The following is a 57,671-nucleotide window of genomic DNA, read 5'->3' on the forward strand; positions in this document are numbered from 1 at the left end:
TCCAAGTCGTCTGTTAACCACCACAGTCAACAGACAGCGCCCATCAAGGCGCTACGCGCCATGCTCGGCGCACAGCAAAAAATGGCGGGCACTTTACAGTGCCCGCCATTCAGTTTCACGCTTTCTTCAGAGAATGCTGATAAATCTTACACAGCAGTCTGGAAAATAACGCTATCAGCTTTATCAGTATATTGACTCAACTGATCAAAGTTCAGATAGCGATAGGTATCCGCTGCGGTTTTATCTACCTGAGAGATAAAGGTCTGATACTCTTCCGGCGTTGGCAGTTTGCCTAACAGAGAAGAAACAGCAGCCAGCTCGGCGGAAGCCAGGAAAACATTCGCGCCAGTACCTAAACGGTTCGGGAAGTTACGGGTTGAAGTGGAAACGACCGTCGCACCGTCAGCAACACGCGCCTGGTTGCCCATACACAGGGAACAACCCGGGATCTCGATACGTGCCCCACTCTTTCCAAACACGCTGTAGTAGCCTTCTTCGGTCAGCTGCGCGGCATCCATACGGGTTGGCGGAGCCACCCACAGGCGCGTAGGCAATTGCCCTTTATGGCTATCCAGCAGTTTACCTGCCGCACGGAAATGACCGATGTTGGTCATGCAAGAACCGATAAACACTTCATCGATCTTCTCACCTGCAACATCAGACAACAGACGCGCATCATCAGGATCGTTTGGCGCACACAGAATAGGCTCTTTAATATCAGCCAGATCGATTTCGATCACTGCCGCATATTCTGCATCAGCATCGGCTTCCATCAGCTGTGGATCCGCCAGCCATTTTTCCATGCCCTGAATACGGCGCTCAATAGTACGACGATCGCCATAACCTTCTGCAATCATCCACTTCAGCAACACGATATTCGAGTTCAGGTACTCTTCAATTGGCTCACGATCAAGCTTGATAGTACAACCCGCTGCAGAACGCTCTGCCGAGGCATCAGTCAGTTCAAACGCTTGCTCAACTTTTAACGTTGGCAGGCCTTCGATTTCCAGGATGCGGCCAGAGAAAATGTTTTTCTTGCCTTTTTTCTCAACGGTCAGCAAACCCTGGCGAATCGCATACAGAGGAATCGCATGGACTAAATCACGCAGGGTGATACCCGGCTGCATTTCGCCTTTAAAACGTACCAGTACAGACTCAGGCATATCCAGTGGCATTACGCCGGTTGCAGCAGCAAACGCCACTAAACCAGAACCCGCCGGGAAAGAGATACCGATCGGGAAACGGGTGTGTGAGTCACCACCTGTACCTACGGTATCTGGCAGCAGCATACGGTTCAGCCAGGAGTGAATAACACCGTCACCAGGACGCAGTGAAACACCGCCACGGTTCATAATGAAGTCTGGCAAAGTATGGTGAGTGGTCACGTCAACCGGTTTAGGATAGGCCGCGGTGTGACAGAAAGACTGCATCACTAAGTCTGAAGAGAAACCCAGACAGGCAAGGTCTTTCAGTTCATCACGGGTCATTGGACCAGTGGTATCCTGAGAACCCACAGAGGTCATCTTAGGTTCACAGTAAGCGCCAGGGCGAATACCTGCCACGCCACAAGCACGGCCGACCATTTTCTGCGCCAGAGAATAACCGCGCGAGCTTTCCGCAACATCTTTAGCCTGAACAAAAACATCACTGTGCGGCAGAGACAAGGCTTCACGCGCTTTGGTCGTCAGTCCACGACCGATGATCAGTGGAATACGGCCACCGGCACGGACTTCGTCCAACAGAACATCGGTTTTCAGTTCAAAAGAGGCAATCAGTTCGTTAGTTTCATGGTTACGGACTTCACCCAGGTACGGATAGATGTCAATCACATCACCCATATTCAGGTCAGTAACGTCAACTTCGATTGGCAGAGCACCGGCATCTTCCATAGTGTTAAAGAAGATTGGCGCAATTTTACCGCCAAGAACAACACCGCCGCCGCGTTTGTTAGGGACATGAGGAATATCTTCACCCATAAACCACAGTACGGAGTTAGTGGCGGATTTACGTGAAGAACCGGTTCCGACCACGTCACCCACATAAGCTAATGGGAAACCTTTTGTCGCCAGAGCTTCAATTTGCTTAATTGGACCAATAGTCCCATTGCTGTCTGGCACGATTCCTTCACGTTCGGTCTTCAGCATCGCTAAAGCATGCAGAGGAATATCAGGACGCGACCAGGCATCAGGTGCCGGGGAAAGGTCATCGGTGTTAGTTTCCCCGGTAACTTTGAAGACGGTTACAGTAATTTTCTCAGCCAGTTTTGGACGAGAAAGGAACCATTCGGCATCAGCCCAGGATTGAACAACTTGTTGAGCGTAGGTATTACCCGCTTTGGCTTTTTCTTCTACGTCGTAGAAGTTATCGAACATCAGCAGCGTATGGGAAAGAGCTTTAGCTGCGATTGGCGCCAGCGTTTCGTTATCAAGGGCATCGATCAGCGGATGAATGTTATAACCGCCCTGCATGGTACCCAACAGTTCAATAGCTTTCTCAGGGGAGATCAGCGCAGAGGTTGCTTCGCCTTTGGCGACAGCAGCCAGGAAGCCAGCTTTCACATAAGCCGCTTCATCAACACCTGGTGGGACGCGATTGGTAATAAGGTCCAGCAGAAACTCTTCTTCGCCTGCCGGTGGATTTTTCAGTAATTCAACCAATGCGGCCATTTGGGTGGCATCTAAGGGTTTTGGAACAATCCCTTCAGCAGCACGCTCAGCCACGTGCTTACGGTAGTCTTCTAGCACGACATTTCTCCTCACTATCATTATCATATGGCGCCACCAGGCTTCTCTCTTCACGCTCCTGTGAGCAGCAGTCTGTAGGGTAAATGCCCGGTCTCGCGTCGGGCAGCATAGCAGGATTTGCAGCCCCTGTTAATGCGTTTACAAAAAAGCAACATTAAATCTTGGCTGAATCGTTAAGGCTGACAGATTACTTTTCGTTATACCCCGAAAATAATTCGAACTGCTCTCTGGCGTAAAATTTCGACAGACGATGAGCACAGAGAAACGCTGTGATTCGACTGTCTGAAGGCAGGCAAGGCCCCCCTGAGAAACTTGAAGCGTGACAGATATAGCCATAAAAAAACGACCCATTATGAGTCGTTTTTAGATGACAGGGTAGAACCTGGATTATTTTTTCTTCGCTTTCGCGTTAGGTAAGTCTGTAATGCTACCTTCGAAGATCTCTGCGGCCAGGCCGACAGATTCATGCAGGGTTGGGTGAGCATGAATAGTCAGGGCTAAATCTTCAGCATCACAACCCATTTCAATAGCCAGACCGATTTCACCCAGCAGCTCGCCACCGTTAGTACCGACAATAGCACCACCGATAACGCGATGTGTTTCTTTGTCGAAAATCAGTTTGGTCACGCCGTCTGCACAATCAGAAGCGATAGCACGGCCAGATGCCGCCCATGGGAAGGTAGCCGTTTCGTAGCTAATGCCTTTCTCTTTCGCTTCTTTCTCAGTCAGACCAACCCAGGCAACTTCTGGCTCAGTATAGGCAATAGAAGGGATCACTTTCGGATCGAAGTAATGCTTCAGACCAGAGATAACCTCAGCGGCAACGTGGCCTTCATGGACACCTTTGTGTGCCAGCATAGGCTGACCGACGATATCGCCGATAGCAAAGATGTGCGGCACGTTGGTACGCATTTGCTTATCAACACGGATGAAGCCACGGTCGTCAACTTCAACGCCAGCTTTGCCCGCGTCAAGGTTTTTACCGTTAGGTACACGGCCGATAGCCACCAGCACAGCGTCGTAACGTTGTGGTTCAGCAGGCGCTTTCTTGCCTTCCATGGTGACATAGATACCGTCTTCTTTTGCTTCAACAGCGGTAACTTTGGTTTCCAGGATCAGGTTGAACTTCTTGCTGATACGCTTAGTAAAGACTTTAACAATGTCTTTATCTGCCGCAGGAATAACCTGGTCAAACATTTCAACTACGTCAATCTGCGAACCCAGAGCATGGTACACGGTACCCATTTCCAGACCGATGATACCACCACCCATAACCAGCAGACGCTCAGGAACGGTTTTCAGCTCTAGCGCGTCAGTTGAGTCCCAGATACGTGGATCGTGATGTGGGATAAATGGCAGTTCGATTGGGCGCGAACCTGCTGCGATAATTGCATTATCGAAGTTAACGGTAGTCGGGCCATTTTCGCCATCAACTACCAGGGTGTTAGCGCCGGTAAATTTAGCCAGGCCGTTAACCACTTTAACTTTACGGCCTTTAGCCATACCTGCAAGACCACCGGTCAGCTGGTTGATAACCTTTTCTTTCCAGGTACGAATTTTTTCAATATCGGTTTTCGGCTCACCAAAAACAATACCGTGTTCAGCCAGTGCTTTCGCTTCTTCAATCACTTTAGCAACGTGCAGCAAAGCTTTAGAAGGGATACAGCCGACGTTCAGACAAACACCACCCAGGGTGCTATAACGCTCAACCAGGACAGTCTCCAGACCTAAGTCTGCGCAACGAAAAGCAGCAGAGTAGCCCGCAGGACCTGCCCCAAGTACCACGACCTGAGTTTTAATTTCAGTACTCATCATGACCTCTTAATTGGTTTCCGGCAGTCTGACGTTATTGAATTATTTTAACGCCCATCATCCACCGGGACGTTCTATCGCTGATTATTTTACAAAAATGTTAACAATTTTGAAACAACAAACGACAAAACGTCTTAGGTATACGTCCGTTAATCTTGGATAACTTGATAAGATTAACAGAAAAAAGCCGGCCGATTGGCCGGCTTCGTCAATTACATCACCAGACGGCGAATATCTGACAGCGTATTGTTGATGATTGTGATAAAGCGCGCACCATCAGCACCGTCAATAACACGGTGATCGAAGGAGAGCGAAATTGGCATCATCAGACGCGGTACGAATTCTTTACCGTTCCAGACTGGCTCCATTGCAGACTTGGAGACACCGAGAATAGCCACTTCTGGCGCATTCACGATTGGGGCAAAGTGAGTCGTTCCGATACCGCCAAGACTTGAGATAGTGAAGCATCCGCCTTGCATGTCGCCTGCGGTCAGCTTACCAGCACGAGCCTTTTTAGAAACTTCGATCAGCTCACGTGACAGTTCAATGATGCCTTTCTTGTTCACATCTTTGAATACTGGCACTACCAGACCGTTTGGCGTATCAACCGCAACACCGATATTGATATATTTTTTCAGCGTGAGCTTCTGTGCATCTTCAGACAGTGAACTGTTAAAGCGTGGCATCTGCTCAAGTGCTGCTGCAACCGCCTTCATAATGAAGACCACCGGAGTGATTTTCACGTCCAGCTTACGTTTCTCAGCTTCAACGTTCTGTTGCTTACGGAACGCTTCCAGATCGGTGATATCAGTTTTGTCGAAGTGTGTAACGTGCGGGATCATCACCCAGTTACGGCTCAGGTTAGCACCAGAGATTTTCTGGATACGACCCAGCTCGACTTCTTCGATTTCACCAAACTTGCTGAAGTCAACTTTCGGCCATGGCAGCATGCCCGGCAGACCGCCACCGGCCGCAGCAGGTGCCGCTTCCGCACGTTTAACCGCGTCTTTCACATAAGCCTGAACGTCTTCACGCAGGATACGGCCTTTACGTCCGGTTCCTTTGACTTTCGCCAGGTTAACACCAAACTCGCGCGCCAGACGACGAATCAGTGGGGTTGCGTGAACGTAAGCATCGTTTTCAGCAAACTCAGACTTGCCTTCTGCTTTTGCAGCAGGAGCTGCAGCAGGTTTAGCGGCAGCCGGAGCTGATGCTGCTGTAGCAGGTGCTGGTGCCGCAGCGGCGGCTGGTGCAGCACCTTCCACTTCGAACACCATGATCAGTGAACCGGTAGAGACTTTATCGCCAGTAGCAATTTTGATTTCTTTCACGGTGCCAGCAAACGGTGCCGGAACTTCCATGGAAGCTTTATCGCCTTCAACGGTAATCAGTGATTGTTCAGCCGCTACTTTGTCGCCGACTTTAACCATGATTTCAGTGACTTCAACTTCGTCACCACCGATATCCGGAACATTCACATCTTTTGCGCCAGAAGCAGCAGCAGGTGCCGCAGCGGCAGGAGCTGAAGCAGGAGCCGCTGCTGGTGCTGCGCCTTCGACTTCAAACACCATAATCAGTGAACCGGTAGAGACTTTATCGCCAGCAGCAATTTTGATTTCTTTCACGATGCCAGCAAACGGCGCCGGAACTTCCATGGAAGCTTTATCGCCTTCAACGGTAATCAGTGATTGTTCAGCCGCCACTTTGTCGCCAACTTTAACCATGATTTCAGTGACTTCAACTTCGTCACCACCGATATCCGGAACGTTAACGTCTTTTGCTGCACTTGCAGCAGCAGGTGCTGGTGCCGCTGCTTTGTTCTCTTCTTCCTTCGCTGGTGCAGCAGCAGCTGCACCCTCGGCGGATTCGAAAATCATAATCAGTTTGCCAGTCTCAGTCTTATCGCCAACAGAAACTTTGATCTCTTTGACGACACCCGCCTGTGGAGACGGGACTTCCATAGAGGCTTTATCGCCTTCTACGGTAATAAGCGATTGTTCAGCTTCAACTTTATCGCCTGGTTTGACCAGAATCTCGGTGATTTCAACTTCATCAGAACCGATGTCTGGTACTTTGATTTCGATAGCCATTGTCTATTTACCTCTTAAGCCAGACGTGGGTTTACTTTATCTGCATCGATATTAAATTTCTTGATAGCGTCAGCTACCACTTGTGTATCGATTTCACCACGTTTAGCCAGTTCACCCAGTGCTGCCACAACCACATAAGAAGCATCCACTTCAAAATGGTGACGCAGATTTTCACGGCTATCAGAACGACCGAAACCGTCAGTACCCAGAACGCGATAGTCGCTGGCTGGGATGAAGTTACGGATCTGCTCTGCGAACAATTTCATATAGTCGGTGGAAGCAACAGCAGGAGCTTCACTCAGAACCTGAGCAACGTAAGGTACACGTGGCGTTTCGGTTGGATGCAGCATGTTCCAGCGCTCACAGTCCTGGCCATCACGAGCCAGTTCAGTGAAGGAGGTTACGCTGAAGACATCAGAACCCACACCGTAGTCATTCGCCAGAATCTGTGCAGCTTCACGAACGTGACGCAGGATAGAACCTGAACCTAACAGCTGAACTTTACCTTTGCTACCTTCCAGCGTTTCGAGTTTGTAGATACCTTTACGGATACCTTCCTCAGCACCTGCTGGCATAGCCGGCATGTGGTAGTTTTCGTTCAGCGTAGTGATGTAGTAGTAAATATTCTCTTGTTTCTCACCGTACATACGCTCCAGACCATCATGCATGATGACAGCCACTTCATAAGCGTAAGAAGGATCATAAGAGATACAGTTAGGGATAGTCAGAGACTGAATATGGCTGTGACCATCTTCGTGCTGCAGACCTTCACCATTCAGTGTCGTACGACCTGAGGTCCCACCTACCAGGAAGCCACGTGCTTGCTGATCGCCCGCTGCCCAGCACAGGTCGCCAATACGCTGGAAACCGAACATGGAGTAGTAGATGTAGAATGGAATCATTGGCAAGTTGTTGGTGCTGTACGAAGTCGCAGCAGCAAGCCATGAAGAACCGGCACCCAGTTCGTTGATCCCTTCTTGCAGAATCTGGCCTTTTTCGTCTTCTTTGTAGTAAGCAACCTGCTCACGGTCCTGCGGAGTATACTGCTGGCCGTTCGGACTATAGATACCTATCTGGCGGAACAGACCTTCCATACCAAAGGTACGTGCTTCATCTGCAATAATTGGAACGAGGCGATCTTTGATACCGCTCTTCAGCATCACGTTCAGGGCACGAACGAAAGCGATGGTGGTAGAGATTTCTTTATTCTGCTCTTCAAGAAGCTGCTGGAAGTCTTCCAGTTTAGGCAGTTCCAGTTTCTCGGTAAATTTAGGCATACGCGTTGGCAGGTAGCCATTCAGCTTCTGACGCTGAGCGTGCAGATAGGTATGCTCTTCGCTGCCTTCAGCAAAGGTAATGTAAGGCAGGTTTGGCAGATCTTCATCAGTCACCGGCACGTTGAAACGATCACGGATATAGCGCGCGCCATCCATGTTCATTTTCTTCACTTGGTGAGCGATGTTCTTACCTTCTGCGGTTTCACCCATGCCGTAACCTTTGATGGTATGGGCCAGGATAACCGTCGCTTTACCTTTAGTTTCTTGTGCTTTTTTGAACGCCGCGTAGATTTTCTTCGGATCGTGACCACCACGGTTCAGAGCCCAGATCTGATCATCACTCCAGTCAGCAACCAGAGCCGCGGTTTCCGGATATTTACCGAAGAAGTGCTCACGCACATAAGCGCCATTTTTAGATTTGAAGGTCTGGTAGTCACCATCAACGGTTTCGTTCATCAGCTGAACCAGTTTACCGGTGGTGTCTTTACGCAGCAGTTCGTCCCAACGGGCGCCCCACATGACCTTAATCACGTTCCAGCCGGCACCTTCAAAGATACCTTCCAGCTCGTTAATAATTTTACCGTTACCTGTAACCGGGCCATCAAGGCGCTGTAAGTTACAGTTAATAACGAAGACCAGGTTATCCAGTTTTTCACGGGTCGCGATAGTAATCGCACCTTTAGATTCTGGCTCATCCATCTCACCGTCACCCAGGAAGGCATAAACGGTTTGCTTAGAGGTATCTTTCAGACCACGGTGCTCAAGATACTTCAGGAACTTAGCCTGGTAGATAGAACCAATTGGGCCAAGACCCATAGAAACGGTCGGGAACTGCCAGAATTCTGGCATCAGTTTTGGATGCGGGTAAGAAGACAGACCGTTACCGTGAACTTCCTGACGGAAGTTATTCATCTGGTCTTCGGTCAGACGACCTTCAAGGAAGGCACGCGCATACACGCCCGGAGAAATATGGCCCTGGAAGTAAACCAGGTCACCGCCGTCAGCTTCAGTGCGCGCACGGAAGAAGTGGTTGAAGCACACTTCATAAATGGTTGCAGAAGACTGGAATGATGACATATGGCCGCCCAGATCGAGGTCTTTTTTAGACGCACGCAGTACGGTCATAATGGCGTTCCAACGGATAGCAGAACGAATCCGACGTTCCAGTTCCAGATTGCCCGGATATTCCGGCTCATCTTCAACAGCTATCGTGTTTACATAGTTGCTGGTACCTGCACCGGCCGCAACATTCACACCGCCTTTGCGGGCTTCAGATAACAGTTGGTCAATGAGATACTGAGCACGCTCAACACCTTCTTCACGGATGACCGATTCGATCGCCTGGAGCCAGTCGCGAGTTTCGATCGGATCCACGTCATTGGGTAAACGTTCTGACATGGGGGGTATTCCTTATCTGTGTTTAAAGTTGATTATCTGGAACCTGTCTTATTGCACTTTTCTGAAAAAATCCAATAAGACAGGTTCTACCTTTCATTACCGCGCGCTTAAATAACGCTTAATCCTTGCGTTGCTGGAACAGACGGAGCGAGCGTTCACGACGACTTTGTTCACGGCTCCGTTCCAACAATATTTCCTCAATAAAAGCCAGATGACGATGCGAGGCTTCCCGAGCCACTTCAGGCTCACGAGCCATAATCGCCGCAAAAATACTGGCGCGATGGCTACTCACTTGCGCCAGCATTTCACGGCGCGCGTAGAGCAATTCAAAATTCTGACGAACGTTTTGCTCAAGCATCGGTTCCATACAGCGTAACAGATGAAGCAGAACAACATTATGTGAGGCTTCAGTGACAGCAATTTGATATTGCATCACGGCATCAGACTCAGCATCACTGTCGCCAGATTCTTGCGCTTCGTTAATAGCGGTATGGCAATGACTGATGCGCTCGAGATCTTCATCCGTTCCGCGAAGAGCCGCATAGTACGCGGCAATTCCTTCCAGAGCATGACGAGTTTCAAGCAAGTCAAACTGAGATTCAGGGTGCTCGGAAAGGAGTTCAACCAGCGGATCGCTCAGGCTTTGCCACAAGCTATTTTGTACAAAGGTACCACCACCTTGACGACGGAGTAACAACCCCTTCGCTTCAAGGCCTTGAATCGCCTCACGCAATGAAGGGCGCGAAACGTCAAATTGCTTTGCAAGCTCACGTTCAGGAAGCAGTTTTTCGCCAGGGCGCAAAGTCCCTTCGAGGATGAGAGACTCTAACTGCTGCTCAATCGCATCGGATAATTTCGGTTGGCGGATTTTGCTGTAGGCCATCGTACCCTATCTTTGCCGGTAGCTCAGAGTTAATTGGTAAGACCAATTACCAGTTCTTAAGGCTAAAAGTAACAAAGTATTCACCTTCTGTCCATAAAGGTTTTGCCAGAAAACATTAACCCTGGCACATTTTACTAACCTCGCTGAAAGAGTGTTTCAAAGTAATAAACAGATATTAACATTGTGACAGTCGCTAAAATGAGTGATATCTCCTCTTCGGCACTCTTCAGACCCGCGGCAATTAAAATCGTTTCATATTAATTCACTGCTTATTGTTCATTTTAAATACTCTTTGTGCTGCCATTATTGTCGTTCATCTCTCATTTCATTCATTTTTCCTATTATTGCCCCCTATAAAGCAGGTGCAAAAGCTGGCGATTATCACTATTCTTTGCTGAGCGGAAGCCATACCCGCAAAATAACAAAAACCATAAGTGTAAATAAAAAATTACACATTACGGAATGATACAACAACACCACGTCTATCCCTTGCTCAGTATGACAGGCAGAGATAACGCAGATATTTTTACGGGGTTCTATGATGGAAAATCAGCAGCATGACGACAAGCTGAAACGCGGCCTTAAAAACCGCCATATTCAGCTTATCGCGCTGGGTGGGGCTATTGGTACTGGGCTATTTTTGGGTAGTGCATCCGTCATTCAGTCCGCAGGTCCGGGAATTATTCTGGGTTATGCGATTGCAGGATTTATTGCTTTTTTAATTATGCGTCAACTCGGTGAAATGGTCGTTGAAGAGCCGGTAGCTGGTTCATTCAGCCACTTCGCCTATAAATACTGGGGACCTTTCGCCGGTTTTGCCTCCGGCTGGAACTACTGGGTACTGTATGTTCTGGTTGCCATGGCCGAACTAACAGCCGTGGGAAAATATATTCAGTTCTGGTGGCCTGAGATCCCAACCTGGGTTTCCGCTGCCGCCTTCTTCGTCATCATTAACCTTATCAACCTGAATAACGTTAAAGTATTCGGAGAGATGGAGTTCTGGTTTGCCATCATTAAAGTCGTAGCCGTTATCGCGATGATCCTGTTTGGTGGCTGGTTACTGTTCAGTGGTAATGGTGGCCCACAGGCTTCTGTGAGTAACCTCTGGGATCAGGGCGGGTTCTTACCTCACGGTATGACAGGCCTGGTAATGATGATGGCAATCATTATGTTCTCCTTCGGCGGTCTTGAACTGGTAGGTATTACTGCCGCAGAAGCCGATAACCCGGAAAAAAGTATTCCGAAAGCCACCAATCAGGTTATCTACCGTATTCTGATTTTTTATATTGGCTCTCTGACTATCTTACTGTCACTGCTGCCATGGACCCGTGTAACTTCAGAAGTCAGCCCGTTTGTGTTTATTTTCCATGAACTGGGCGACAGTTTTGTCGCTAATGCGCTGAATATTGTGGTGCTGACCGCTGCGCTTTCGGTCTATAACAGTTGCGTTTACTGTAATAGCCGTATGCTGTTTGGTCTGGCCCAACAAGGCAATGCGCCGAAAATTCTGAAGAAAGTCGATAAGCGTGGTGTACCGGTTAATACTCTGCTGACCTCTGCGGCCTTTACTGCGCTGTGCGTATTATTCAACTACTTTGCACCCGATTCAGCATTCGGTATGTTGATGGCTCTGGTGGTATCTGCCCTGGTCATTAACTGGGCGATGATAAGCCTCGCACACATCAAATTCCGCCGCGCGATGCAGCAGAAAGGCGTAACGACCCGCTTCCAGGCATTATTCTATCCTTTGGGCAACTGGATCTGTCTGGTGTTTATGGCAGGGGTGCTGGGCATTATGCTGATAACCCCGGGCATGGCGATTTCGGTCTGGCTGATCCCAGTATGGATTGCGATTCTGGCAGTAGGCTACTGGATTAAAGAGAAGAAACGCAAAGCGGCATAAGTCTGCCCTAAAAACCAGGAAGGAGACCCCTTCCTGGTTAATCACATTAAATCAGCGCGCCGTAAATGGTGAGTAACGACACCACGACAATAATTACCAGCGAGGCTTTCTTCGCCATTGAAACCGCAGCCTTAGGGGTTTTAATGCTATCAAAATGCGGCTCACGTGCTAGCGAATACTGAGCCAGTTCTGTCAGCACCTGATACTGTGAAGTATGGCGGTCAGTCAGGGAGGCAAACCAGGCAGGAAGGGCTTTCTCACCGTGGCCTGACAGAGCATAAACAACCCCAATCAGCCGTACCGGCAGCCAGTCCACGACATGTAAAACAGACTCAATTCCGGAGCGTAAACGCTCATGTGGAGTGTGAAAACGCACTAACCAGGTTTGCCAGGCGCGTAAAAACGCATAGCCTGCCAGGAGAACAGGACCACATAATCCACCGATGACCAACCAGAATAGCGGTGCCAGATAGAAACGGAAGTTAATCCATATCAGTGCATTTTGTAATTCCTGTAAATACTCTTTCTCACTGCATTCAGGTTGAATACCATGGATCAGCGTCAGTTCACTCGCCATCTCCTGGCATGCATTAGCATCACCATGGTTTGCTGCTTTAAGGTAGGCATGATAGTGCAAACGTACCTCTCCGGCACCGATACACAACACGCCCAGAGCAACCCAAAATATCAGTAACGGAAGATTAAACAGCACCCCGTCAAGCGCTTCCATAATCAGAAACACCACCAGCATACAGAGCGCGGTCATCACCAGCGTCCCCGCCAGAGAAAAATGTCGGATATGTTTGAACAGGGCGTTCAGCCGACTATCAAACTGCCAGTGTTCACCGGTTTTAAAAAACCGTTCACAAATAAACACCAGTAACAGAGTAAACAGTGTCATTGGCTTTCCTTATTTATTATCTGGTTAACATGTTGACGAAAGTGGTTCCAGTCAAATGCCGGCCCAGGATCGGTTTTACGTATTGGGGCAATATCGCTGTGCCCCGTCATATGCTGTGCTACCTGAGGATAGCTCTCTATCAGTAACGCCGTCAGCCATGCAAGCTGCTGATACTGCGCTTCGGTATAGGCCAAGGTATCGGTCCCTTCCAGCTCGATACCAATAGAGAAATCATTGCAACGTTCACGCCCCTGATACTGCGAGACGCCCGCATGCCATGCCCGTTTATTAAACGGAACATATTGAATAATCTCACCATCACGACGAATAAGACAATGGGCAGAAACCCGCAACTGAGCAATGTCGGCAAAATAAGGATGGGCTTTTGGATCAAGAGTCCCGGTAAACAGAGCATCGATAAACGGGCCACCAAACTCCCCCGGCGGCAAACTGATATTATGCACGACCAGCAATGATGGCAGTTCTTCCTCCGGGCGTTCGTCATAATGTGGGGAGGCGACATGTTTAACATCCGACAACCAACCGTCTTTCAGGTACATCCGAGGCTCTCCTTTGAGTGGTACTTGATATCGCTTCAGAGTAGCATGAAACATTCATCCCTTATTCATTTGGAGTTTTATCATGCCGCCGCGTATTTATAATCCCGACCACAGACGTGACGAGCTTCTTGAACGTATGAGTCTTGATATTCCCAGAGCTGTTTCACAAGCACTGAGTGAAGACTTAGGCGAAGATGCCTCCCCAGATAATGATATCTCTGCTCAATTATTACCTGCAGACAGTCGCTCTCATGCGGTGATTATTACACGTGAAGATGGCATTTTTTGCGGAAAACGCTGGGTTGAAGAAGTATTCATTCAGCTCGATAAAAGCGTAAAAATCACCTGGCATGTGGAAGATGGCGATGACATTATCGCCGATCAGCCGCTGTTTGAGCTGGAGGGATCCGCACGTATTTTATTAACCGGTGAGCGTACTGCACTGAACTTTGTACAGACTCTCTCCGGGGTTGCCAGCGAAGTTCGCTCTTACGCAAAATTACTGGAGGGGACAAAAACACGCCTGCTGGATACCCGTAAAACCCTTCCAGGACTCCGTACTGCACTCAAGTATGCTGTACTTTGCGGTGGCGGAAGCAACCATCGCCTGGGCTTATCCGATGCCTTTCTGATTAAAGAAAACCATATTATCGCCTCAGGATCCGTACGTCAGGCCGTCGAGAAAGCCTTCTGGCTGCATCCTGATGTGCCAGTTGAAGTGGAAGTTGAATCGCTGGAAGAGTTTACCGAGGCCCTGAATTCGGGCGCAGATATCATTATGCTCGATAACTTCGATGAAGAGCAGATGCGCAAAGCGGTTGAGATGGCTCAGGGAAAAACACGGCTTGAAGTATCCGGAAATGTCACCAAAGAGACCATTAGCAGCCTGGCCCAGATTGGCGTTGACTATATCTCGGTCGGTGCACTGACCAAACATGTTCGCGCCCTCGATTTGTCTATGCGGTTTAAATAAGTAAACTGGCAGGGCAAGGTGACACTTGCCCTGTTCGCGGCAGATTCCACTCTGATTGCCACCCTCTGCAACACCCCCTTTCTTTTCTGAAGCCCACTCCCCGTTTCATTTTTGTCAACTGGTTATCGTTAGCCGTGCCTGTCAGGCTGGAGCGAATACATCACCCGGAGCGGACAATGCGTAATCAGAAAGGATTCACCTTAATTGAACTGATGGTGGTTATCGCCATCATTGCCATTCTCAGTGCCATCGGTATTCCCGCCTATCAGGGCTATATCGGTAAAGCGGCCCTGACCGATATGCTGCAAGCCTTTGGCAATAACCGGAATCATATCGAACTATGTGCCTTAACCCAGGGGAGCCTGGAAAACTGCAATAGTGGCAGTCATGATATCCCTCTCCCTTATACAACACGCTATATCGGCGAAATGAATATCACGCGTGGGGTAGTGGCGCTGGCCGGACGCGAAGCGCTGCAGGGATTAATTGTGGTACTCACTCCTCACTGGAATATCACAGACGGCTCAATACACTGGACGCGTGAGTGCCGTGCTCCCGGGAACAATAAACTGCTTCAGTCCTGTGAAGAGGTTTTTCGTTTTGATAACGATGGCGCAATCTAATGACGACTTCACAACAGCTCTGCTCCGTTTGTCGGCAATATAATGCGTTACTAATAGAAGAGACAGACCAGATCCTGCGTGTTGCGTCATCAACTTCACCAGCAGAAAAAATGCTCTCAGCATTAAGCGTTATCAGTCATAAACCGATTGAGATCGAGACATGGCCTGCCAGACGAATAGCGATCTGGCAGGATCTTTATGCCCTGTCTGACAATAAAGAGGTGTCAAATCGCCCGCTTGCCGAACTATTAAATGAAGTCTTAAATCACGCTATTCAACAGCGAGCCTCAGATATCCACTTTGAACCCGGCCAGACAACTTACCGCATTCGCTTGCGTATTGATGGCGTGTTGTATGCCCAACCCTTACTACCCGGCTCGATCGCCGCTCAGCTCACCGCCAGGCTTAAAGTCCTGGCCAGTCTCGATATCGCTGAAAAACGTCTGCCCCAGGACGGGCAAATTGATTATCAGGATGGAGAACATCAGGCGTCATTTCGCGTTTCCACCCTGCCCTGCCGTTACGGTGAAAAACTGGTGCTACGTCTGCAACAGCAAGAGACACTCTGTTTTGATATTGATACGCTGGGTATGCCTGCGGAGGAGGCGGTACGCTTTGATAATGCGCTGGCCTCCCCACAGGGACTGATTCTCATCACCGGCCCAACAGGCAGCGGCAAAACGCTTTCACTGTACAGCGCCTTGACCAAATTGAATCAGGCTCATCGTAATATTTGTACGGTTGAAGATCCGATAGAGATCCCGTTAAGTGGCTTAAATCAAACCCAGCTTCATACTAAAGCTGGCCTGACCTATGGCACGCTTTTACGGGCGTTATTACGTCAAGATCCCGATGTCATAATGATCGGTGAAATCCGTGACAGTGAAACCGCCGATATCGCCATTAAAGCCTCCCAGACCGGGCATCTGGTCCTGTCAACGTTGCATACTCACTCAACGATTGGAACCTTAATGCGTCTTGAACAACTCAATGTTTCACGCGAGGCGCTGAGTTCAAGCTTACGACTGATTGTGACTCAGCGGCTGGTAAGAAAACTTTGCCTGCATTGCCGTCAACAATCCCACGACTCATCTGAACCCCCATCATCAAGAGCATACTGGCAGGCTGCTGGCTGTTATCGCTGTTATAACGGTTATTACGGGCGCACGGCGCTGTTTGAAGTACTTTCTGTCTCTGAGACGCTGGGAAGCCTTATCATTCAGGGTCAGAGTGCGATTGAACTGGAAGGTATCGCCAGACAATCAGGGATGGCAACGCTGTTTGAAAATGGCTGTCGTGCCGCGGCACAGGGAATAACCAGCCTGGACGAGGTGCACCGTGTTCTTGGGCGACATGATGGCTGATCTTCATCTCTGGAGCTGGAAAGCCATTGATAAGCAAGGTGCTCTCAAACAAGGCGTGATGTTAATTAACGGGCAATCTACTCTGGCGATGCAACTGGCTGAACATCAGCTTTTATTAGTCTCCGCACGAAAGCACCGGAGAATATCGCTATTTCACGCCTCAATGCCAGATAAGATTGAATGCATAAAACAGATAGCAGTATTACTCAAGGCCGGAATCACACTGACTGATGCCTTAGCCTTAATCGCCGATCAGCATCCGAAGCCTGAATGGTCTGCTCTGTTGCAAAATATTAAAAACCAAGTCACTAAAGGCGTCCCTTTTGCCGAAGCATTACAATCCTGGCCTCGACTCTTTCCACCGCTCTTTGTCGCCCTAATCCATACCGGCGAACTCACTGGTAAACTGGCAGAGTGCTGCCAGCACCTGGCACTACAGCAGGAACAGCTTTATCAGTTACAAAAGAAAGTACACAAGGCTCTGCGTTATCCACTCTTTATTCTGCTTATCGCTTCGCTGGTTACTGTCGGCATGCTGGGGTTAGTCTTGCCGGAGTTTGCAAAAATCTATCAGTCCTTTAATGCTCCACTGCCTGCGTTAACCCAGACAGTAATCACTGGCGCGGAATGGCTAACTGAGTGGGCTTTATCAGGAGGAGTACTGCTCGTACTACTGGGGGGGATAATGATGTTGTTGCGTCGACACAGGCCGGGGTGGCAAATACGAGAGCAGCGATTATTACTGGCTCTTCCGCTTATCGCCCCGCTCTGGCGCGGGCAAATCCTCAGCCAGATATTCACCATTCTGGCACTGACTCAACAAGCGGGGATCCCGCTGTTGCAAGGGCTGTCTGCAGCGAGCACCTCCTTGTCACAACGCTTATGGCGTCAACAGCTTGAGCATGTCCAACATGAAATCGCGGTAGGCACGCCTTTCTGGCAGGCGCTAGGCGCATCGATTTGCTTTACGCCATTATGCCGACAGTTAATTCGGATCGGTGAAGAGTCCGGATCGCTGGACTTAATGCTAAAACGTCTTGCCGATTGGCATACTCAACACGCGGAAGAACGGGCAGAAAACCTAACAGCACAGCTTGAACCGCTAATGATCGTGGTGATCGGGGTGATTGTTGGCGTGTTGGTGATGGCGATGTATTTACCCATTTTTCATCTGGGTGATGCCATCGGATAAGTTGGCGCAGTGAACTGCGCCAACATAGCTCGCCAATTAAAGGCTATTAAATACGCGGTTTTCTTGCTCTGCAACGCGGACAAAAGAATAACATTAGAGCCTTTTATCAATGAGAGGAGTGAAAAAGTGAGTAAATCATTTCGTTTTATTCAGTCGTTATCATCAGTAAAAGACAAAATCGTTAAATCTAGCAATGCCACTAAGCTCAGAGAGCTTATTTTCAGTACTGAAATCTCATTTATTATGGAGGCCCACAATGGCCTTTCTGCAAAAATTGTGGAGGAAGAGGGTTTTAAAGCTGTCTGGGCTTCTGGTTTATCTATTTCAACGTCACTGGGTCTTAGAGATCGTAATGAAGTTTCTTGGACACAGGTTGTAGACGTGCTGGAGTATATGGCAGACAGTATAAACATACCGATATTAGTCGATGGTGATACCGGACACGGTGATTTTAACAATGTCCGTCGCTTTGTGAAGAAGCTCGGACAGAGAAACATCGGCGGTGTTTGTTTTGAAGACAAGCAATTCCCTAAGACGAATTCTTTTCTAGGCGAGAATCAGGAGCTGGCTTCAATTCCGGATTTTACTGGGAAGATAAAAGCAGCCATTGATACGCGAGAAAATGACGATTTTTGTATTGTTGCCAGAACCGAGGCGCTTATCTCTGCTCTGGGGATGTCAGAGGCGCTTAAACGCGCAGAGGCCTATCACGCTGCAGGTGCCGACGCCATTCTGGTTCATTCCAAGAAAAGCACCGCAGATGAGATTTCTGGTTTCATGCGCGAGTGGGACAACCGTTGCCCTATTGTCATCGTGCCAACAAAATACTTTAACACTCCCGTCAGCCTGTTCGAAGACATCGGCATTTCAACGGTTATATGGACTAATCACAACCTTCGTTCTGCCATAACTTCAATGCGTGAAACAACCCGTCAAATTTACCGGGACAAATCAATTAGAGTCGCTGAGGGCAATATAGCCAGCCTAGCTGAGGTGTTTTCACTTGTAAACATGGATGAAATCGACGCTGCCGAGAAAAAGTATTCGGCTTAATCAGGATGATTAAGAAAATGAAGATAAAAGGAACTGCATTATTTCAGTACTGTATGTTTTATACAGGTGTTCCTGACAGCGTTCTCGCCAGCTTTCTTTATTTTTCATCGTTGATAAGTTGACGATTTTATAAGCGTCAGAGCAACGGTGGCCAGCATAAGAAAGAGCGCAGAAATATAAAGCAGTGTTGACTGAGTAACGTACTGCGATGAAATTCCGGCAATAATCGGGCCAAGCCCTGCGCCTATATCCCGCCAGATCGCATTGTTTGCAAGTTCCGTAATGCGCTGCTCATCAGAGGTACCGTCTGCGACAACAACCGGAACAAGCGGCAGCTGTATAGCCCGGAGAATAAGAATGGCAACCGGTGCGATGTATATCCATTCATAACCATAGAGGATCAGAAAAAGACAAGTCATCCCAGAGAATACCGTGAGCATTCTCCTTGCGCCGAACCTTAGTGCAAGATGCCCTCCCAAAGGACTGAAGAACACTTCAAAGGCATAGCGTGACGACATGATTAAACATGCGCTGATGACAGCATGCGTATTGTCCGTATATCGGAAGACGGCGGCAAGGCTGAAGATAAAAAGACCGTCTATCACTACTCCCTCTGCAAACGACCAGACTGAAATAGTTGAAGGAAGCGACACGTTTTTTTTCTTTGCAAAACTCTGATACTGAGTGGGTTTAACAAAAAATGACAGGCTAAAGGCGACCAGTGAGATAAGGGCAAGCACAAAATAGGCCTGCTTAATACCATATGACCAGACGATAATGGAGCAGACAGGAAGCAGTAGCATCTGACCAGACGAAATCAGCGATCGGGAAGCACCTGCGACTTTACTCCGGGCATGTCTGTCAGATGTGGCTGTCGCCTGCGTGGACAAATTCATGCCTGCAAAAGACAGTCCCCATATTATCCGGATAACAAGCAGCAGAGCGAAACCTTTTAAACATATATACCCGAGACAGCACAATAAGGTGCCAATTGAAGAGAGCTGACAAACTAACCGGTCACCCCAACGATTGTAAAGCCGGACAACGTAGCTGTATCCGAATATTCTTATAATTCGGTTCGCGGCCAGCAGTATTCCAGCTTCCGCTAGGGACACGCTGAAGAAATCATGGAACATGGGCAATATTATATAAAGTAACGTATCACCCGGTCCGCAACAGGCAAGAATGATGGCGGTTTTTTTGTAATCGGGTAAATTCTGCATCCAGCGAAACATCTGTTATTTCCATATTTTAAGATAGTTACAGTGTATTAGTTGGTTTTTAAAAAGTCCTGCAGGCGGCACGGCTTTCAGAAAAACTTCACGTAATGCAGATAAGAGTAATGTTCTTTTCATTTTCTCAGGTAAACATATACAACAACTCTTTGAGGCTTTAAAAAAGCGGGCTGAAGCACTTAAACCCATGGGCGTCCTGCTTGCTGAAGCCGGGAAGATGGGTACTGACCTTATTGTGCAGCTACAGCAGATAGCGGGTATGTTGACGGTCACAGATACGCCTCGCGTGCTCGATGCCGTGGGGCACTATATTAACGGCAGAAATATGGAGCTGAACCGACAGGTTGTGCTTAACGTCAAGTATTCTCCGTCGAAAAATGACGCCAGGATCAGTTGGGTATTAACTGGAATGCCATATTCACCTCTGGCAGCGTCGGTGGATCACTGACCAGAACATTTACCGATGCATCAACCAGTACCATGACGGGCGGGCTAACCAAATCGACAATCACCACCGGTTTTAACATGACCATGTTGCCGTAAATCATGTCCAACTCAGCAGGTAATACCTGTCGAAACGGCTCTGGCGTCAGTAACTTGACAGTATCAGGGATGAAATCTCCGTAGGGACACCTTTCTGGCAGGCGCTGGACACATCAGCCTGCTTTACCCCTTTATGCCGACAATTAATTCGGGTGGGTGAGGAGTCTGGCGCGCTGGATTTAATGCTGGAACGTCTGGCAGACTGGCATACTCAGCAAGCCTGTGAACGGGCGGAAAAACTTACCGCACAGCTCGAACCGCTGATGATTGTTATTATTGGCATACTGGTGATTGCTATGTATCTGCCCATTTTTAATCTAGGTGAAACGATAGGATAAAATGGCGCAGCAAAACTGCGCCATTATCGCCGATTAGAGGCTGTTAAATACGCGGTTTTCTTGCTCTGCAACGCGGATAAAGGTCGTACGCTTGGTCAGCTCTTTCAGACGGGAAGCACCTACATAGGTGCAAGCTGAACGCAGGCCGCCAAGAATATCACGTGCCGTATTTTCTACCGGGCCACGTAATGGCAGCTTCACGGTTTTACCTTCAGCAGCACGATACTGGGCGACACCACCAACATGTCGGGTCATCGCTGATTCTGAACTCATACCGTAAAACAGCATGAATTTTTCACCGTTTTCTTCAACAATCGTGCCACCACTTTCGTTGTGACCGGCCAGCATGCCGCCAAGCATGACAAAATCAGCGCCGCCGCCAAAGGCTTTTGCAACATCACCCGGTACGCTACAACCGCCATCGCTGACGATTTGTCCGCCCAAGCCATGTGCGGCATCAGCACATTCAATCACGGCTGAAAGCTGTGGATAGCCGACTCCGGTTTTCACACGGGTAGTACAAACTGACCCCGGACCAATACCGACTTTAACGATATCTGCACCGCACAGGATCAGTTCTTCACACATCTCACCCGTTACGACGTTTCCGGCACAAATCACTTTATCTGGCCAGGCATCACGCGCTTTAGTAACAAACTGGGCGAAGTGTTCAGAATAACCATTAGCCACATCGATACAGATAAATTTCAGCATCGGCGTCAGGGCGAGAATCTGTTTTGTTTTCGCAAAATCAGCTTCAGAAGTCCCGGTAGAAACCATAACAAACTTCAGTTGTTCTTCGGAGGATGACTGGACAAATTTCTGCCACTGTTCAACCGTGTAGTGCTTGTGAACGGCGGTGAGGATATCGAAAGAAGCCAGAGCATGGGCCATTTCAAAGGTACCGACCGTATCCATATTTGCGGCGATAATAGGTACACCAGACCATGACGCACCTGAATGCTTGAAAGTGAATTGGCGTTCGAGTTCAACGTCAGAACGACTCTTCAGAGTAGAACGTTTCGGGCGGATAAGAACATCTTTAAAACCTAACTTCAAATCTTCTTCAATGCGCATGTTGCGAATTCCTGGGTCGAATGGCTGTGAACAGTAGAATACAAAAGGCGAAACAACCGCCAACTCCAGTGACGCTATCATACGCACTAATAATGGCTGCGCAAGACTGCGAAAATACTCTTTTTTGCGTTACAATCGTTCAAATTTACCTGAGAAACAGCCGCCAGCATTCTGCGTAAATCATCCCGCTGGTTGTTGTACGCTGCCTGTAATAATTAACATAACTAATAATTAATATATCCAATTGAAAAGACAATATATCCGGACGGTCCAATGAAATATACGGTCGCTCTTACGGGAGGAATTGGCAGTGGCAAAAGTACTGTTGCAGATGCATTTTCCCGCGTAGGTATTACCGTTGTCGATGCTGATATCATTGCACGCGAGGTTGTTGAACCCGGTCAGCCTGCTTTAGAAAGCATTTTTCAGCATTTTGGCCCTGACATTTTGTTACCAGAAGGTGGGCTTAATCGTCGCGCTTTACGTGAGAGAATCTTTACCTTTCCCGACGATAAACGCTGGATAAATGCGCTTCTTCATCCATTGATTCATCAGAGAACGCGTTATCTTATTGAGCAGGCAACATCACCTTATGTCTTGTGGGTTGTCCCTTTATTAGTAGAAAATAATCTTCAGGATAAAGCGGATCGCGTGCTGGTAGTGGATGTATCTGTCGAATGTCAGATACAACGTACAATGCAGCGGGACCATATTTCCCGCAGTCAGGCTGAACAAATTTTGACCGCTCAAGCCAGTCGTGAACAGCGTCTCGCCATTGCTGATGATGTAATTAATAATGATGGCAGCCCTGATGCAATCGAACAGTCGGTTGATAATCTACACCGTCAGTATCTGATGCTGGCTATCAGAGCCGCACAACAGGAAATAGAATAATGAGTACTGAGGTTCTTTTTGAACACCCCTTGAATGAAAAGATGCGTACCTGGTTACGTATCGAGTTTCTTATACAGCAACTTAATACTGTTTTACCCGTCAATGACACAGCAAGAGCGCTCTATTTTTTTCGTAACGTCGGTGAATTACTGGATGTTTTTGAACGCGGAGAAATGCGTACCGAAATACTGAAAGAACTCAGCAGACAGCAGCGAAAATTACTGAGCTGGTCAGAAGTACCTGGGGTTGATGAACAACGTATTGCAATATTACGTAAACAGCTGGAAAGCTGCTCGACAGCACTGATGTCAGCCCCGCGTATCGGTCAACAGTTAAGAGAAGACCGCCTGATAGCCTTGGTACGTCAGCGTCTGAGTATTCCTGGTGGTTGCTGTAGCTTTGATCTTCCTACCCTGCATCTCTGGCTGCATTTACCGCAAGAGAGTCGTGATAATCAAGTCACCCAGTGGCTTACCAGCCTCAATCCGCTCCAGCAGGCACTGGATTTAATTCTCGATATTATTCGTAATTCCGCTCCCTACCGGAAACAAACCAGCTTAAACGGTTTCTATCAGAACAACAGTGACGAAGCGGACTTATTACGCCTGAAGCTTGATACGCGTGAACCTATTTATCCGCAAATATCAGGGCATAAAAATCGTTTTGCGATTCGTTTTATGCCGGTTGATGCTGAACATGGTATCGTCCCGGAACGCCTGGATTTTGAGCTAGCTTGCTGTTAAGGAATAAACATGAGTCAAGATGAAGCCCCTGTTGTTAATTGTCCCGGCTGTGGGAAAAACGTTATCTGGAATGAAAGCAGTCCCTTTCGACCATTCTGCAGTAAGCGCTGCCAGCTGATTGATTTAGGGGAGTGGGCTGCCGAAGAGAAGCGCATTCCAGCAGACCCCGACATTTCTGATATTGATAGCTGGAGTGAAGAAATAAAAGGAGACTAGTCGTTATTCTGGCGCAACTTCTCAATAACAGAGACATTGGCGGGTGGAAACTGCTCAGCTATCAGTTCTGACGGTTTTACCCAGCGCCCCGGCTGCCCTTCCTTTCCCCAAGGATCACCCGTCCATTCACGAACCAGAAAGAAGCTCAGAATGAGATGTCTGTCAGGTAATGAATACTCTACCGTTTCAAAGGGTTGAAACTCGGTTGCATCAATACCAATTTCCTCCTGCAATTCACGCACCAGTGCTTGAGCTGCAGTTTCCCCTGCTTCCAGCTTTCCCCCTGGGAACTCCCACTTATCAGCCATGTGCATGTCAGCTGTGCGCTGAGTGATAAATATGTTTCCCTGCGCATTTTGGATGATACCCGCAGCTATACGTAATTTTTTCATGCTTAACAATCCTTATAGATGTAACTGGTCATGCAGGGTATGGGCACTTGTTTTCAGACTACAAAATATCCGCACCATTAGCGAGCTATCTCAACAATTCCCACAATAAAGAGCACACTGAATCATCCCATTACTACAAACATAACACCATGAATTACTAAAGTAATTTACGTAATGTTCAGTCACGAAGCGAACAATGCTGACAGGCATAGCTAAACGAATACTGAAAACATAAAATCCGAAATAACTGCTTTAGCCGTGTCAAAAAACGGATTTCATAAATAATTCCATAATTAATTATTAATTTAAAAATAAGATCCAAGTAACATTTCTAAAAATGTAAAGTATGAAAATAAAAAAAACAAATTATATTAAATTTATGCATAGCACATAAAAATATCGCACATTAATAATTGGCAGTAATGTTAATAATTGGCAGCTATGCTAATAATTGGCAGCTATGCTAATAACTGGCAGTCACACTAATAATTGGCAGCTATGCTAATAACTGGCAGTCACACTAATAATTGGCAGCTATGCTAATAACTGGCAGTAATACTAATAACTGGCAGTAATACTAATAGCTGGCAGTCACACTAATAATTGGCAGCCATGCTAATAACCACCAGTCATGTTAATAATTAACAATAAGAAACTTTAACTACAACACCAAGAGGATTTATCATGAGTAACAATAACGAATATCAAAAAAAATCAGATGAATTATATGCAGAGATGTCAAAACAGAAAAATTCATACAGTAGCAATAACCGCAATGATTCCATGACGTTAGAGTTAGTAAAAATCAAAAACCTGGCCATATACGATTGGATAAGTATCTTCAACGTAGATGCTCGCTGTCCGGAGGGGAAAGTGTCAGAGGTCACTCTGATGTATATATTTGAGGAAGATAGTGACACTTCTTTTTCTCGTGAATCATTTATTACTATGATGAGCGCCTTCGCATTTGGTAATACTGCCGTTAATACATTACGGCTGGCAATTATTAAAAACCCGGTGACCAATAATCATTTAGTAAAATACGTATTTATTAGTGAGCCTAAGTTTTAGCCATTCAATAAAAAGAGTTATTTGACTCCAGGGCATGCAAAAGCATGCCCTTGTTAAGAATATTTTCAGCTGCGAATATTTCGCCCTGTTTGATTGGCGTGGAAGCATCAGTAGGTACATTTTACTGGTGCGCGAGTTAGAAAAACCAAGTCATAAAAATGACCGTGTTCTGACTGAAAAGAAGGTTCGAAAATACGACTTTATATAGGTACTGAACGAAGGGGGAGAGGCCTGTTTAACTATAGCCTCTCCCCCTCCCCGAGTCTGCAAGAGGATACCTACTCAGTAACGGTCTCACCGACATTTTTTTTTGCCCGGGTGAACCACACAACTATCAGTAACGCCAGCCACACCAGTCCGGCGATAAGCGCCATGCGGGTCGTTTCAAACCAACCAAGTACGGCAATCACCAGCCCCATAAACAGTAATGTCAGGATCGGTGCCAGCGGCCAGAACGGTACCGGGAAGGCAATATTTGCCTTTTCAGCACTGCTCATACTGCGGCGCATTGCAAAGTGAGACAGCAGGATCATTATCCATACCCAGAGCGTTGCGAAAGCGGCAAGTGAGGCGATAAGTACGAAAATTCGCTCCGGTATGAGCCAGTTAAGCACAACCGCCGCCAGCAACGAGCCTCCCATGACTAACACCGTCATCCAAGGTACACCGTGACTCGAGATACGCAGACAACTTTTTGGTGCCATTCCCTCTTTCGCCATGCCATACATCATGCGCCCTGCACCAAAAATATCACTGTTAATGGCTGAAATGGTGGCACTGATAACGATGATGTTGAGAATGTTCGCTGCTGCCGGAATGCCCAAGCCACTAAAAATCAGGACAAACGGACTGCCTCCCTGACCAATACTGTTCCACGGAAAAATAGCCATAAGTACCGCCAGCGTACAGACATAAAACAGCACGATGCGTAGTGGGATAGTGTTGATGGCCTGAGGGATGACTTTCTTCGGATCCTGAGCTTCTGCTGCAGTGATACCAATAATTTCGATACCACCAAAGGCGAACATCACGATCCCAAGCGAGGCTATTATCCCTTCCCAGCCGTTAGGCGCAAATCCCCCGTTCTCCCACAGATTCGAAACTCCGGTAGCCGGGAAATTTTGACCGAAACCGAAAAAGATGATCCCGGCCCCGGCGGCGATCATGGCAATAATCGCCGCCACTTTTAACAGCGACAGCCAGAACTCCATTTCGCCGAAGACACGTACGTGACACAGGTTCATCGCGCCGATAAAGAAGATAATGCTCAGTACCCAGACCCAGCGTGGAACGTCGGGATACCAGAGCCCCATATAAATACCAAAGGCAGTAACATCCGCGAGACAGACGATGATCATCTCAAAGATGTAGGTCCAGCCGGTAATAAATCCAGCAAGCGGTCCAAGGTAGTGACGGGCATAGCTGCCAAATGAGCCGGGAATCGCGTTGCGTACCGCCATCTCACCCAGCGCGCGCATAACGATAAAGACTGCCGCACCACCAAGGAGATACGCCAGCAGTACGGCAGGCCCGGCGGTCTGGATAGCGGCAGCAGAACCATAGAACAGCCCGGTGCCGATGGCAGAACCAAGCGCGATAAAACGAATATGACGGGCGTTAAGCCCGCGCAGCAAACGGGGCTGATTGTTGTGTTGTTGCATTTCTGAGTGTCCTGATAATTGTTTTATGACGACATCAATGCGTGTAGAGCAGCTCTGGGGTGGAACTACCCCAGGCTACAGGTACGGTACAGAAAGTGAATTTTGGCTAGGAAATGCTATGAGGCAACAGCTTCGTCAGATGACGTTGTGCCAAAAGCGCAATGGCAACTTCAATATCGGGAGCGAAATAACGGTCTTTGTCATAGTGGGGAACCTGTTCCCGCAACAACTGACGCGCCTGCTCTAATAGCGGGCTAGTCTTCAGACCTTCACGCATATCCAGCCCCTGGCAGGCGGACAGCCATTCCACCGCTATCACACCACGGGTGTTAGCAGCCATTTCCCACAGCCGACGCCCGGCAGCAGGTGCCATCGATACATGGTCTTCTTGGTTTGCCGAGGTCGGCAAGCTGTCGACACTGTGCGGGTGAGACAGAGCTTTGTTCTCACTCGCCAGCGCAGCAGCAGTAACCTGAGCGATCATAAAGCCGGAGTTCACGCCACCGTTTTTCACGAGGAACGGCGGCAGCTGGGACATATGACTATCCATCAGCAGGGCAATACGGCGTTCCGACAGAGAACCTATTTCGGCAATCGCCAGTGCGAGGTTATCTGCCGCCATGGCAACCGGCTCCGCGTGGAAGTTACCGCCTGAGATAACCTCATTCTCGGCAGCAAATACCAGCGGGTTGTCAGAGACCGCGTTAGATTCCGTCAGCAGGACTTCTGCGGCATAGCGCAGCTGGGTCAGACAGGCCCCCATCACCTGCGGCTGGCAGCGCAAAGAGTAGGGATCTTGCACTTTGCTACAGTTGTGATGCGACTGCGAAACGGCGCTGTCATCGGTGAGTACGTGACGATACAGTGCTGCGGCATCAATCTGCCCACGCTGGCCACGGACTTCATGGATACGGGCGTCAAACGGACGACGTGAGCCCAGTGCCGCTTCAGTCGTCAAGGCTCCGCAAATCACCGCTGAGGCAAAGAGATCTTCCGCTTCAAACAAGCCTCGCAGCGCAAAGGCGGTGGAGGTTTGTGTGCCATTAAGCAACGCCAGGCCCTCTTTTGCCGCCAGTGTCAGTGGCTGCAACCCGGCCTTTTTCAGCGCCTCGCGGGAAGGAAGCCACTCGCCCTGCCAGCGGGCCTTGCCTTCTCCCAGCAAGGTCAGCGACATATGCGCCAGCGGGGCCAGATCGCCGGAAGCACCAACGGAGCCCTTTGCCGGGATCCACGGATAAACCCCAGCGTTAACCATGTCTACCAGCATCTGGATAACTTGCAAACGAATGCCGGAAAAACCACGTGCCAGGCTGTTAATTTTCAGCACCATAATAAGGCGCACCATCGCATCATCCAACGGTTCACCGACGCCCGCAGCATGAGACAGCACCAACGAGCGCTGCAAATTTTCTAAATCATCATTGTCGATACGGGCCGAGGCCAATAGACCAAATCCGGTATTGATCCCATAAGCGGCGCGCCCTGAAGCAATAATGGCGTTGACGCAGGCCACGCTTTCATTGATAGCAGCAAAAGCACTCTCGTCGAGCGCCAGGTGCAGTGGCTGAAGGTATACATTACGCAGCTGCGCCAAAGTCAGTTTGCCGGGGGTAAGTGTTAAGGTTTTCATGAGGAATGATGTCCTTGTGTTGCGGCAACCATAGGAAGATTGAGCCCCTGTTCGGCAGCACAGTCGATAGCAATCTCGTACCCGGCATCGGCGTGACGCATCACCCCGGTCGCCGGATCGTTGTGTAGTACACGGGCGATACGTGCTGCCGCTTCGTCAGTACCGTCACAGACAATAACCATGCCAGAGTGCTGGGAAAAGCCCATACCTACGCCACCACCGTGGTGCAGGGATACCCAAGTCGCACCGCTTGCGGTATTCAGCAGTGCATTCAGCAGTGGCCAATCAGAAACCGCGTCGGAACCATCGCGCATGGCTTCAGTTTCACGGTTGGGACTGGCAACTGAACCAGAATCCAAGTGGTCACGACCGATAACAATCGGCGCAGAAACTTCACCTCTGCGGACCATTTCGTTAAACGCCAGGCCAAGCTTCTGACGCCACTCCAGACCCACCCAGCAGATACGTGCCGGCAGTCCCTGAAAACTAATGCGTTCGCGCGCCATATCCAGCCAGTGGTGCAGATGCTTATCGTCTTTGATAATTTCTTTCACTTTGGCGTCTGTTTTATAGATATCCTGCGGGTCGCCTGACAATGCCACCCAGCGGAACGGCCCAATACCCCGGCAGAACAGCGGGCGAATATAAGCGGGTACAAACCCTGGGAAATCAAACGCATTGCTGACGCCCATCTCTTTGGCCATCTGGCGAATATTGTTACCGTAGTCAAACGTCGGGATCCCCTGCTTACTGAAGGCCAGCATCGCATTGACGTGCTCTGCCATCGAACGTTTTGCCGCTTCAACCGTCCCTTGCGGATCGGATCCCGCTTTGCGCTGATACTCTTCCCACGTCCAGCCCTGTGGCAGGTAGCCGTGCAGCGGATCGTGCGCACTGGTCTGGTCGGTCACCATATCCGGGCGCACACCACGTTTTACCAGCTCTGGCAGAATATCTGCCGCGTTACCACATAAGGCGACAGACACGGCTTTGCCTTCTGAGGTGTACTTTTTGATACGTGCCAATGCATCACTGAGTGAGGTCGCCTGTTCATCCACATAGCGGGTACGCAGACGGAAATCGATACGACTCTGCTGGCATTCAATATTCAACGAGCAGGCACCCGCGAGAGTAGCCGCCAGAGGTTGTGCCCCACCCATCCCTCCCAGACCTGCAGTTAATACCCAGCGCCCCTGCAAGCTACCGTTGTAGTGCTGACGGCCAGCTTCAACGAAGGTTTCATAAGTTCCCTGAACAATGCCCTGACTACCAATGTAGATCCAGCTACCTGCGGTCATCTGGCCGTACATTGCCAGGCCTTTAGCATCAAGCTCGTTAAAATGTTCCCAAGTCGCCCAGTGTGGAACAAGGTTGGAGTTAGCAATCAGCACACGCGGTGCGTTGCTGTGTGTTTTAAATACCCCCACCGGCTTACCGGACTGCACCAGCAGCGTTTCATCATCTTCAAGCTGAGTCAGCGCCTTGACGATAGCGTCATAACATTCCCAGTTACGTGCTGCACGGCCGATACCACCGTAAACCACCAGCTCATGCGGGTTTTCCGCTACGTCCGGATCCAGATTATTCATCAGCATGCGCAATGGCGCTTCGGTTAGCCAGCTTTTGGCCGTGAGTTCAGTACCACGCGGGGCGCGTATCTCCTGCTGGCGGAATTTGGTTAGCGACATCGTTATTTTCTCCGAGGGGAAACGGTTAATATACGAACACATATACTTGTCTATACAACCATATTCAAGCGCGTCATTAACAAATTGGATACATTTTTATTATATTGCGTCAGCAATCACGTTTTTGCTGACGCAGAGATATCAGGAGCTGAAGTGGCCTTGCAGGCGGTAGCGGCTACCGGGGAAAAGTAGATTAGCAAGAGAGACAATATGCGAGGTAGACCAGGTCCGGCGGCGAATCAGCAGGCAGGGACCATGCTCTTTGATATGCAACAAACGGCAATCGTCCGCTGTGGCGGCAACGGCTTCTACGATGTGCTCCCCTTCCGTCAGCGGCGCAATTAGCGACAAATAAGCGTGGGGCGTGGTGGTAGTGTAATCCTGTTGCAGATAATCAGGCACAATAGCGGCATTGACGATACGATCTTCAATCTGCACCGGAGTGTCATTTTCAAAATGCACCATTCTTGAATGGAAAATGCGTGTCCCTTCCATTACTTCCAGAGCCGTAGCCTGGATAAAGTCGGCGCGGGTTTCTTCGAGCAGCAGTACTTCACAGCGGTGCTGATGGTTGCGGGCGGTTATCTCATCGGCAATGCTGCGAATTTCAAATAGCGCCGATTTTCCCTTTGCCTCAGCCACGAAAGTGCCAACACCCTGTAGCCGTACCAGTAAGCCTGCATCCGTCATTTCACGCACTGCGCGATTGATCGTTCCCCGGCTGAAACCAAACTGCACGACCAGTTCTGCTTCCGACGGTATGCGATCGTGCGGTTGCCAGGCTCCTGTATAAATTTTCTCGCTGATAGCCTGTTTTACTTTCTCATAAAATGGCACCGGCGCGCTAGCGGGTGCAAGTCTGGGGGAATACATAGCGCTGGCGTTCCTTTTGTCTGACGTCGTCGACTAATTCAGCGGAGTATATACACAAAATAATTCGAGTGACAGGACAAACGTTTACGTTTTGAACAACGCAAAGCGTTGGCCTGTGAGGACGAGAGACTGAATCCCGATGAGCTTACAAAAGCGAGTAATTCAGGTGAGTGAACGCAGCTAACCCACCTGTAACTTGCAGCATGTCAGGTATATATCCAAAATCATTCGAGTGGCTTGTAGGCGCACCTCACGCACACTAACTTGCAGCATATCCCTGTTTTTAGAACTGGGAGCTTACCACCAGTGTAAAATTTGCCATGCCAGACGTGCTGCAACTTTTGCTCCTTGCCCTTCATGGTCGAAGGTAGGATTAAACTCCACCAGGTCGACGGCCTGCAACTTACCACTGTGACACAGCGGTTCGACTATCCGCAGTAGCAACATCAGCGGGATCCCAAGCGGCGCCGGTGCTGAGACTGCAGGCATTTCCCACGCGGGTAAGACATCAAGATCGACAGTCAGGTAGATGCGATCGTAACTGTCAATCACCCGGTAAATTTCCAGCAGCGCGCGCTCCCCCATAGTCTTCAATACGTCAAGATCCTCAATCACTGTGACATGACGATGCGCCGCCTCTTCCCACAGCGCTGCGGTATTTGCCGCCAGGCTTGCGCCTATGCAGGTATAGTGAAAACCACGCTGCTGCGCTTCGCAGTGCAGTGCCAACTGGCGGAAAGGTGTACCGGAACTGGCATGTGCTGCATGACGTAAATCCAGATGAGCATCGAGATTAACAATACCAATGCGTTCGCCGGGAAACGCATTCAGCACTGCGGAGCCATGCCCAAACGCGGTTTCATGTCCCCCACCCAAAACCAGAGTGCGCATCCCGGCCTGCTGGCAGAGCAGTACTGCATCCTGGAGGGCCTGCTGCGCTGCCTCCAGCTTTTCTGGTTCCGCGCGAATGTTCCCCATCTCTACAAGCCGTTCATGACCACGATGGCTGGCCATATTTGCCAGCGCTTTACGCAGAATATCCGGGCCTTGTGCCGCACCAGCCCGCCCCTGATTGCGTTTCACCCCTTCGTCACATTCAAACCCCAATAATGCGATTTTTCCGCGATGGCTTTGCGGAGTAAAATCCCCCTCGTTGGTAATCGACTGAAACAGGCGCAATGCATTGGGAGCCTCGTGACTGTCATCACGTCCCTGCCAAAGTGAAGGGTCTACCGGATGCCAAAGATTCATGCTGTCACCTCACCACGAAAAACGCGTTGCCAGAGCGGGTTACGCCCTGGTTCATAAACGATTTCGACCGGGTGCTGGGCATCCCAGACGACAAAATCGGCCACAAACCCAGCGGCCAGCTGACCATGAGAATCCTGGCGTCCCAGCGCCTTCGCGGCATGACGGGTCACCCCGGCCCAGGCTTCCTCCGGCGTCAGACCAAATTTCACGCAGGCCATGTTCATTGAGAGATGCAGGCTGGCGAACGGGCTGGTACCTGGATTGTAATCAGTGGCAACCGCCATCGGCACCTGCAGTTCGCGTAGCAAGGTAATCGGTGGTTTACGGGTTTCATTGAGGAAATAGAACGCGCCTGGAAGCAGTACCGCCACCGTGCCACCCTGCTTCATGGCGACGACGCCGTCGCGTTCAAGATATTCAATATGATCGGCAGACAGTCCCTGGTAATGACCAACCAATTGCGCGCCACCGAGGGATGAGAGCTGCTCCACGTGTCCCTTCACCGGGATACCAAGATCGCAAGCGGTGCGGAATACGCGTTCCGTTTGCGCCGGACTAAAACCAACGTTCTCGCAGAAAACATCCACCGCTTCGAACAACCCCTTCTGCCATAGTGCCGGTAATATCCGGTCACAGACGAGGGAAATATATTCATCAGACCGGTCTTTATACTCTGGAGGAGTGGCATGGGCTGCAAGCAGCGTACGGCTCACCTCACAGGGATTCGCCTGTGCCAGCGCACCGGCAACCAGCAACATTTTCTCTTCGTTTTCAAGATCCAATCCATATCCGGACTTTATCTCAATAGTGGTCACTCCTTCACGCATCAGTCGGTTAAGGCGCTCCTGAGCAAGCAACTGGAGCTGTTGTGCCGGACTCTCTCGGGTCGCCCGCACCGTCGAGTTAATGCCCCCGCCTGCTGCGCTGATTTGTTGGTATGACACTCCGTTTAGCCGTTGCTCCCACTCCTGTGCACGACTGCCGCCAAAAATAAGGTGTGTATGACAGTCGATAAGACCCGGCGTAATAAGCCTGCCGCCAGCATCGATGACGTGGGCTGCGCGGGGGGGAATATCTGCATCCGGAACGATGCCGCGGATATACCCACCCCGTACGATAAGCGCATGATTGTCGAGCAGACCATAAGACTGCGGGCGTAACGGATCCAGCGTTGCCAGGCGAGCATTGCGCCAGATACGGTCTTCTGCGGTCAGTTCAGTCATAATGTTTACTTGTCATGGGTTGTATAGACATTTATTTTCATTACAGGATACTTGTCAATAAAGGCCTGTATAAATGTTGATTTTTTGTGACTTTCAACCTCATTTCGTTCCTCCTCAGACTAACGAAGAGGTGTTCATTTAGTTCAAACAGAAAAGATTATGCGCAGGGTCGGCACTCAGTTTAAGGTTGATTCAGTGGAGTTTAACGACAAACAAGGCCATATCCCGATGCTGATACACTTGCAGCAAAAGGCATGGGAGCCTTTTAAATGGGGGATTGTTGTAGAGTGAGTTCTCTGAAGATAAAGGCCAGTGCGTTAATAGCCCTGACCTTTTGACATAAAATCTGAGGAGGAAACAGGTTTCCTCCTGCATTTACTCCACCTTGCAATGCGTATACGCACGACAGCAAGAAGGATTAGCTTAAACGACCATGACACTGTTTGTATTTCTTACCGGAACCACAAGGGCACGGATCGTTACGACCGACTTTACGCGCACCTTGCTCCGCCGCCAGGGATTGTGCAGCCTGGGTGTCGTCATCAACATGACTCAGTTGCTGCATGCGGGACAAGCGTTCAGCCTCTTCACGACGCTGTTCTTCCATCGCCTGAACTTCTTCTGGCAGACGTACCTGAACTTTACTTAACGTACTGATCACTTCGTACTTCAGCGATTCCAGCATTGCACTAAACATTGAGAAAGACTCGCGCTTGTATTCCTGCTTAGGATCTTTTTGCGCATAACCACGTAAGTGAATACCTTGACGTAAATAATCCATCGCGGCCAAGTGCTCTTTCCACAAGGAGTCCAGCGTTTGCAACATCACGCCTTTCTCAAAGTGGCGCATCGCTTCTGCACCCACAACCTCTTCTTTACTTTGATACAGTTCCTGCGCCTGCTGATGAATACGTTCACGCAACGTTTCTTCATGCAATTCAGGTTCTTTATCCAGCCACTCTTTAATCGGCAGATCAAGATCGAAGTCATTTTTCAGACGCTCTTGCAGGCCTTCAATATCCCACATTTCTTCCAGTGACTGCGGTGGAACATAGGAATCGATAGTGGCTTTAAACACATCGTCACGGATGCTGTTGATGGTTTCGCTCACATCCGAAACGTCCAGCAATTCGTTACGCTGTGTATAAATAGCACGGCGCTGATCGCTGGCAACATCATCATATTCCAGCAGTTGTTTACGAATATCAAAGTTACGGCTTTCAACTTTACGCTGAGCATTCGCAATCGCTTTAGTCACCCATGGGTGCTCAATCGCTTCGCCTGGTTTCATGCCTAATTTACGCATCATACCTGATACGCGATCTGAGGCGAAAATACGCATCAGAGCATCTTCCATGGAAAGGTAGAAGCGAGAAGAACCGGCATCACCCTGACGACCCGCACGACCACGTAGCTGGTTATCAATACGGCGTGATTCATGACGCTCAGTACCAATAATATGCAAGCCACCAGAAGCCAGCACCGCATCGTGACGCACTTTCCAGTCAGCTTTAATTTGCTCAATTTGTTCTGGAGTCGGTGAGTCAAGCAGGGCAACTTCAGCCTGCCAGCTACCGCCCAGCATAATATCAGTACCACGACCCGCCATGTTTGTGGCAATGGTCACCGTACCCGGATAACCGGCATGAGCGATAATTGCGGCTTCGTTGGCGTGGAATTTTGCGTTCAGAACGTTATGTTTGATGCCTGCTTTCGTCAGTTCCTGAGAGACAACTTCAGATTTTTCAATCGAAATGGTACCCACCAGTGACGGCTGCCCGTTAGCAGTACGCTCTTTGATATCTTCGATAATCGCGGTAATTTTATCCGCCTCAGTCATATAGACCAAGTCAGGCATATCTTTACGGATCATCGGACGGTTGGTTGGTACCACGATGGTATCTAGCTTGTAAATAGAGCTAAATTCAAATGCTTCGGTATCAGCAGTACCTGTCATCCCAGCCAGTTTTTGGTACAAACGGAAGTAGTTCTGGAAGGTAATAGAAGCCAGTGTCTGGTTCTCATTTTGGATCTCAACACCTTCTTTGGCTTCTACTGCCTGATGCAGACCGTCAGACCAGCGACGTCCTGCCATAGTACGGCCGGTGTGCTCATCAACAATGATGACTTCACCGTCTTTAACGATATAGTCAACATCGCGAGTAAACAGCGCATGGGCGCGCAGCGCTGCGGTCACGTGGTGCATCAGCATAATATTGGTTGGGGAGTATAAGGACTCGCCTTCCTCCATAATGCCTTGTTTTACCAGTAACTCTTCAATGATTATCAGACCACGTTCAGTCAAATGCACCTGACGTGACTTTTCGTCAACCGAGAAGTGACCTTCGCCTTTAAAGGTATCAGAGTCTTCTTTTTCCTGACGAATCAGATTCGGGATAATTTTATCGACTTTTTTATAGAGTTCGGAGCTGTCTTCAGCCGGACCAGAGATAATAAGCGGCGTACGCGCTTCATCAATCAGAATGGAGTCGACTTCATCCACCAGCGCATAGTTAAGTTTACGCTGCACACGATCTTCAGGACTGAATGCCATGTTATCGCGCAGGTAGTCAAAACCATATTCGTTGTTGGTGCCGTAAGTAATATCAGCGGCATAAGCTTCACGTTTTGCCGGAGCAGGCATGTTTGGTAAGTTGATACCCACGCTCAGACCTAAGAATTCAAATAACGGACGGTTATTTTCGGCATCACGCTGTGCAAGGTAGTCGTTCACGGTAACCACATGCACCCCTTTACCGGTCAGACCGTTCAGGTAAGCAGGCAGGGTTGCGGTCAGGGTTTTACCTTCACCTGTACGCATTTCCGCGATACAGCGCTCATTCAATACCATGCCGCCGAGTAACTGCACATCAAAGTGACGCATACCAAATACGCGTTTACTGGCTTCACGTACCACGGCAAAAGCTTCTGGTAACAAACTGTCCAGGGTTTCGCCTTTCTCCAGACGCCCACGGAATTCATCCGTTTTCGCTTTCAGCTCTTCGTCTGACAGCTTTTCCATTGCGGGTTCCATGCCATTGATGACACCTACCAGCTTACGCATGCGGCGCAGAGTACGATCGTTACGACTGCCAAAAACTTTGGTTAATAATTTGGTTAACATAATAAATTCTCAAATACTTCCGTCTTTACGGGTAATAAATTAATGTCTCATTAAAGGTGATAAATTAACCCAGGCGGAAGGGACCGGCACGAATGCCTTGCTGCTGTCGGATCCAGACTACGGTATTAAAAATTTCCGATTCTGGTGCAGCCTGTAATGCTACATGGCGCACTATCGCAGGAGGCTTACCTTCCTGGGTCAACAGTACGCTGAGAGAATTGAGTAAAGCAGAGTGCTCGGCCTTAAGCGGCTCGTGATCATCTGCTATCGACAGCGCCTGCGGCACCATCGCAAACGAAAGATGGCGAATAACGGTACGAATAGCATGCTGATGCCAGTAATCAACGCTGAATGATGTGCGTCTGGTATTCTCTTGCAACAGATTAAGGCTATCAAACCTCACCTGACGGGCAGTATTATGGCCTGTCGTTGACGTGGCGGTAGATACTCCAGGTTCGGTATTACCGCTGAGCGCAGGCAAGCCGAGTCCCGCCGCCACCATTCCCAACAGGAGGTGCGGCCAGAAATAACGTCTACCAAATTGTCGCCAACGATTTAGAATAGTTATCACTTATTTCCGCCGGAGGTTTAATACATGCGCGACAGTCGCCCGCAATCCCTGGATAATTTGTTAGACGATAGCGGCAAGGAAAGCATGCTGCAAAATATCCAGCAACGTGCTGTAGCCCTGCTACGTCTGAATCGTGCAGTACAAGGTATTTTACCTGCGCAACTGCACCCCTGGTGTCGGGTTGCCAACTTTCGTCAGGGTATTCTGGTCATCGAAACTGCAAATGCCAGCTGGTTGATGCGCCTGCGTTACGAACAGCCCGCCCTACTCAGCGCATTACGCGCACAAATATTACCATCATTGACATCAATCGACATCAGGATTAATCCATCACTGGCGGGAAAAAAGGTTGAAATAGTACAAGAAAACAACACTCAGACCAATAACGTGAAATATACCGTTAATCGTCAGCTAAGTGAACAGAGTGCAGATACGTTGCTTGAAGTGGCAAAACGGAGCCCGGAGAAGCTAAAAAAAGCGATAGAACGACTGGCTTCCCTGGCCGGAGAGAGTGCCAGTAAAACCAGTCGTAATCGATAACTTAAATGTTACGCCAACACCAGGTTAGGTGTTTTAAATGCCAGTGGTAACTCAGCTTCGTCTTCGAAGGTTGCCCATTCCCAGGCTTCCTGCTTAGCCAGCACCGCCTGAAGCAGTTTATTATTCAGTGCATGCCCTGATTTATAAGCATTGAACGCACCGATAATATTGTGGCCACACATAAACAGATCGCCGATAGCATCGAGCATTTTGTGACGAACAAACTCGTCTTCAAAACGCAGACCGTCTTCGTTTAATACACGATAGTCGTCAACCACGATAGCGCAGTCAAAGCTGCCGCCCAGGCACAGGCCACGGGACTGCAGATATTCGATATCACGCATAAAGCCGAAAGTACGGGCACGGCTTATCTGGCGCACAAATGCATCAGCAGAAAAGTTCATGCTGTAGCGCTGGGTGCTGGAATCAATCGCCGGATGGTTAAAGTCGATGGTAAAGTCCAGCGAGAAACCATTGTATGGCAGCAATTCAGCCCATTTGTCGCCATCTTCGACACGTACCGCTTCTTTGATACGCAAGAATTTTTTGACGACATTGAGTTCGTCAATTCCTGCATCAAGCAGCAGATAGACAAACGGCGCAGCACTACCGTCCATAATCGGAATTTCAGGCGCATCGACTTCAATAATAATGTTGTCGATACCTAATCCTGCCAGCGCAGCATTCAAGTGTTCTACTGTTGAAATCCGTACATCATGCTCATTTACCAGGCAAGTACAGAGCATAGTATCCCGCACGGATTTTGCATCGGCCGGAAAATCTACCGGTGGATTCAAGTCAGTGCGACGATAGATGACCCCGGTATTTGCCGACGCAGGGCGCAACGTCAGTGTGACCTTCTTGCCGGTATGCAAACCGACACCAGTCGCCTGAACGATACGTTTCAATGTCCTTTGTTTGATCATCGTATAATCTCGCCAAATTGATGTTCTAGCCGTCAGTATATATTACAAACGGGATGCTACTTTAGCACAAAGAGCGAATTATCCCAAATTCCGGTTTATTCCTAGTCAGCTTGTTTGCGTAAAAAAGCTGGAATATCGAGATAATCGGGTTCTTTCGCCGTCTGAGGTGTATTGTCATTGACAACTTTACTCACCGGCTTTTGCTCTTGTGTTAATGGTGCCATACCGTGCTGCTGATAGCGATCCATAATAGGCTGCTGAGTCTGTTTATTGGTTACCAGGGTAATTTCCGGACGTTTGTCCATACCAATACCGGTTGCCACAACGGTCACACGCAGTTCGTCATTCATATCCGGGTCAAGTGACGTTCCGATAACCACTGTTGCGTTATCAGAAGCAAAGGCACGGATAGTATTCCCGACCGTTTCAAACTCATCCAGACGTAAATCGAAGCCCGCTGTGATGTTAACCAGCACACCACGCGCACCAGACAAATCGATATCTTCCAGTAATGGGCTGGATATCGCCATTTCAGCTGCTTCTTCTGCACGATCTTCACCGCGCGCAACGCCGGAGCCCATCATGGCATAACCCATTTCGGACATCACAGTACGTACGTCAGCAAAGTCAACGTTCATCAGACCAGGACGGGTTATCAGTTCAGCAATACCCTGAACTGCACCTTTCAGCACGTCATTGGCTGCACCAAAAGCATCCAGTAACGAGATCCCACGGCCCAAGACTTTAAGCAGCTTGTCATTCGGAATAGTGATTAGAGAGTCAACATGCTTGGAAAGTTCCGCAATGCCCTGCTCTGCGAATAACATACGCTTCTTGCCTTCAAAATTGAAAGGCTTGGTCACAACGGCTACGGTAAGAATACCTAAATCTTTTGCCACTTCAGCAACCACAGGAGCAGCACCGGTTCCAGTACCACCGCCCATGCCTGCGGCAATAAAGACCATATCAGCACCGTCCAGTGCAGCACGTAGTGCTTCACGGTCTTCGTCCGCAGCATTGCGACCGACTTCAGGATTCGCACCGGCACCCAGACCTTTGGTAATTCCATTACCTATTTGTATAGTCTGTCCTACTGCGGTTTTACGTAATGCCTGGGCATCGGTATTTACCGCGAAGAATTCAACGCCTTCGATGCGCTCGCGCACCATGTGTTCAACGGCATTACCGCCGCCGCCGCCGACGCCGATGACTTTAATCACCGCATCGTTGGTCAGTTCCATAGGTTCAAACATAATTTCTCTCCGTTTACGCCTGTTGCCTGAGGCCGGTAAATCACAACGGCCTCTTACAAAAAATTAAAACTCTTTTCTCAACCAGCCGTTAAGGCGTTTAAACCACGAGCCAACTGAGGTCCTTTTCTCTACTTCAGCCTCACCACTGAGATGCGATTCTTTACCATAGTGCAGCAATCCTACTGCTGTTGAGTAGTAGGACTCCTGGGCATAATCGGTCAGACCAGTAATATTTAATGGCTGTCCGATACGCACCTGTGTATGAAATACACGCTGAGCACAAGCGGCCAAGCCTTCAATTTGTGCAGCACCACCAGTAAGCACAATACCGGCGGCCAGGTGATGTTTCACCCCTTGCTGACGAAGCTGTTCTTGCAACTGTAAAAGCTCTTCATTCACCAGGTTGAGAAGCTCGGTATAACGCGGCTCAATAACCTCAGCTAATGTTTGTCGCTGTAAGCTGCGGGGTGGACGTCCACCTACGCTGGGTACTTCGACATTTTCATCTTTTCCGACAATGGAACCTAACGCACAGCCATGACGGACTTTAATGGCTTCGGCATCACTCGGTGGTGTTCCGAAAGCATAAGCGATATCGCTGGTTACTACGTTACCTGCATAGGGAATCACTTTAGTATGGCGCAATGCACCACCCGTATATACCGCCATATCCATGGTCCCGCCGCCAATATCAACAACACAGACGCCAAGTTCACGCTCGTCTTCGGTTAACACTGCATAGCTTGCAGCCAGACCGGCAAAAATAAGTTGGTCAACTTTCAGACCACAACGTTCCACTGCTTTTACAATGTTTTTTGCCATATCATTATGGCAGGTAATCAGATGTACTTTGGCCTGCATACGTACGCCAGACAGACCCACGGGATTTTTAATGCCTTCCTGATAATCAATCGCGTATTCTTGTGGGATCACATGCAAAACGCGATGCTCATCCCTGACGCGGACTGATTTGGCTGTATGGACGACATTTTCAACATCTTCCTGAGTCACTTCTTCTTCCGAGATGGGCACCATGCCTATCTCATTCTGACAGCTAATGTGTTTTCCTGATAGCGCAAGGTAAACTGAAGAAATCTGGCAATCCGCCATCAGCTCAGCCTGATCAATCGCACGCTGTACACATTTTACCACTGACTCGAGATCGTTTACGCCACCCTTGTCCATTCCGCGTGAGGGGCAACTCCCCACACCGATAATGTTAACTACACCGTCAGGCAGAACTTCCCCTACTAAAGCGGCAACTTTGGCTGTGCCAATCTCCAGTCCCACTACCAGTTTTCTGTCCGTCGCCTTGATCATTATTATTCTACCTGTGCCTGATTCTGTTGCTTGTCCAAATTAGGATCCGGGTCCGGAAGTGCCTCCCATCCGACCGCTGCACCTGAGTCATAACGCAAATCAACGTAGGTTATCTTTTTGTTATCCGTCTGCGCCTGTTGCTCAAGCAGTGGGTAGAGTTCAACAAAACGCGCTAAACGTTTCATTGTTTCTCCCCGACCAAGATTAAGTTGTATGCCATTATTTAACGTCAACTGCCAGGAACGACGCGCCGTCATGGCGACAGCTTTCAAGGTAAAGTTATCTTTTGCCAGGACACTGCCCATATCCCGGTAACCTTGTAGTACTTCATTTTCGCTCCCTTCCGGGCCCGATAACTTCGGTAAATTCTGCTGTCCGTTATTACGAGCGGCCGGGACGCTAAACGCATTACCTTGCATGTCGATCATATTCTGATCATTCCAACGTGCAATGGGCACAAATTCAACCAGATGAATCTTTAATTTATCAGGCCATTGCTTTCTTACACTAGCCTGTTTTATCCAGGGTAAACGTTCTATCTGCTGCTGAATAATATTGACATCCTGAGTCATAAAAGTACCAGGAGGCCCCAATGACAAAATAGACTGCCTGATATCATCATTACGCGTGTAGTGTCGCTCTCCAGTGACGACCAGCTTCGAAAGTGGTAATCGCTGGGCATCCTCCATCCAGTTCACCACCATAAAAGTCCCGACAATAATCGTCAGTAACACAATACACAGAAAAATAATTCCCGCCAGGCGCGAACCGTTACTGTGACGTGGACCGTGACCTTCTTCTGGTCGCTGACGCGAATTCAGTGCAGCCTGCGACATATCAATCAGCCAGCGCCAGAATACGAACCACCAGCTCCGAGAAGGTTATTCCTGCCTGTCGTGCAGCCATTGGTACCAGGCTATGGCTCGTCATCCCTGGAGAGGTATTGACCTCCAACAGATAAAATTGACCGTCACTGTCCTGCATTACGTCCACGCGTCCCCAGCCACTGCATCCTAAAACATTCCAGGCTTGTAAAACCAAGTTCTGTAACTCTTGTTCTTTTTGTACACTTAAACCGGTCGGACATAAATATTTTGTCTGATCGGATATATACTTAGCATTATAATCGTAGAAGATTCCTGCCGGTTGAATACATATTGGAGGTAAAATATTATTTCCCAGTACCGCAACGGTATATTCAGGTCCGCTTAACCACTTTTCAATCAGCACTTCAACGTCATGCTTAAAGGCTTGTGTTAGAGCTTCAGCCAGCGCGTCAAGGCTATCGACTTTTGACATACCAACACTTGAGCCTTCGCGGTTAGGTTTCACAATAACCGGTAAACCTAAAGCCTTAATACTACTCAATTGGGCATCAGTAAGCTCTTGACTCCACTCATCACGACGTACTGTTACCCCGGCAGCTACCGGAAGCCCAGCCCCCTGCCACAGCAGTTTGGTACGCAGTTTATCCATGGTGATGGCCGAAGCCATCACACCACTTCCGGTATAAGGGATCTGCATCATCTCCAGTAATCCCTGAAGAGTGCCGTCTTCGCCGCCACGACCATGTAGAGCGATAAAGACTCTATCAAATCCCAATGCTTTTAATTCTGTCACCGGACGTGACTGTGGGTCAAAAGCCACGGCATCAATACCCGCTTCCCTCAGACCCGCCAGAACCGCTTTGCCGGACTCCAGAGAGACCTCACGTTCAGCAGAAGAACCACCTGACAGCACCGCTATTTTATCAGCCATAATGGTCATCCTCTTTTTTTTGAGGCTGGAGTTTGATCTCTGATAGGTATTTCGCAAGCTTACCGATGTTACCTGCTCCCTGTACGAGGATCAGATCGTTGCCAGACAGCATCGGAGCCAGCATCTCAGGAACATCACCATGCTCAGAGACCAAAATAGGATCGACCTTACCGCGGCTACGGATAGTACGGCATAACGAACGGCTGTCAGCTCCGGGGATCACGGGCTCACCGGCTGCATAAACATCCAGCATCAGTAACACATCAACCTGTGATAAGACGCTGGCAAAATCATCATATAAATCACGCGTACGTGTATAGCGATGAGGTTGAAAGATCATGACCAAATTCTTATCCGGCCAGCCCGCACGCGCAGCTTTAATGGTGACATCCACTTCTGTTGGGTGATGCCCATAGTCATCCACTAACACTGCCTTACCAGATTTACCGTTAACGGCCTCAAGGTCAAACTCACCCAAGAAATCAAAACGGCGTCCGGTTCCCTGGAAGTTTTCCAGCGCTCTCAGGATAGCTGCATCGTCAATTCCTTCTTCGGTTGCGACCGTAATCGCTGCCGTCGCATTTAAGGCATTGTGACGCCCCGGAGCATTCAGTACGACTTCAAGTACCGGTTTATCCTGGCGTACCACTGTAAAGTAGCCCTGAGCTCCGGACTGACGATAATTTTCAACACGCACATCAGCATCTGGACTAAAACCATAGGTTGTGGTTTGACGCCCGACACGTGGCAACAGCTCACGAATCACCGGATCATCCACACACATCACTGCACGACCATAGAAGGGCAAATTGTGCAGAAAACTGATAAAGGTCTGCTTTAAGATCTCAAAGTCGCCTTGGTAGGTATCCATATGGTCGGCTTCAATATTCGTCACCACTGACACCATCGGCTGCAAGTGCAGGAATGACGCATCGCTCTCGTCGGCTTCTGCAATCAGGTAACGGCTATTGCCCAGGCGCGCATGTGTTCCCGCCGCCTTCACCAGACCGCCGTTAACAAAGGTCGGATCAAGACCGGCTTCGGCATAAATATTGGATACCATTGCCGTCGTGGTGGTCTTACCGTGAGTGCCGGCAATTGCGATACCATGACGAAAACGCATCAACTCAGCCAGCATTTCTGCCCGGCGAATAACCGGAATACGCGCTTCATGGGCTGCAACAATTTCAGGATTATCCGCCGAAATTGCGCTGGACATTACAACAACGCTCGCATCGCGCACATTCTCAGGGCGATGATTGAAATAAATTGTTGCTCCCAGTGCTGACAACTGTTGTGTGACCGGATTCGGAGCCAGATCGGAGCCGCTGATCTGATAGCCTTCGTTAGCCAGAACCTCAGCAATACCACCCATACCAGCGCCGCCGATACCAACAAAGTGAATATGCCGGACGCGACGCATCTCGGGCACGATTGAACGCAGTTTCGCCAGTTGTTGTGTATTCATTCTCTAAACCTGAGGACGGTATTCCGTCATTACATCAAAATCATGGGAGCCTTTGGCTACCCACAAAGATTATTTTCCAGCCACGGCAGCAACTTCTTTCGCGACCCGTTCGGTCGCATCAGGAATCGATGCTGCCCGAGCACGTTGTGCCATGACCAATAAAGTTTCACGATCCCAACCCGAAAGCGTGGCCGTTACGTTATCTACAGTAAATTGTGGCTGCTCAAGGATAGTGGCTGCTCCTGCCTTTTCCAGCGGCAGTGCATTCCAGTACTGCTGTCTGTCTTTATGCTGGAAAGGCACAAAGAGTGCAGGTAATCCGGCTGCCGCGATTTCACTCACGGTCAGCGCGCCGGAACGGCAGACAACCACATCAGCCCAGGCATAAGCCGCCGCCATATCATCAATGAACTCAGTAATTTTATGCTGCGAAGCAATATCACCATAAGCCTGTTGTACCGAGTCCAGTCCTCCCTTGCCGGTTTGATGCCAGAGAGTAATATGCTCTGCCAGTCGCCCAGCAACCTGCGGCATAATCTGATTCAGTATCCGTGCACCTTGCGAACCACCGACCACCAACACGTGTAACGGCCCCTCTCGCTCGGCAAAGCGCTGTTCCGGAAGCGGTAAGGCCAGCACATCTGTTCGTACCGGATTTCCCACGACATCAGCCTCAGGAAAGGCCCCAGGAAATGCCTGCATCACTTTGCTGGCGATTTTTGCCAGCCATTTATTCGTCAGCCCGGCAATACCGTTCTGCTCATGCAGTACCACAGGAATACCGAGCGACCATGCAGCCAGCCCACCGGGTCCTGAGACATAGCCGCCCATACCCAGTACAACATCGGGTTTCCAGGCTTTCATGATGGCCCGAGCCTGACGCCAGGCTTTAAAAATTTGTAGCGGCGCCATTAACTGCGCCTTGATGCCTTTCCCACGCAGACCAGAAATTCGAATAAAATCGATTTCGATACCATGGCGAGGAACCAGGTCAGCTTCCATGCGATCGCGAGTACCTAACCAGCGAACCTGCCAGCCTTGAGCAATCAAATGATGTGCAACAGCCAGCCCCGGGAACACGTGCCCTCCTGTTCCTCCGGCCATTACCATTAACCGTTTTGATTTGCCTGTCATTTGGCGCTCCGTGTAAACGCCTGTGCTTTCGCCAGACGAGTTTCATAATCAATTCTTAATAGCAACATAATGGCGGTAGACATTATCAGTAAACTGGAACCACCATAACTTATCAGCGGTAGTGTCAAACCTTTAGTCGGTAACATGCCCGATGCCGCCCCCACGTTAACCAGCGCCTGGAAGCTAAACCAGATACCAATGGAACAAGCCAGAAAACCGGCAAACCGCTGGTCAATTTCCAAGGCGCGTTTACCGATCGACATAGCACGAAAAGCCACGCAGAATACCATTAAAAGCGCAATCACCACACCGATATATCCCATCTCCTCAGCCAGAATGGAGAAGATAAAGTCGGTATGGGCTTCGGGTAAATACTCCAGCTTCTGCACTGAATTCCCCAGACCCTGGCCCCACATTTCACCGCGACCAAAAGCCATCAGTGACTGGGTCAACTGGTAACCGCTACCAAAAGGATCATCCCATGGATTCCAGAAAGAGGTCACACGACGAACACGATAAGGAGCAGCAAGGATCAGCATCACCACCGCGGCGACACCGGAACAGATAATGGCAATAAATTGCCAAAGTTTAGCGCCGGCCAGAAACAACATCGCAAGGGTGGTAACAAACAGTACGACTACCGTTCCAAGATCAGGCTGGGCCAGCAATAGCAGCGCCATAACAAGAATAACGCCCATCGGTTTCAGGAAGCCGCGCAGGTTATTACGCACCTCATCCACTTTACGTACCAAGTAGTTCGAGAGATAACAGAACAGTGCGAGCTTGGACAGCTCTGCAGGCTGGATGCGCAATGGTCCGATGGAAATCCAGCGTGAAGCACCATTGACCGAGCTACCCACGACGAGCACTATCACAAGCATCCCCATAGATGCCAGAAGCATAGCCGTACTGTATCGCTGCCAGAACCCCATCGGCAGACGTAGCGTTATCATCGACAGCACAAAGGCCAGAGTAATATAAAGCCCATCACGCTTGGCAAATAAAAACGGATCGTTTGCCAGTCGCTGTCCCACCGGCATGGAAGCTGAAGTGACCATGACAAAACCTATGGCAGTCAGACCAAGGGTTAACCACAGTAAGGTGCGATCGTAGAGTAATCTGCTATTAGCCTCTGCATCGCTGGTGCCCATGATCCACCCTTTTAATGGCGACACAGCCCAAACCAAGAAACCGAATCCTGGCAACCGGGGCAGACGCAAACGGGGGAGAGGCAATCGCATTAGCCAAACTCCTTCGCAAGGCGGGTAAAAACGTCACCACGCTGTTCAAAGCTTTTAAACTGATCCAAGCTGGCACAGGCAGGCGACAGCAGCACCATATCACCGGCTTTAAGCTGCCCTGCTAACAATTGAATAGCCTGTTCCATTGTTTCAGTCTGATGGGCGATTTCAGGTCGTAAAGCCACCAGTTCCGCGGCATCACGACCAAAACAATAGAGTCGAATATTATCAGCCTGTAGATAAGGGGACAGCGGTGCAAAATCCGCGGACTTTCCATCCCCCCCCAGGAGTAGATACAGCGTTCCGTCAACGTGCAGACCATTCAACGCCGCTTCGGTGCTACCGACATTGGTGGCTTTAGAGTCATTAATCCAGCGTACGCCCTTATTGTCCAACGCCAACTGGAAACGGTGAGCCAGACCACCAAACTGCATCAATGCGTTAAGACTGCTCGAACGTGGCAGACCGACCGCATCAGCCAGTGCCAGGGCAGCAAGCGCATTGGTATAATTATGCTGACCGACTAGCTTCATCTCTTTACTGCTAAGGACTTTTTCACCTTTAGCCTGCAGCCAGACATCGCCTTGCTGTTGGGTAAGATGGTAGTCGCCTGCATTAATGCCAAAGCTGACACAGCGTGTATCTGCTCCGTCCGGGGGCAAAGTCAGGGCATCGTCAGCATTCACGACACAGACTTTCGCCTGGTCGTAGATACGTAATTTGGCCGAACGATACTGACCCAGCCCTGATGGATACCTGTCCATATGATCTTCAGTGACATTGAGGATAGTCGCCGCCGCTGCTTTCAGGCTGTAGGTTGTTTCCAGTTGAAAGCTCGACAGTTCAATGACATACAGATCGCAGGCATTTTCCAACAGTTTCAATGCTGGCTGACCGATATTGCCGCCGACGCCGACGTTAACCCCCGCAGCTTTGGCCATTTCACCGACCATCGTCGTGACAGTACTTTTACCATTTGATCCCGTCACCGCCACAACTGGCGCCTGCACTTCGCGGCAAAATAGTTCGATATCACCGACAATTTCAACCCCCGCATCGGCCGCTGCCGCTAATGTCGGATGCGCTAATGCCATACCCGGGCTGGCAACAATTAAATCAGCATTCAGCAACCATTCTTGCTGTAATGAACCGGTATGGCACTCAACCTGCTCGGGTAAATGGTTAATACCTGGTGGCGTGGCGCGGGTATCCATCACGCGCGGAAATACCCCGCGTGAAACGAAGAAATCAACACAAGACAGGCCGGTCAGACCCAATCCGATAATAACGACGTTTTTACCCTGATAGTCAGCCATGATTAGCGTACCTTCAACGTTGCCAGGCCAATGAGCACCAGCATCAGAGAAATAATCCAGAAACGCACAATCACTCGTGGTTCTGGCCAGCCTTTCAATTCATAGTGGTGGTGGATAGGTGCCATACGGAAAATACGCTGTCCGCGTAATTTGAAAGAACCGACCTGCAAAATCACCGACAGCGTTTCCACCACAAATACGCCGCCCATAATCACCAGCAAAAACTCCTGACGCAGCAGAACCGCGATCGTTCCTAATGCCCCACCAAGAGCCAGCGAACCCACATCCCCCATAAAGACTTGTGCCGGATAGGTGTTGAACCAGAGGAACCCTAATCCCGCACCGACAATCGCAGTACAGACAATCACGAGTTCGCCCGCATGACGCAGATAAGGTATATGCAGATACCCGGCAAAGTTCATGTTACCCGTGGCCCAGGCGACCAAAGCAAAACCTGCAGCAACTAATACGGTTGGCATAATTGCCAGACCATCCAAGCCATCGGTCAGGTTAACGGCGTTACCAGTACCGACAATCACAAAATAGGCCAGCAAGACATAAAACAGCCCTAACTGCGGCATCACATCTTTAAAAAACGGCACCACCAGCTGAGTCGCTGCGGTATCTTTTCCGGCGATATACATAGTGAACGCAACGGCCAGAGCAATTACCGACATCCAAAAATATTTCCAGCGGGCGATAAGTCCTTTGGTGTCTTTACGCACCACTTTGCGATAATCATCGACAAACCCAACGATACCGTAGCCCACCAGCACAAACAGGACACACCAGACATACGGATTAGAAGGGTAAGCCCACATCAGTACCGAAATGACAATCGAGGCGAGGATCATTAACCCGCCCATCGTCGGGGTACCGCGTTTACTGAAATGCGACTCAGGGCCGTCATGACGAACCACTTGTCCGAATGAAAGCTTCTGTAAATGGGCGATAAAACGCGGTCCCATCCATAAAGAGATAAATAAAGCCGTTAACAAACTGACGATGGCGCGAAACGTCAAATAAGAAAAGACGTGAAAACCGGAATAATATTTGACCAGATATTCGGCCAGCCAGACTAACATGCTTGTTTCTCCTGCAAGGCGCGGACTACGTCTTCCATAGCCGCACTACGTGAACCTTTCACCAAAATAGTTAATTCCGGGTGAGTGGCGATTAATGCTTTCAAACGTGTAACCAGTGCACTTTTATCGGTAAAATGTTCACCCACACCAGAGGCATGGCTTAACGCTTCACTTAATACTCCGACACTCAAAACACTGTCGATTGCTGCTAATTTTGCCGCCTCGCCAACCTGACGATGGCAGCTCTCTGCTTCAACACCCAACTCGCCCATGTCACCGACGACCAGTATCCGGTAACCCGGCATTTCTGCCAGAACCTGTACTGCGGCAGTCATCGAACCGACATTGGCGTTATAGGTATCATCCAGCAGTTGCTGATGTTCATTCAAACACACAGGAAACAGGCGACCGGGTACGGGTTGCAAGTCACCTAAGCCCGCTTTTATTGCTTCCAGCGGGGCACCCACTGCCGTAGCCAGTGCCGCAGCAGCCAAGGCATTAGCAATGTTATGGCGGCCCGGTAGAGGTAGCGACACGGCAACAGTTCCCTCCGGCGTTTGCAAGATAAACTCACATCCCCTGGCAGTGATCTGAATATTGCGCGCGCTGAAATCGCAGCCCTCGGTATCCGGTGAAAACTGCCATACCGTTCGGTTCGTTAACGACGGACGCCACCCGGACAAGTCATTACTGTCGGCATTAATAATCGCAATGCCCTCTGCGGATAGCCCCTGGAAAATTTCGCCTTTCGCTTTTGCCACACCCGCCAGAGAACCAAAACCTTCGAGGTGTGCTGCAGCCAAGTTATTCACTAGCGCAGCTTGTGGGCGGGTTAATGATACCGTCCAGGCAATTTCCCCCTGATGGTTCGCGCCAAGCTCGATAACGGCAAAGTCGTATTCCGGGGTCAGACGCAGCAACGTCAGAGGAACACCGATATCATTATTCAGGTTACCTGCGGTATAGAGTGTATTACCGCAGTGACGCAATATCGCCGCAGTCATCTCTTTAACGGAGGTTTTACCTGATGACCCTGTCAGCGCAACAACGCGGGCAGGAACTTGCTGACGCACCCATGCACCTAGCTCTCCAAGAGCCTGACGTGTATCCGTCACCACTACTTGCGGAACAGGAATATCAAGCGGACGAGAGACCAGCAATGCGCCAGCTCCCGCTTTAACGGCATCGGCGGCAAAGTCATGGGCGTCAAAACGTTCACCCTTCAGTGCCACAAACAGGCAGCCTGGCGTCAGTTTGCGGGTATCGGTCGTGACTTCAGTGATTTCGAGGTCTGCACCGTATGCCTGCCCTTGTAGGATAATCGCGAGCTGTTTTAGAGAAACCGGGATCATACCGCGCCCCCTAATAATGCCATGGCGGTGCTACGGTCAGAGTAGTCAAGGCGACGATGGCCAACAATCTGATAATCTTCATGGCCTTTACCTGCCAACAGCACTACATCATTCTCTTTTGCCTGCATGATGGCAGCAGTAACGGCTTCCGCTCGCCCCTGAATAACCCGAGCCAGCCCGGGATCCACCATCCCTGCCAGAATATCTGCAACGATAACTGCGGGATCTTCGGTACGCGGATTATCATCAGTCACTATCGCGATATCGGCATATTGTTCAGTAATTGCGCCCATTAATGGACGTTTACCGGTATCCCGGTCTCCGCCACAGCCAAAGACACACCACAGTTTGCCCTGACAATGCAGGCGCGCAGCGGCGAGGGCTTTTTCCAGCGCATCGGGCGTATGGGCGTAATCCACCACTACAGTGGGTTTTCCGGCAGCACGGAACACTTCCATACGACCACAAACCGGTTGTAACTGGTCGGCAGTCTGCAGTAATCCTTCCAGCGGATAACCAAGTGCCAGTAACGTAGCCAGCGCCAGTAACAAATTACTGACGTTAAAAGGTCCCATCAGGCGGCTATCAATTTTGCCGTCGCCCCAGGATGAAGAGAAATGAATCAAGGCCCCGCCATCGTGATACTCAACGTCACGCGCGGCAACCCAACGCCCGGAATAATCCGGCTGAATCGTATTTTCCATACTGACAGCAACCGCATCAGGCAAGCGGTTGAGCCACTGACGTCCGATTTCATCGTCGACATTGATAATCGCCTGTCCGTACTCATGGTTGGAAAATAACAACCATTTTGCGGCGGCGTAATTTTCCATCGTGCCATGATAATCCAGGTGATCACGGCTAAGGTTCGTAAACACTGAGGCAGCAAAACTCAGCGCAGCAACCCGGTGCTGTACCAGACCATGGGACGAGACTTCCATTGCCCCAAAGGTTGCGCCTTGAGCCAGTAAACTCTCTAACTCACGCTGAATATCTACAGCGGATCCGGTGGTATTTTCCGCGGCGACAACTTGCCCGAGCAAGCCATTACCAACAGTACCCATTACGGCACTTTTTTCACCGAGTCGCTGCGCCCACTGCGCCAGTAGCTGGGTGGTTGTCGTTTTTCCGTTCGTTCCGGTGACACTAACCAGACGCATAACCGAAGAGGGGTCATGATAGAAACGCCCTGCCAGGGCAGAAAGACGTTGTGAAAGCTGGCTGAGATAGATAACAGGCACACCGTGCATATCACGCACTTCGCCGTCTTGCGCCTCACCTTCAGCTTCGGCAATAACGGCAGCCACACCTTGTGCGATAGCTTGCGGGATATAGCGACGCCCATCTACCGCATGCCCGAGGATTGCCACAAACAGATCGCCCGCAGCCGCTGTACGACTGTCGAGTGTCATCTCTCGTAATGCTCGCGCGGGAAGCGATGCTACCCAAGGCGCAAGAAGGTCATGCAAATTACGATCTGCCACCTGATGCCTCTTTCTGATTAATTACAAACTCGTTTTTTTCTCCGGTAGCTAATGCATCCGGCTCAATATTCATGGTACGCAGCACCCCGCCCATAATGGCACCAAAGACTGGGGCTGATACGGCACCACCGTAGTATTTACCCGCTTGTGGGTCGTTAATCACCACCACCAAGGCAAAGCGTGGGTGGCTGGCAGGGGCGATACCGGCCGTATAGGCAAGATATTTATTAATGTACTTACCATCCGGTCCGACTTTTTTAGCCGTACCGGTTTTAATCGCAATACGGTAGCCTTTAATCGCCGCTTTAACCCCGCCGCCGCCGGGTAAAGCAACGCTTTCCATCATATGCAACACTTTACGTACTGTAGCCTCCGGGAAAATACGTTCCCCCGGAACAGGCGGATCCACTTTAGTTATCGACAGTGGCCGGTATATGCCATAACTGCCGATTGTGGCGTAGGCTCGCGCTAACTGTAACGGAGTAACCATTAGCCCATAGCCGAAAGAGAAGGTGGCCCTCTCTATGTCAGACCACCGTTTTTGTGTTTGAGGATATAAGCCACTGCGTTCTCCGACCAACCCCAAATTGGTCTCTTTCCCAAATCCAAAACGAGAGTAAGTATCTACTAACGCAGAGGAGGGCATCGCTAACGCCAGCTTTGAAACACCGACGTTACTCGACTTCTGTAAAACCCCAGTGAGTGTCAACTCACTGTAACGGCCAACATCTTTGATTTCATGACCATTCACACGGTAAGGGATGGTATTCAGCACCGAATTGTCATTCACCACGCCACGTTGAAGTGCCGTCATAATCACCATTGGTTTCACCGTTGAACCCGGTTCAAACACATCGGTGATGGTACGGTTACGCATGACGTCTTTTTCAGTATCAGCCAGATTATTAGGGTTATAGGACGGGCTGTTTGCCATCGCCAGTATTTCACCGGTATTCACGTCTACCAGTACCGCACTACCTGACTCAGCTTTGTTAAAAGCTACCGCATTACTTAATTCACGGTAGACCAGCGCCTGCAGGCGCTCATCGATACTTAAAGCCAGATTATGCGCAGCCTGGCTGTCAGTAGAGGAGATATCTTCAATCACGCGTCCGAAACGGTCTTTACGTACCACTCGTTCGCCGGGCTGGCCGGTAAGCCATTTATCGAAGCTTTTTTCAACCCCTTCAATGCCTTGGCTGTCCACGTTGGTGAAGCCAATTAAGTGAGCAGTCACTTCACCTGAAGGATAGTAACGACGTGATTCCTGACGTAAATGGATGCCAGGAAGCTTGAGTTGTTTAATATAGTTACTGACGTCCGGATTGACCTGACGAGCCAGATAAATAAAGCGACTTTTCGGATTGCTGTTCACGCGAGTGGCAAGCTGATCAAGCGGCGTATTCAGTGCATCAGCCAAGGCTTTCCAACGGTTATCCAAAGTTATCCCACCGGCATCATGCAGCTCTTTAGGATCAGCCCAAATGGCATTCACCGGCACGCTAACAGCCAGCGGACGACCCGCACGGTCGCTGATCATGCCACGAACACTTGAGACTTCCTGTACCCGAAGCGAACGCATATCCCCTTGACGAACTAACATATCCGGATTGATGACCTGTAACCAGGCAACGCGTCCCATCAGTAATAGCAGCGCCAGCAGAATACAACCGCAAAGCAACGCAAAACGCCAACTGATAAAGTTGGCCTGAACTTCCGGGCGTTTTGATTTCGGCGTTCTTACTGCTAGTTTCATCTGCTACTTACTTCCTCATTGCTGAACAACAATATTTTCCTGTGAAGGATCAACATGCTGTAGTTGCAATTTGTCCTTTGCAATCCGTTCGACGCGGCTATGATCGCCAAGCGCATTTTCTTCCAGAATCAGGTTACGCCACTCAATATCCAGAGCATCACGTTCCACCACCATTTGCTCACGCTGGGCTGTCAGTAGTCGCGTTTTGTGCGCAGTTGTCACAACAACAACGGCAGTAATGACAATCGCGACAAACAAACAGAGCGGTAATTTACCGTTACGCAGTAAATCACCGCCGATCACTCCCGGCAGTGAATGACGTTCAGGATTTCCCACCTGAGCAATCTGAGCAACCTTACTCAGTGACTCAGCCACGCGGTTAATCATGCACCAGTCCTTTCAGCAATACGCAATACTGAACTACGAGCCCGGGCATTTTCTGCAATTTCCGCTTCACCCGGCATCAATTTGCCTAAGGCTTTTAACTGACGACCGCCCAGTTTACTCAGCTGTGCTTCGGTCAGCGGCAGCCCGGCAGGGACCTGGGCCCCACGGCTGTTTCCACGCATAAAACGCTTCACAATACGGTCTTCAAGAGAATGGAAACTGATAATCGATAACCGCCCTCCCGTGGCTAAGACTTCAAGGGAACCATTAAGCGCCTGCTCAATTTCGTCCAGCTCACTGTTGACCCAGATGCGTATCGCCTGGAAAGTACGGGTTGCCGGGTGCTTAAACTTATCTTTAACCGGCATGGCCTCAGATACGATTTGCGCTAATTCTTTAGTACGAGTGATCGGCGGCAGCTCACGGTTACGCTCAACAATAGCGCGGGCGATACGTTTACCGAAACGTTCCTCACCGTAGGTTTTTATCACCCAGGCGATGTCCGCTTCATCCGCTGTTTGTAGCCATTGGGCTGCCGACTGGCCACGCGTTGGGTCCATACGCATATCCAGCGGACCATCACGCATAAAGGAAAATCCGCGCTCTGCATCATCAAGCTGCGGAGAAGAAACACCCAAATCCAGTAAAATACCGTCAATCTTGCCGATTAATCCGCGTTCTTCAACATAGGTTGCCAGGGAGGAGAAAGGGCCATGAACAATAGAAAACCGAGGGTCATCAATAGCCTCAGCCGCGGCAATCGCCTGTGGGTCACGATCGATTGCCAGTAGTCGTCCTTCCGGACCTAATTGGGACAAAATCAGACGTGAATGGCCCCCACGGCCGAAAGTACCATCAATATAGATACCATCTGGACGAATATTCAGACCATTTACCGCTTCATCAAGCAACACGGTTGTGTGTTTAAAAGTTTGCATATTATTTAAAATGACAAATCCTGTAGACTTCCCGACAGAGCATTCATAGACATCTGTGCAGCGTCAATGTCTTCCTTGACCTGTTGATGCCAGGCCGTTTCATCCCAAATTTCAAATTTATTGAATTGCCCGACAAGCATTATTTCTTTAGTCAACCCGGCGTACTGGCGCAATACTGGCACCAGCAACAAACGTCCGGCACTATCCATCTGGCATTCGCTGGCATGGCCCAACAATAGCCGCTGTACGCGGCGTTCTGCGGGATTCATACTAGATAAACGAGAAAGCTTCTGCTCAATGATTTCCCATTCAGCAAGAGGATAGAGCAGCAAACTTGGGTGGTGGATATCGATGGTACATACCATCTGGCCTTCAGAGATACTCATCAGCTGTTCCCGATAACGGGTAGGCACGGCAAGCCGTCCCTTGCTGTCAAGATTGACAAGCGTTGCCCCACGGAACATACCGTTTCCCCCCTCTGGTGGCTAACTTCACCACTTTACCCCACAAATTCCCACATATAAGGAGTTTACGGAGCATAGGAAAAGCTTGTCAAGCAAGGCTGAGGCTGTTGCGAGAATAAATTCTCTTTGTCAGATGAGATATTAAAGAGACAAACAACAGAGGTTCTGCCCGGATGAGAAAATTAACGTTATGAATATTTGAAAGAAAAAGGAAAATAAGCGCAAATAATGTTAAATACCCAGATATTGAAAGACGCTAAAGTATTAGCTTCTCCGTCTAAAATACCCACAGTATTCTAGCGGTTCTTCGTCACTAAAAACAGTGATGATTCCAGATACGACGCGGCTTGAGCAGCAGTTGCAGATGAGTAATTACTCGCCAATGGCTAATAATTAGATCTTAGCCCCAATATGTGTGTAACAAAATAATACAATGTAACTTTTCATTTACGTTAAAGTCAGTTTTAGTCAATGCTAAATAATGACAGCTAAAATTAAGAAACAATAAATAGTCTTGGTCCCAAATACACATAAAATCATTTAAGATAATTCCCGAATGATTTAAGTGAGCACAAACAGAATTCGGGATGGCTCACTGTGTAAAGTCAGGCTGCCGGCAACTTAAAATATTGCTGCTGTACTTTAAGTTACCGATTATGCCCCGCCCTCTAATTACGGCTCAAACTTCCCCGACGATAAAGAGTACGTCGAATACGCGTCAATCCAGGTTTGGGTTTACGCGGTTCATCAAGACTCGCCAGAACCAGTTCAAGCACTCTTTCAGCAACATCTCGGTGACGCTGGGCGACCGCGAGCACCGGGCACTGCAAGAAATCGAGTAACTCATTATCACCAAAGGTGGCAATAGCGAGATCGGAAGGCAGACGACCATGACGCCGCAAGGTGACATCCATCACGCCCTGTAGCAGAGGAAATGAGGTGGTAAATAATGCCTGAGGCATATCATGCGTTTCCAGCCACTTGTCAAAAAGCGAAGCAGCGGCTTCACGCTCATAGCTATTGGTATAGAGATAGTCGACTTTACGTGTGTCTCCCTGCCAGGCAGAACGGAAACCTTGTTCACGTAAGTAACTCACTGAAAGTTCAGGTAACGCTCCCAGATACAGGACATTTTCTACCGGGAAAGTCCGTAGTTCAGCAGCCAGCATTTCGGCGTCACTCTGATCGGATCCCACCACACTAATAAAATGTTCAGGATCTAATGCCCGGTCAAGGGCGATAACAGGAAAAGAGTCTTTTGCCCAGCGCTGGTAAAAAGGATGTTCAGGCGGGAGTGAAGTAGAAACAATGATAGCGTCAACTTGTCGCTGTAAAAGATGCTCAATACAGCGCATCTCATTATCGGGCTGATCCTCAGAACAAGCGATAAGCAACTGATAGCCACGCTGGCGTGCTTGTCTTTCCAGATAATTAGCAATGCGGGTATAGCTGGTATTCTCAAGGTCAGGAATAACCAGACCAATAGAACGCGTACGCCCGGCACGTAAACCGGCTGCCACCGCATTGGGGTGATAGTTATGCTCACGAACCACCGCCATGACTTTTTCAACGGTTTTATCACTTACACGGTACTGTTTTGCCTTACCATTGATAACATAACTCGCCGTCGTACGTGACACACCTGCCAGACGTGCGATTTCATCCAATTTCACTGTAGCCCCTTACTCACCAGATTCGTGGTATCCATATTACTCTCATGGTTACATTACTCCCCAGAATAATTCAAGCAGAATGGCTGGCATCGTAATAGAGAAATCAGCGAATAAACATCTTTTAGGACATTGGCCTTCTGACAACCAGAAAAAATAATGCCCTGTTACTCACAGGGCATCACGAAATTTAGCTCAAATCGCCGCCATTGGTGGCTATCACTTTCTGGTACCAGTAGAACGATTTTTTCCGTGTTCTGGCAAGCGTACCTTGCC

48 protein-coding genes and 1 pseudogene (1 of these 49 running past the window's edge) are annotated in these 57,671 nt (G+C 49.4%); 12 read left to right on the forward strand and 37 right to left on the reverse strand.

The window, feature by feature from the left end; genetic code table 11:
- Nucleotides 1-146: 146 nt before the first annotated feature.
- The 5 genes from acnB to pdhR all read right to left on the reverse strand — a co-directional run bounded on the left by acnB (nt 147) and on the right by pdhR (nt 10,204).
- Entirely contained in the window at nt 147-2,744 is a 2,598-nt protein-coding gene (gene acnB, locus Q1A40_RS10715; RefSeq protein WP_299999994.1) for a bifunctional aconitate hydratase 2/2-methylisocitrate dehydratase, read from the reverse strand.
- Between the two features lie 387 nt (nt 2,745-3,131).
- Nucleotides 3,132-4,556, reverse strand: a complete 1,425-nt coding sequence (gene lpdA / locus Q1A40_RS10720) for a dihydrolipoyl dehydrogenase (protein WP_300000191.1) — start codon at nt 4,554-4,556, stop codon at nt 3,132-3,134.
- A gap of 212 nt (nt 4,557-4,768) precedes the next feature.
- A complete protein-coding gene (gene aceF, locus Q1A40_RS10725) occupies nt 4,769-6,646 on the reverse strand; it encodes a pyruvate dehydrogenase complex dihydrolipoyllysine-residue acetyltransferase (RefSeq protein ID WP_299999996.1) in 1,878 nt (625 codons plus the stop codon).
- A gap of 14 nt (nt 6,647-6,660) precedes the next feature.
- Nucleotides 6,661-9,321: a pyruvate dehydrogenase (acetyl-transferring), homodimeric type gene (aceE, locus tag Q1A40_RS10730; RefSeq protein WP_299999997.1), complete on the reverse strand. Its 2,661-nt coding sequence runs from the start codon at nt 9,319-9,321 to the stop codon at nt 6,661-6,663.
- A gap of 118 nt (nt 9,322-9,439) precedes the next feature.
- Nucleotides 9,440-10,204 (reverse strand): pyruvate dehydrogenase complex transcriptional repressor PdhR, encoded by a 765-nt coding sequence (pdhR, locus tag Q1A40_RS10735; protein ID WP_299999999.1) that lies wholly within the window; start codon nt 10,202-10,204, stop codon nt 9,440-9,442.
- A gap of 538 nt (nt 10,205-10,742) precedes the next feature.
- On the opposite strand from pdhR, the gene aroP reads away from it, so the two are divergent.
- A complete protein-coding gene (gene aroP / locus Q1A40_RS10740; RefSeq protein WP_300000000.1) occupies nt 10,743-12,107 on the forward strand; it encodes an aromatic amino acid transporter AroP in 1,365 nt (454 codons plus the stop codon).
- A 46-nt stretch (nt 12,108-12,153) separates the two neighbouring features.
- On the opposite strand, the gene ampE is transcribed toward aroP, so the two are convergent.
- Together ampE and ampD are read right to left on the reverse strand one after the other, a co-directional pair.
- Nucleotides 12,154-13,008 (reverse strand): beta-lactamase regulator AmpE, encoded by an 855-nt coding sequence (gene ampE, locus Q1A40_RS10745; protein ID WP_300000001.1) that lies wholly within the window; start codon nt 13,006-13,008, stop codon nt 12,154-12,156.
- Nucleotides 13,005-13,568 (reverse strand): 1,6-anhydro-N-acetylmuramyl-L-alanine amidase AmpD, encoded by a 564-nt coding sequence (gene ampD / locus Q1A40_RS10750; protein ID WP_300000002.1) that lies wholly within the window; start codon nt 13,566-13,568, stop codon nt 13,005-13,007. Before ampD ends, ampE begins: the two co-directional genes overlap by 4 nt.
- 82 nt (nt 13,569-13,650) lie before the next feature.
- On the opposite strand from ampD, the gene nadC reads away from it, so the two are divergent.
- The 5 genes from nadC (at nt 13,651) to aepX (ending at nt 18,773) form a co-directional block, all read left to right on the forward strand.
- Entirely contained in the window at nt 13,651-14,541 is an 891-nt protein-coding gene (gene nadC / locus Q1A40_RS10755) for a carboxylating nicotinate-nucleotide diphosphorylase (RefSeq protein WP_300000003.1), read from the forward strand.
- A gap of 176 nt (nt 14,542-14,717) precedes the next feature.
- Nucleotides 14,718-15,164 carry a prepilin peptidase-dependent pilin gene (gene ppdD / locus Q1A40_RS10760; protein ID WP_300000005.1) on the forward strand — a complete coding sequence of 149 codons (447 nt, stop codon included), beginning with the start codon at nt 14,718-14,720 and terminating at the stop codon, nt 15,162-15,164.
- Nucleotides 15,164-16,528: a type II secretion system protein GspE gene (gene gspE, locus Q1A40_RS10765; protein WP_300000007.1), complete on the forward strand. Its 1,365-nt coding sequence runs from the start codon at nt 15,164-15,166 to the stop codon at nt 16,526-16,528. Before ppdD ends, gspE begins: the two co-directional genes overlap by 1 nt.
- A complete protein-coding gene (gene hofC, locus Q1A40_RS10770) occupies nt 16,521-17,720 on the forward strand; it encodes a protein transport protein HofC (protein WP_300000192.1) in 1,200 nt (399 codons plus the stop codon). The genes gspE and hofC overlap by 8 nt, the downstream gene beginning before the upstream one ends.
- A gap of 126 nt (nt 17,721-17,846) precedes the next feature.
- Entirely contained in the window at nt 17,847-18,773 is a 927-nt protein-coding gene (gene aepX / locus Q1A40_RS10775) for a phosphoenolpyruvate mutase (RefSeq protein ID WP_300000009.1), read from the forward strand.
- Nucleotides 18,774-18,877: 104 nt separating this feature from the next.
- Here aepX and Q1A40_RS10780 read toward each other — a convergent pair whose 3' ends face one another.
- Together Q1A40_RS10780 and Q1A40_RS10785 are read right to left on the reverse strand one after the other, a co-directional pair.
- Complete coding sequence (locus tag Q1A40_RS10780; protein WP_300000011.1) at nt 18,878-20,008, reverse strand: MFS transporter; 1,131 nt, start codon at nt 20,006-20,008, stop codon at nt 18,878-18,880.
- A gap of 389 nt (nt 20,009-20,397) precedes the next feature.
- Nucleotides 20,398-20,556: a hypothetical protein gene (locus tag Q1A40_RS10785; protein WP_300000013.1), complete on the reverse strand. Its 159-nt coding sequence runs from the start codon at nt 20,554-20,556 to the stop codon at nt 20,398-20,400.
- Nucleotides 20,557-20,613: 57 nt separating this feature from the next.
- Between Q1A40_RS10785 and Q1A40_RS10790 the strand changes: the two genes are divergently transcribed.
- Complete coding sequence (locus Q1A40_RS10790; protein ID WP_300000193.1) at nt 20,614-20,889, forward strand: type II secretion system F family protein; 276 nt, start codon at nt 20,614-20,616, stop codon at nt 20,887-20,889.
- A gap of 33 nt (nt 20,890-20,922) precedes the next feature.
- Here Q1A40_RS10790 and Q1A40_RS10795 read toward each other — a convergent pair whose 3' ends face one another.
- Nucleotides 20,923-21,966: a GMP reductase gene (locus tag Q1A40_RS10795; RefSeq protein WP_300000015.1), complete on the reverse strand. Its 1,044-nt coding sequence runs from the start codon at nt 21,964-21,966 to the stop codon at nt 20,923-20,925.
- A 273-nt stretch (nt 21,967-22,239) separates the two neighbouring features.
- Here Q1A40_RS10795 and coaE point away from each other — a divergent pair, with 273 nt between their 5' ends.
- Genes coaE through yacG form a run of 3 tightly spaced genes read left to right on the forward strand, consistent with a single transcriptional unit; the run spans nt 22,240 to nt 23,819 of the window.
- Complete coding sequence (gene coaE / locus Q1A40_RS10800; protein ID WP_300000017.1) at nt 22,240-22,860, forward strand: dephospho-CoA kinase; 621 nt, start codon at nt 22,240-22,242, stop codon at nt 22,858-22,860.
- Nucleotides 22,860-23,603, forward strand: a complete 744-nt coding sequence (gene zapD, locus Q1A40_RS10805; RefSeq protein WP_300000019.1) for a cell division protein ZapD — start codon at nt 22,860-22,862, stop codon at nt 23,601-23,603. Before coaE ends, zapD begins: the two co-directional genes overlap by 1 nt.
- Nucleotides 23,604-23,612: 9 nt before the next feature.
- A complete protein-coding gene (gene yacG, locus Q1A40_RS10810; RefSeq protein WP_300000021.1) occupies nt 23,613-23,819 on the forward strand; it encodes a DNA gyrase inhibitor YacG in 207 nt (68 codons plus the stop codon).
- Here yacG and mutT read toward each other — a convergent pair.
- Nucleotides 23,816-24,211, reverse strand: a complete 396-nt coding sequence (gene mutT / locus Q1A40_RS10815) for an 8-oxo-dGTP diphosphatase MutT (protein WP_300000022.1) — start codon at nt 24,209-24,211, stop codon at nt 23,816-23,818. The genes yacG and mutT overlap by 4 nt on opposite strands.
- 684 nt (nt 24,212-24,895) lie before the next feature.
- On the opposite strand from mutT, the gene Q1A40_RS10820 reads away from it, so the two are divergent.
- Nucleotides 24,896-25,282 carry a hypothetical protein gene (locus tag Q1A40_RS10820; protein ID WP_300000024.1) on the forward strand — a complete coding sequence of 129 codons (387 nt, stop codon included), beginning with the start codon at nt 24,896-24,898 and terminating at the stop codon, nt 25,280-25,282.
- Nucleotides 25,283-25,560: 278 nt separating this feature from the next.
- Here the strand turns inward: Q1A40_RS10820 and Q1A40_RS10825 are convergent, their stop codons facing one another.
- The 8 genes from Q1A40_RS10825 to secM all read right to left on the reverse strand — a co-directional run bounded on the left by Q1A40_RS10825 (nt 25,561) and on the right by secM (nt 37,303).
- Nucleotides 25,561-26,943, reverse strand: coding sequence for an amino acid permease (locus Q1A40_RS10825; protein ID WP_300000025.1), 1,383 nt, complete (start codon nt 26,941-26,943; stop codon nt 25,561-25,563).
- Nucleotides 26,944-27,049: 106 nt separating this feature from the next.
- Nucleotides 27,050-28,573, reverse strand: a complete 1,524-nt coding sequence (hutH, locus tag Q1A40_RS10830; RefSeq protein WP_300000027.1) for a histidine ammonia-lyase — start codon at nt 28,571-28,573, stop codon at nt 27,050-27,052.
- Nucleotides 28,570-30,261: a urocanate hydratase gene (hutU, locus tag Q1A40_RS10835; RefSeq protein ID WP_300000028.1), complete on the reverse strand. Its 1,692-nt coding sequence runs from the start codon at nt 30,259-30,261 to the stop codon at nt 28,570-28,572. Before hutU ends, hutH begins: the two co-directional genes overlap by 4 nt.
- A 141-nt stretch (nt 30,262-30,402) precedes the next feature.
- Nucleotides 30,403-31,134 carry a histidine utilization repressor gene (locus Q1A40_RS10840; protein ID WP_300000029.1) on the reverse strand — a complete coding sequence of 244 codons (732 nt, stop codon included), beginning with the start codon at nt 31,132-31,134 and terminating at the stop codon, nt 30,403-30,405.
- A gap of 297 nt (nt 31,135-31,431) precedes the next feature.
- Nucleotides 31,432-32,385 (reverse strand): formimidoylglutamase, encoded by a 954-nt coding sequence (hutG, locus tag Q1A40_RS10845; RefSeq protein ID WP_300000030.1) that lies wholly within the window; start codon nt 32,383-32,385, stop codon nt 31,432-31,434.
- Nucleotides 32,382-33,608: an imidazolonepropionase gene (gene hutI / locus Q1A40_RS10850; protein WP_300000031.1), complete on the reverse strand. Its 1,227-nt coding sequence runs from the start codon at nt 33,606-33,608 to the stop codon at nt 32,382-32,384. The genes hutG and hutI overlap by 4 nt, the downstream gene beginning before the upstream one ends.
- 418 nt (nt 33,609-34,026) lie before the next feature.
- Nucleotides 34,027-36,732 carry a preprotein translocase subunit SecA gene (gene secA / locus Q1A40_RS10855; RefSeq protein ID WP_300000032.1) on the reverse strand — a complete coding sequence of 902 codons (2,706 nt, stop codon included), beginning with the start codon at nt 36,730-36,732 and terminating at the stop codon, nt 34,027-34,029.
- Between the two features lie 64 nt (nt 36,733-36,796).
- On the reverse strand, nt 36,797-37,303 hold the full coding sequence (gene secM / locus Q1A40_RS10860) for a secA translation cis-regulator SecM (RefSeq protein WP_300000033.1): 507 nt from the start codon (nt 37,301-37,303) through the stop codon (nt 36,797-36,799).
- A 24-nt stretch (nt 37,304-37,327) separates the two neighbouring features.
- Between secM and Q1A40_RS10865 the strand changes: the two genes are divergently transcribed.
- Entirely contained in the window at nt 37,328-37,843 is a 516-nt protein-coding gene (locus tag Q1A40_RS10865; RefSeq protein ID WP_300000034.1) for a DUF721 domain-containing protein, read from the forward strand.
- An 8-nt stretch (nt 37,844-37,851) separates the two neighbouring features.
- Here the strand turns inward: Q1A40_RS10865 and lpxC are convergent, their stop codons facing one another.
- The 18 genes and pseudogenes from lpxC to ascB form a co-directional block, all read right to left on the reverse strand.
- Nucleotides 37,852-38,769 carry a UDP-3-O-acyl-N-acetylglucosamine deacetylase gene (gene lpxC, locus Q1A40_RS10870; protein WP_300000035.1) on the reverse strand — a complete coding sequence of 306 codons (918 nt, stop codon included), beginning with the start codon at nt 38,767-38,769 and terminating at the stop codon, nt 37,852-37,854.
- A gap of 101 nt (nt 38,770-38,870) precedes the next feature.
- Nucleotides 38,871-40,022 carry a cell division protein FtsZ gene (gene ftsZ, locus Q1A40_RS10875; RefSeq protein ID WP_259051410.1) on the reverse strand — a complete coding sequence of 384 codons (1,152 nt, stop codon included), beginning with the start codon at nt 40,020-40,022 and terminating at the stop codon, nt 38,871-38,873.
- 63 nt (nt 40,023-40,085) lie between these two features.
- Nucleotides 40,086-41,342, reverse strand: coding sequence for a cell division protein FtsA (gene ftsA / locus Q1A40_RS10880; RefSeq protein WP_211992146.1), 1,257 nt, complete (start codon nt 41,340-41,342; stop codon nt 40,086-40,088).
- A 2-nt stretch (nt 41,343-41,344) separates the two neighbouring features.
- The gene (gene ftsQ / locus Q1A40_RS10885; protein ID WP_300000040.1) at nt 41,345-42,178 is read right to left on the reverse strand and encodes a cell division protein FtsQ; all 834 of its coding nucleotides are present in this window, start codon (nt 42,176-42,178) and stop codon (nt 41,345-41,347) included.
- A 1-nt stretch (nt 42,179) separates the two neighbouring features.
- The gene (locus tag Q1A40_RS10890) at nt 42,180-43,100 is read right to left on the reverse strand and encodes a D-alanine--D-alanine ligase (RefSeq protein WP_300000042.1); all 921 of its coding nucleotides are present in this window, start codon (nt 43,098-43,100) and stop codon (nt 42,180-42,182) included.
- Nucleotides 43,093-44,568 (reverse strand): UDP-N-acetylmuramate--L-alanine ligase, encoded by a 1,476-nt coding sequence (gene murC, locus Q1A40_RS10895; protein WP_300000044.1) that lies wholly within the window; start codon nt 44,566-44,568, stop codon nt 43,093-43,095. The genes Q1A40_RS10890 and murC overlap by 8 nt, the downstream gene beginning before the upstream one ends.
- 69 nt (nt 44,569-44,637) lie before the next feature.
- Entirely contained in the window at nt 44,638-45,702 is a 1,065-nt protein-coding gene (murG, locus tag Q1A40_RS10900) for an undecaprenyldiphospho-muramoylpentapeptide beta-N-acetylglucosaminyltransferase (protein ID WP_300000046.1), read from the reverse strand.
- Nucleotides 45,699-46,943, reverse strand: a complete 1,245-nt coding sequence (gene ftsW / locus Q1A40_RS10905) for a cell division protein FtsW (RefSeq protein ID WP_300000048.1) — start codon at nt 46,941-46,943, stop codon at nt 45,699-45,701. Before ftsW ends, murG begins: the two co-directional genes overlap by 4 nt.
- The gene (gene murD / locus Q1A40_RS10910) at nt 46,943-48,259 is read right to left on the reverse strand and encodes a UDP-N-acetylmuramoyl-L-alanine--D-glutamate ligase (protein ID WP_300000050.1); all 1,317 of its coding nucleotides are present in this window, start codon (nt 48,257-48,259) and stop codon (nt 46,943-46,945) included. Before murD ends, ftsW begins: the two co-directional genes overlap by 1 nt.
- Before the next feature lie 2 nt (nt 48,260-48,261).
- A complete protein-coding gene (mraY, locus tag Q1A40_RS10915; RefSeq protein ID WP_300000052.1) occupies nt 48,262-49,344 on the reverse strand; it encodes a phospho-N-acetylmuramoyl-pentapeptide-transferase in 1,083 nt (360 codons plus the stop codon).
- Nucleotides 49,338-50,696, reverse strand: coding sequence for a UDP-N-acetylmuramoyl-tripeptide--D-alanyl-D-alanine ligase (gene murF, locus Q1A40_RS10920; RefSeq protein WP_300000054.1), 1,359 nt, complete (start codon nt 50,694-50,696; stop codon nt 49,338-49,340). Before murF ends, mraY begins: the two co-directional genes overlap by 7 nt.
- On the reverse strand, nt 50,693-52,180 hold the full coding sequence (gene murE / locus Q1A40_RS10925) for a UDP-N-acetylmuramoyl-L-alanyl-D-glutamate--2,6-diaminopimelate ligase (RefSeq protein ID WP_300000055.1): 1,488 nt from the start codon (nt 52,178-52,180) through the stop codon (nt 50,693-50,695). The genes murF and murE overlap by 4 nt, the downstream gene beginning before the upstream one ends.
- Nucleotides 52,167-53,936 (reverse strand): peptidoglycan glycosyltransferase FtsI, encoded by a 1,770-nt coding sequence (locus tag Q1A40_RS10930; RefSeq protein ID WP_300000057.1) that lies wholly within the window; start codon nt 53,934-53,936, stop codon nt 52,167-52,169. Before Q1A40_RS10930 ends, murE begins: the two co-directional genes overlap by 14 nt.
- Nucleotides 53,937-53,951: 15 nt before the next feature.
- A complete protein-coding gene (gene ftsL / locus Q1A40_RS10935) occupies nt 53,952-54,323 on the reverse strand; it encodes a cell division protein FtsL (RefSeq protein ID WP_300000059.1) in 372 nt (123 codons plus the stop codon).
- Complete coding sequence (gene rsmH / locus Q1A40_RS10940; RefSeq protein ID WP_300000061.1) at nt 54,320-55,261, reverse strand: 16S rRNA (cytosine(1402)-N(4))-methyltransferase RsmH; 942 nt, start codon at nt 55,259-55,261, stop codon at nt 54,320-54,322. Before rsmH ends, ftsL begins: the two co-directional genes overlap by 4 nt.
- 5 nt (nt 55,262-55,266) lie before the next feature.
- Nucleotides 55,267-55,725: a division/cell wall cluster transcriptional repressor MraZ gene (gene mraZ / locus Q1A40_RS10945; protein ID WP_300000063.1), complete on the reverse strand. Its 459-nt coding sequence runs from the start codon at nt 55,723-55,725 to the stop codon at nt 55,267-55,269.
- 668 nt (nt 55,726-56,393) lie between these two features.
- Nucleotides 56,394-57,398 (reverse strand): catabolite repressor/activator, encoded by a 1,005-nt coding sequence (gene cra, locus Q1A40_RS10950; protein ID WP_300000065.1) that lies wholly within the window; start codon nt 57,396-57,398, stop codon nt 56,394-56,396.
- 187 nt (nt 57,399-57,585) lie between these two features.
- Nucleotides 57,586-57,671 (reverse strand): annotated as a pseudogene (gene ascB, locus Q1A40_RS10955) (6-phospho-beta-glucosidase) (it continues 1,332 nt past the right edge of the window).

Origin of the sequence: uncultured Cedecea sp. (assembly GCF_947498825.1) — a bacterium.
Classification (GTDB): domain Bacteria; phylum Pseudomonadota; class Gammaproteobacteria; order Enterobacterales; family Enterobacteriaceae; genus JGM124.

Bases quoted from the DNA above. Each gene is read 5' to 3' on its own strand.
- lpxC (WP_300000035.1), bottom strand. From the start codon at position 38,769: ATGATCAAACAAAGGACATTGAAACGTATCGTTCAGGCGACTGGTGTC.
- mraY (WP_300000052.1), bottom strand. From the start codon at position 49,344: ATGTTAGTCTGGCTGGCCGAATATCTGGTCAAATATTATTCCGGTTTT.
- ampE (WP_300000001.1), bottom strand. From the start codon at position 13,008: ATGACACTGTTTACTCTGTTACTGGTGTTTATTTGTGAACGGTTTTTT.
- aceE (WP_299999997.1), bottom strand. From the start codon at position 9,321: ATGTCAGAACGTTTACCCAATGACGTGGATCCGATCGAAACTCGCGAC.
- ppdD (WP_300000005.1), top strand. From the start codon at position 14,718: ATGCGTAATCAGAAAGGATTCACCTTAATTGAACTGATGGTGGTTATC.
- hutU (WP_300000028.1), bottom strand. From the start codon at position 30,261: ATGTCGCTAACCAAATTCCGCCAGCAGGAGATACGCGCCCCGCGTGGT.
- mraZ (WP_300000063.1), bottom strand. From the start codon at position 55,725: ATGTTCCGTGGGGCAACGCTTGTCAATCTTGACAGCAAGGGACGGCTT.
- ampD (WP_300000002.1), bottom strand. From the start codon at position 13,568: ATGTACCTGAAAGACGGTTGGTTGTCGGATGTTAAACATGTCGCCTCC.
- Q1A40_RS10840 (WP_300000029.1), bottom strand. From the start codon at position 31,134: ATGTATTCCCCCAGACTTGCACCCGCTAGCGCGCCGGTGCCATTTTAT.
- Q1A40_RS10785 (WP_300000013.1), bottom strand. From the start codon at position 20,556: ATGATTTACGGCAACATGGTCATGTTAAAACCGGTGGTGATTGTCGAT.
- ftsQ (WP_300000040.1), bottom strand. From the start codon at position 42,178: ATGTCGCAGGCTGCACTGAATTCGCGTCAGCGACCAGAAGAAGGTCAC.
- Q1A40_RS10865 (WP_300000034.1), top strand. From the start codon at position 37,328: ATGCGCGACAGTCGCCCGCAATCCCTGGATAATTTGTTAGACGATAGC.
- mutT (WP_300000022.1), bottom strand. From the start codon at position 24,211: ATGAAAAAATTACGTATAGCTGCGGGTATCATCCAAAATGCGCAGGGA.
- lpdA (WP_300000191.1), bottom strand. From the start codon at position 4,556: ATGAGTACTGAAATTAAAACTCAGGTCGTGGTACTTGGGGCAGGTCCT.
- hofC (WP_300000192.1), top strand. From the start codon at position 16,521: ATGGCTGATCTTCATCTCTGGAGCTGGAAAGCCATTGATAAGCAAGGT.
- ftsZ (WP_259051410.1), bottom strand. From the start codon at position 40,022: ATGTTTGAACCTATGGAACTGACCAACGATGCGGTGATTAAAGTCATC.
- murF (WP_300000054.1), bottom strand. From the start codon at position 50,696: ATGATCCCGGTTTCTCTAAAACAGCTCGCGATTATCCTACAAGGGCAG.
- coaE (WP_300000017.1), top strand. From the start codon at position 22,240: ATGAAATATACGGTCGCTCTTACGGGAGGAATTGGCAGTGGCAAAAGT.
- aceF (WP_299999996.1), bottom strand. From the start codon at position 6,646: ATGGCTATCGAAATCAAAGTACCAGACATCGGTTCTGATGAAGTTGAA.
- pdhR (WP_299999999.1), bottom strand. From the start codon at position 10,204: ATGGCCTACAGCAAAATCCGCCAACCGAAATTATCCGATGCGATTGAG.
- gspE (WP_300000007.1), top strand. From the start codon at position 15,164: ATGACGACTTCACAACAGCTCTGCTCCGTTTGTCGGCAATATAATGCG.
- hutH (WP_300000027.1), bottom strand. From the start codon at position 28,573: ATGAAAACCTTAACACTTACCCCCGGCAAACTGACTTTGGCGCAGCTG.
- nadC (WP_300000003.1), top strand. From the start codon at position 13,651: ATGCCGCCGCGTATTTATAATCCCGACCACAGACGTGACGAGCTTCTT.
- hutG (WP_300000030.1), bottom strand. From the start codon at position 32,385: ATGAATCTTTGGCATCCGGTAGACCCTTCACTTTGGCAGGGACGTGAT.
- Q1A40_RS10820 (WP_300000024.1), top strand. From the start codon at position 24,896: ATGAGTAACAATAACGAATATCAAAAAAAATCAGATGAATTATATGCA.
- aroP (WP_300000000.1), top strand. From the start codon at position 10,743: ATGATGGAAAATCAGCAGCATGACGACAAGCTGAAACGCGGCCTTAAA.
- Q1A40_RS10780 (WP_300000011.1), bottom strand. From the start codon at position 20,008: ATGTTTCGCTGGATGCAGAATTTACCCGATTACAAAAAAACCGCCATC.
- Q1A40_RS10795 (WP_300000015.1), bottom strand. From the start codon at position 21,966: ATGCGCATTGAAGAAGATTTGAAGTTAGGTTTTAAAGATGTTCTTATC.
- ftsL (WP_300000059.1), bottom strand. From the start codon at position 54,323: ATGATTAACCGCGTGGCTGAGTCACTGAGTAAGGTTGCTCAGATTGCT.
- yacG (WP_300000021.1), top strand. From the start codon at position 23,613: ATGAGTCAAGATGAAGCCCCTGTTGTTAATTGTCCCGGCTGTGGGAAA.
- Q1A40_RS10825 (WP_300000025.1), bottom strand. From the start codon at position 26,943: ATGCAACAACACAACAATCAGCCCCGTTTGCTGCGCGGGCTTAACGCC.
- murD (WP_300000050.1), bottom strand. From the start codon at position 48,259: ATGGCTGACTATCAGGGTAAAAACGTCGTTATTATCGGATTGGGTCTG.
- Q1A40_RS10890 (WP_300000042.1), bottom strand. From the start codon at position 43,100: ATGGCTGATAAAATAGCGGTGCTGTCAGGTGGTTCTTCTGCTGAACGT.
- secA (WP_300000032.1), bottom strand. From the start codon at position 36,732: ATGTTAACCAAATTATTAACCAAAGTTTTTGGCAGTCGTAACGATCGT.
- zapD (WP_300000019.1), top strand. From the start codon at position 22,860: ATGAGTACTGAGGTTCTTTTTGAACACCCCTTGAATGAAAAGATGCGT.
- rsmH (WP_300000061.1), bottom strand. From the start codon at position 55,261: ATGCAAACTTTTAAACACACAACCGTGTTGCTTGATGAAGCGGTAAAT.
- hutI (WP_300000031.1), bottom strand. From the start codon at position 33,608: ATGACTGAACTGACCGCAGAAGACCGTATCTGGCGCAATGCTCGCCTG.
- ftsW (WP_300000048.1), bottom strand. From the start codon at position 46,943: ATGCGATTGCCTCTCCCCCGTTTGCGTCTGCCCCGGTTGCCAGGATTC.
- murG (WP_300000046.1), bottom strand. From the start codon at position 45,702: ATGACAGGCAAATCAAAACGGTTAATGGTAATGGCCGGAGGAACAGGA.
- Q1A40_RS10930 (WP_300000057.1), bottom strand. From the start codon at position 53,936: ATGAAACTAGCAGTAAGAACGCCGAAATCAAAACGCCCGGAAGTTCAG.
- murC (WP_300000044.1), bottom strand. From the start codon at position 44,568: ATGAATACACAACAACTGGCGAAACTGCGTTCAATCGTGCCCGAGATG.
- ftsA (WP_211992146.1), bottom strand. From the start codon at position 41,342: ATGATCAAGGCGACGGACAGAAAACTGGTAGTGGGACTGGAGATTGGC.